Source organism: Dermabacter sp. Marseille-Q3180 (genome assembly GCF_940792985.1).
GTDB lineage: Bacteria > Actinomycetota > Actinomycetes > Actinomycetales > Dermabacteraceae > Dermabacter > Dermabacter vaginalis.
On the sequence record NZ_CALNWU010000004.1, the window covers coordinates 173,015 to 215,766 of the forward strand.

Genomic DNA, 42,752 nt, shown 5'->3' on the forward strand with positions numbered 1-42,752 from the left:
GCCCGTCGCGGGGCACCACTTTGCTCGTGGGGTTCAGCGGTTGCACGGCGACCGTCGGAATTTCCGACGCCTGCCCACCTCGCGGCGCTCCTGCGGTCTTTACGGTGCTTCCGCACTCCCGTCTTTCTTGACTGAAAAGAGATCCGCATCTGCGCGGCCCTCAAGCACGTCAAGTGCGTGACGCACCCGCTCGGCACCCCACGGTGAGAGGATGGCCGCCTCGCTCGGGTCGATGAGCGCCCAATCCTCAAGTTCCGCCTCCTGGATGCGCACGCTTTCGCGAAGTTCCGCCTCGGGAACAACTCCGGCGTCGAACACAAAGTGAACGCCCATGGGCGCGCCGTATGCCGCGCTCGAGGGCACCCAGCTCACCGAGAGCAGCCGGCCCACGGAAAGATCGAGGGCGAGCTCTTCCATGAGTTCGCGTTTCGTGGCTTCTCGCGGATCCTCCCCCGCGTCTACCCCACCGCCGGGCAAAAGCCAGTGATCACGGTAGTTGGGCTTCTCTACGAGGATGCGATCCTTGTCGTCACGAATGATCGCGGCGCCGGAGCTGAAAACCTTGGGCAGCTGCTGGTAGAAGTACGGGTTCGGGAGGAGGTCGCTCATGCCTCCACGGTAGCGATCGCTTCTTGATCAGTGAAGGACCGGCGGGTACATGCCGCGGCCGTCCACCTCGCGATCACACTCGCAAAGCGCAACATTTTGTATACCGGAAAATGGTGCCAGGGTTTCTCCTACGGCCACAGGGAAAGCGCAATAGCGCCCGGTCGCGCACGCCGCTACCCCAGGGAACTTTCCTTGTCCCTAGCGAGACTTGCCGTAGGCAGGACCCTGCGTGCGGCAGTCCCCCGCGTTCGAGCTATACTCAAAACGGCAGCGAAGCCACTGTTTTAGTGGGGGCACTGCCGCCCCACCCCACCACCGTCGGTGGGGTACCACTAAGAAAACACCTATGTGAAGTCGCAAACGCAACCTCGCATGTATACACAACATCAATAGCTGGAGGTAGGTTTAGCGTTCTCGTTGAGCCTTCACGGCTCATCCGCCCGCTTCCTCACCCACCTCCTTTCCGATTAACGGAGTTTTTCATGGACATCTCACGCCGTTCACTTCTGGGCGCGAGCGCACTCGCTTTCGGCCCCCTCGCCCTCACCCTCACGGGCTGCTCGACCGGTAGCTCGAGCTCCTCCTCCGGAAGCGGAGGGTCGAACGACTTCACTCTCTGGACCTGGCCCGAAGGGTACAGCGAGGACACTCTCAAGGCCGTCAAGGAGAAGTTCCCTGACATCAACTTCCGCCAAAACGTCATTGGCGGCGACTTCAAGCAGAAACTCACCACGACCTTCAGTTCTGGCTCCGGTCTCCCCGACATCACGGGCGTCAAGGGCGAAGACATCGCCTTCTTCCGCTCGAAGACCGACTACTTCGAAGACCTTAACGACCTCGGTGCGAAAGACATCAAGGGCGACTACCTCGACTGGAAGTGGGAGCAAGCGACCGCCAAGGACGGCAAGCAGCTCGGTGTTCCGATTGACATTGGCCCCACGGCGCTCTTCTACCGCATCGACGTTTTCGAAGAGGCGGGCCTCCCCTTTGAGCCCGCCGAGCTCGAAGCCGCAATCCGCACGTGGGACGAATTCTTCGAGGTGGGCAAGGAACTCATCGCGAACAAACCGGGCACGTACCTCATCCGCAACATTTCGGGTGTCTTCAGCACCTCGTACCGTCAAAGCGGCAAGGGGTTCATCGACGAAGAAGGCCTGTTCATCGGCGATCAGGACCACGTGCGCGAAGCGTGGGATCTGTCAGTCAAGGCGCACCAAGCCGGTATCAATGCCGCGCTCGACTCGAACACGACTGACGCCGCCGCAGCCGTCAACGAAGGCCGCCTGCCTGCCGACTTCGGCGCGTCCTGGCACCTCGCCGACATGAAAGTCGACGCCCCCGAGACGGCCGGCAAGTGGCGCGTGTGCAAGCACCCGGGTGAAGCAGTCAACCAGGGCGGCTCATTCCTCACGATCCCGAAGGGCGCCAAGGATCCGAAGAAGTCCTTCGAAATCCTGTCCTTCATCCTCAACGCGAAGAATCAGGCCGTCGAATACACCTTCAGCGGCAACTTCCCCGCGGCAACCGAGGCTCACTCGATGCCGGAGGTTGACGGCGAGGTCGAATTCCTCGGTGGCCAGAAGGCTGCTGAGGTGTTCAGCGCCGCCGCCGAAACCGTGCGCCCGCTCTACGAAGATCCGAACTCCGAAGCTGTCATCGCACCGTTTACCGCTGAGCTAGAGCAGGTCGAAGCCTCCGGCAAGGATCCCGAAAAGGCGTGGAACGACGCTGTCACGGCCTCAAAGCGCATCGCAGAACAGTCCGGCATCAAGGTGAACTAACGATCATGACAACTCCCCAACCCCGGCCACTCGGGACACGCATACGAAAGGCGCTACCGCAGTACCTGGCCATTTCGCCGTACTTTTTCTTCTTCCTCATGTTCGGCGCGATGCCGGTCGTCTTCACGATGGCGCTCGCGTTTACGAACTGGTCGGGGTTGGGCGAACTCCAATGGATCGGTGGCACGAACTTCAAATATCTCGTCACCGATCCGCTCTTCTACAAGTCCCTCCGCAATACCCTGATCCTGTGGGTCATGGGAACCGTCCCCACCCTCATCCTGGCGACGATTCTCGCGCTCATGCTCAATTCGACGCTGAGGTTCTCCACGACCTACAAGGTCATCTACCTCATCCCCAACATCACCTCGATGGTCGCGATGGGTTTGCTTTTTAGTTCGATCTTCGCGAGCCAGTTCGGCATCGCCAACGCGTTCGTCAACATTTTGGGCTTCGAAAACATCCCGTGGTTGAAAACGGAATGGGGCATCAAGATTGCGATCTCGTGCCTCACCACCTGGGCATTCGTGGGGTACAACGCGCTTTTGATCCTCGCGGGGCTGCAGGCGATCGATAAATCTCTCTACGAAGCCGCGGCACTCGACGGCGCAAACTCCTGGCAGATCTTCTTCCGCATCACCCTCCCCCAGCTGCGCCCGATCATCCTGTTTGTGACGCTTATGTCCACGATCGGCTCGCTCCAAAGCTTCACCGAGTCTCAGGTCCTCACGTCATCGGACAGCGGCGGTGCCGCGAACGCGGGCGGCATCAACAACTCGGGCCTCACGATGGTCATGTACTTCTACTCCGTAGCGTTCCAGGAGAACCGCTACGGCTACGGCGCCGCGATCGCGTGGGGAGTCTTCATCGTGGTCATGTTCTTCTCGATCATCAACTGGCTCGTGACCCGCGAGAAAAAGGACTAAGGAATCACCGCCATGACAGCACACACTCAAAACGCGGCCGTTCCTCAGCGCCGCAAGCGGATTCGCCCGCTCGATGTTCTCAAGCACCTGGCTCTCGCCGTGGGCGCGCTCTTCTCGCTTTTCCCGTTCTACTGGATGTTCGTTCTCGCCACCCACCCCTCTTCCGCGATCTACAAGTTCCCTCCGGCAGTGCTGCCCGGGGATCGCCTCGGCACAAACATCGAAACGATCACCTCGAAGATCAACATTTGGGCGGCGATGGGCAATACTCTCGTCGTGGCCCTCTCGGTCACGGTGCTCGGGCTTTTCATCTCTTCGATTACGGCGTTCACGTTCGCGAAATTCGAGTTTCCCGGTAAGCACGGGCTGTTCCTCGTCATCATGGCCACGTTCCTTTTGCCGGCGCAGCTCGCGAGCATCCCGCAGTTCCTCCTCATGAGTAAGCTCGGCTGGACCGGCGACCTCAAGGCGCTCATCTTCCCGTCGCTCGCGAGTGCGTTCGGCGTGTTCTGGCTGCGGCAGTACGCCACGAACTCGATTTCAACGGAACTCTTGGAGGCCGCCCGCATGGATGGCTGCGGGTTCTTCCGCCAGTACCTTCACGTGTGCCTGCCGATCATCAAACCGGCACTCGCGTTCCTTGGAATGTTCACCTTCATCGGCGCGTGGAACGACTTCATGTGGCCCCTCATCGTGCTCACGAACCCCGATAAGCTCACTCTTCAGGTGGCGCTGAGCCAGCTCAAAACCGCCCACGGCAGCGACTACGGCATGCTCATGGCCTCAGCACTGATCGCGGTGGTGCCGCTCATCCTCGTGTTCATCATCGGCGCGAAACAGTTCATCGCCGGTATCGCAGAGGGCGCGGTTAAGGCATAGGCGCCCGCTCGGGCCTCGGGGTCCGACGGTTGCCTCGGAGACGCGGTTGCACCATTTTCAGGAGCGCTTACGCCCCACGTATTTCGACGTTCTCCTCGCCCACGAGCTCGGTGAGCTTCGAGTCGTACCAGGCCGCGGCCTGCTCGGGCGTTTTATCGCCCACCATCACGAAATCCATCGCCTCCTGAAGGGCGGTCGAGACTTCGGGATAGATCGCAAATGCGGGGCGATAGTTCGCGGCTTCGAGCATGTCGGTGAAAAATCCGACGGTTGGCGAAGAAGATCTATACTCCTCGTTCTCCGCGATGTCCCTCCTCGTGGTGAGGGTTCCGCCGGAGATGTTTCGCTGCACCTGGTTCTCGAGTGAGCACAGCTCTTTAATGAGCTCGAAAGACATGTCGCGATCGCGCGCGTGGGTGGGAATCGTCCATCCCCACCCGCCCGACAGCGTCGTCGAGCCCGGGGCTTCGCCGTGCTGGGTGGGCATGGCAGCAACACCCACGTCTTCCGGCCAAGTTGGCCACGGCGCGAGGCTCCCCTCTGCCCACAGGAACGAAATCCACGAGCCGTCTACAAGGATGCCCAGCTCACCTTCGGGGAACATCGTGGCCTGCACGGCATCCATGAGGTTCGGGTCAAAGTGGCGGGCGACGGGCAGTGTAAGGCCCTCATCAAATTGACGCTTGAAGAACGCTAGAGAGTCGATAAAACCTTGCGAACCCGCAACCCATTTTTGTGTGTCTGGGTTGTAGAGCGTGTCCTTCGTACCGTAGAGAAGCATCTCGAGCCCCTGCATCGAGGCCGTCTCCCCTTGGGCCTTTCCACAGAACATGAACATGCCGGTCGCGCCGATGTTGGCGTCGCGAATCACCGCGGCGGTTTCGGCGATCTCATCCCATGTTCGGGGCTGCCACTGGGTGGGCAGCCCCGCCTTTTCGAACACTCGCTTGTTGTAGTAGATGCCTCGCGTATCGGTCTCGGTGGGAACGAAGTGCACTCGTCCGTCGGGGTCCTTGGCAGCGTCCTTGGAGGCCGGGTAGAAGCTGTCCCAGGCCTCCCATTTCTCCACGAGGTCGTCGATCGGCTGGAGGTAGCCGGCAGCGATATCCGATTGCAAGATGAAGGAGTCTTCGAAGACCACGTCGGGGCAGCTGCGCGGCGAGGCCATGAGCAGTTCGTTCTTCGTGAAGTAGTCGTTGGTCGACGCGACAATCGGCACGAGTTCAACGCTCGTGCCCGGGTTTTTCGCGGTAAACGCCTCCGCAATCCCCGCGAGCCACCGCTGGAGGTTCGTGTCGGAACCAAACTGTTGGAAGGCGAGCCGCAAAGTGGAGGCACCGCGCTCGGCGCCGCATCCCGCAAGCATGGCGAGCGGAAGCGTAGCCGCAATACCGCCCGCGACCTTGAGGAAAGTGCGGCGGGACGCCCCGCTCGTGACTGCCACGGGTGAGTGCATTGCCACCGTCCTCTCGCTCATGCGCCAGCCGGTCCGCTCGGCTGGAAGCGCCTCGCTTTCCAGGTATCTATCCCGGCGAGGTCTCCCCTAGCTTACCGATGGCGGCGCTGAGCGCGACTTTCGCGTTCGCGAAGCGGAGATGCTCAGCCCTTCACCGCGCCGTCCTCAACGCCCTTGAAGAAGAAACGCTGGAACACGGCGAAGAAGATGATGATCGGCACAAGCGCGATCATGGTACCCGCGGCGATAACGCGCGGGTTCGAGCCAAAGTTTGAGTTGAGGTACTGCATGCCTACGGTGAGCGTGTATTTGTCGGGATCGCTCAGCACGAGCAGCGGCCACAGGAAGTCATCCCACCCTCCAATGAAGGCAAAGATCGCGACGACACTGGCCATGCCGCGCACGTTCGGCCACACCACCCTCGTGACGATTTGCCACGTGCTCGCACCATCGATGACGGCCGCATCGAGAAGAGCCGGCGGAATCGAGCGGCATGCCGCCATCATGAGAAGCACGTTGACCGCCCCAATGAGACCGGGCAGAACAACACCAGCGAGAGAGTCAGCGAGACCGAGCGACTTGATCGTGAGGAACTGACTCATAAGGGTCACTTCCCCGGGCAGAAGCAACGTAGAGAAAAGAATTCCGAGGGCGAGCTTCTTGCCTTTGAATTTGAGGCAGCCAAGGGCATAGCCCGCGAGGGTCGAAAACACGACGTTCGCAATCGCTAGGGTCACGGCAACGATGAGCGAGTGCCACGCGTAGCCGAGAATCGGCACGGTGTTCGCGACCTCCACGTAGTTGTGGAGCGTGAAATCGCTCGGAAGGAGCGACGGCGGGAACTGGTAGATCGGGTCCCTCGGCCCCTTGAAGCTCGTACTGAGCTGCCACAGGAACGGCCCCACCGACACGAGGAAAACCACGACGAGCAAAACGTAGCGCACGATCAAACCGGCAAGCGTCGGCTTGTTAAATCCCCCTGATTCCTTGCTGCGCCACGGGCGGTTCGTGTTGCGGTACGTGCGTGGGGAGGGAGTTCCGACGGTTGCCTTGCGCGCATTGCCGGCTTCAGTTTCAAGAGTGGACATGCCCATCAGCTCCTTAGTGCGCGTTCGAGTCTGGTCGGTTGTTGAGGTAGGCCACGAGAATGAGCGGGCCGACCGTGAAGAGGAAGAGGAGCACGGACAGTGCGGAGGCGTAGCCGAGCCTGCCGTTGAGCCCGGAGCCGACTTGCTGCACGAGCATGACGAGGGAGGATGCTTCGCCGCCGGGGCCGCCCGAGCCTTTCGAGAGCACGTAGAGTTCGGAGAACACGCGCATGCCGCTCACGGTGATCAGTGCGCTCACGAGGAACATGGCACCGCGCACGCCCGGGACGGTCACGGACCAGAAGCGTCGCCAGGCGCTCGCTCCGTCCATAGCCGCAGCCTCGTGAAGCTCATTGCCAACATTGGCGAGGGCCGCGAGGTACACGACCATGTAGTAGCCGAGGCCTTTCCACACGGTGAGGACGACGGCGGTGAAGATGAGTCCCCACCTCGAGGCGAGGAACGGCAGCGGGCCCTCGACAAGACCGAGGAACTGCAGGGTTTCGTTGATGACGCCGCGGGAGTCGAAGAGCCACTGGAAGATGAGGGCTACGACCACAACCGACGCGATCACGGGGAAGTAGAACGTTGTGCGGAAGAACGAAATGCCTGGGATCACGCGGTGGACGAGGAGGGCGAGCAAGAGCGGGAGAAAGGTGAGGAGCGGAACGCAGGCCACAGTGAAGAGCAAGGTTGTTCCGAGCGCGGTCCATACGCGCGCATCGTTGAAGAGGGCCGTGTAATTGTCGAAGGCCACGAAGGTTCCACCCGTGAGGGGACGGGCATTCGTGAAGCTCAAAATGACCGTGTTAAAAAACGGCCACAGTGCGAAAACGAGGACCCACAAAACCGCGGGGCCCACGAGGAGCCACGGCACGTACCACTTGTATGAATGCACGCTATCTCTTCCCTTTCAACGCTGAAGTGTGGAAAGGCCGGGCGACTGCAAGGGCCGCCCGGCCGTGAGTATTGTCAGTTGAGCTGATCGTTGCCGTACTTCACGGCAGCGTCGAGCGCCTCCTTCGCTGTGATGTCTCCTCGCATGGCGAGTGCCATCTGCTGGCCGAGGTTGGTTTTCATGTCTTCGGTCCACATCACGTTCGTGGGGTCGACCGCCGTCTTCATCGATTCCGCGGCGAGTTCAACCGCCTTATTTTGCAGCTCGATGTCGGACTTCTCGGCGAACTTGCTCGGGTCGGCGGCTGCTTCCTTGGTGCCGGGGAGGAACCCCTGCGCGAGCTTCACGAATGCAATCTGGTTCTCGGTATTCGTCGCAAACTTGGCGAAGGCGAGTGCCGCGGCGGGGGCCTTCGACTTCGACGACACCGCGATGCCCTGGACGAACAGGGGCGGCTCTCCCATGCGCTTCGTGACAACGGTCTTATCGAGCAAGCCCGGGTTGTCGGTCTTCAGCTCAGTGGGGAAGCTTGAGGTAGCGGTCGTCCAGAGCACTTTTTCTTGCTTGTACAGTTGGGCGTTGCCGGTGTAGTTGTCGCTCAGTACCTCAACCGGCATGGCTTTCGCCTTGTAGAGGTCGACGTACTTTTGGAGAAACTCGACGTTTTCGTCGGTATTGAAATTGAACTTCCCCTCATCATCCGAGGTGACGATGATTTCCGGGAGCGAAGAAATGATCGGCGCCGATCCACCTTGCTTTGAGGCTTCCATAGCCAGCTCGTAGAGTTCATCGAAGTTCTGAGGAAGCGAGTCCTCGGTCACGCCAAACTTTCCGAGTTCCTCGATGTTCCACCACGACATATCGGTGCCGAGGTACCAGGGATAGCCATAGCTGCCGTCGATTCCCGGCATTTCGTAGGCTTTGACGCCGCCGTCAACGTACACGTCTTTGAGCTGATCATCGGCCTTCGCAAGGTCGAGGAGCATGCCGTTTTTTGCGAGGGAGTACGCGAAGTTTGGCGGTACGTTCACGACGTCGGGAAGTGCGTTTGCGTTCGCTTGCCCGAGGAGCTTGTCCTCGTAGCCTTCTCCGGGCTGGTCCATCCACTTGACTTTGACGCCAGGATTCTCCTTCTCGAACCTTGCCACGAGGTCTTCGAAGTAGGGGGCGAACTTTTCATTCTTGAGCGACCAGGTTTGGAAGGAAATCTCGCCTTCCACCTTGCCTTCTTTGGCCTTCTTGGCGGCATCGTCCTGTTCGGCGCTTCCGCCGCCACCGCTCAAGCCGCATCCGGCGAGGGTGAGCCCCATGAGCCCCACGCCTGCACCGAGAACCGCGCGACGAGTTGTTTTCATTGCCGTGTACCTCTTCCTTGAGATGTTATGAGCGGCTCCACGCTGGTGATAACTAAACCGCTAAAGTTGAGTGTACACGGCTCTTCCCGTCGCCGTAAGACTAAAGCCCTAGGTTTCCGACCTTGCAGGCGGCGGCAAGGCTGAGCCCGCGAGCAGAACACTCCACCCGCGGGCTCAAACCCCCACAACCTCTATGCAATCGAGACTTCTATGGAGTCGAGGTGAAGCTCGCGCGGAGGGTCACGATCTGGAACGGTCGCGCTGCGATCTCAATCCGCTCCCCCTCGGCGCGCTGCGCCTGGTAGTGCAGCACCGAATCCGCGGTAAGCTCGCGCTCGAGGAGGTCCACGGCGACGATCTCCTTCGCGCCCGGAATGACGACGGCGCCTTCGCCTCGCACGCCCTCGGATTCGTAGAGGCGCACGATCACGTCACCCGATTTGTCCTCGGCGAGCTTGAGCGTCTGGATGCGCAGCGAGGTGTCATCGCCCTCGATCCGCGCGAGCGCGCTCTCCACGAGCGACGCGTCGATCTCGCGCGGTGCTTGGTTGAGGCGCGTTCCCTCGTCGATCGCCTCTGCAATCGAGGCACCCGGCACGAGCGAGTACCGCATCTGATACTTCCCCTCCTCCGCGCGCGGATCGGGGAACTCGGCCGCGCGAATCACGGTCGCGCGCACGATCGTCGTCGTGCCGCCGTCATCCTCGCGTAAGGCTCGACGCACGTCGTGGCCGTACGACGAATCGTTCGAAAGCGATACCGCCGCACCGGCCTGACCACCCTCGTGGACGCGCACCCAGCGGTGCGCGCACGTCTCAAATCGACCAAAGTCGTCAAGGGTATTGACGGGGATGGGGCGATCGATGTGCCCGAACTGAATCTCGCTCGCCATATGCGAGGCACGCAGGTCGAACGGGAACGCGAGCTTGAGAACCTTTTTGCGCTCATGCCAGTCGACATCGAGCACGATCTCGAGGCCCTTCGCGCCCGGCGCAAGCACGTACGTGAGCGTGATTCGCGAACCTGCACCGTTCGACGGGGCACCGGGGTACGGCTTCTCCTTCGTGTGCACGCCTTCGGTGCGGGTTTCGTAGGTGGCACGCACGTGCACCGCGCCGCCTTCGCGTTCCACACTCACGGGTCCGACGGCTGCCAGATCCCTGCCGACCCTTCGATAAAACTCGTCGATATCCCACGAGTCCCACGCGTTGGGAGTGTCGCGGTGAAGCTGAAGCAGCGCGCCCTTGGCGCCGGGCGCGAGCAGTTCGCGGCCGTCCTCGCTTTCGCGGAGGCTCACGAGGTGGCCGTCGCCATCAATCCGCGCGAAGACGTGGCCATTATTGAGGGCGAAGGAACCGTCGGACTCCTCGCACGTGACCGCATCCTCGCTCGCGCCGGTGCTCTCGCCCGCACCCGCGTTGCCGTGAGCGCGCGAGATCGCCTCGAGTGCCTTTTCCACGAGCGCCTCGCCGCGCTCGGCGATTCCTTCGTAGTTGTGCTCGGTTTCCCTGTGCACCCACGCGATTGCACTGCCGGGGAGGATGTCGTGGAACTGGAGGAGCAGCACCTTTTCCCACAGCTCGTTGATCTCGTCGTAGGGGTACTCGAACGCCTCGTCGAGTCGGGCCGCGAGCGCGCTCCACTTTTCAACGTCGTGCATGAGCGCCTCGCTGCGGCGATTGCCCTGCTTGCCGCGGATCTGCGAGGAGTACGTGCCGCGGTGAAGCTCAAGGTAGAGCTCGCCGTTCCAGAGCGGCGCCTCGGTGTACTCGGCGCGGCTGCGTTCGAAGAAGTCCGTGGGGCTCGAGAACTCGACCTTGGGCGAACCTTCGAGGTTTGCGGCCCTTCGACCCGCGGCGAGCTGCTCGCGTGTGGGGCCGCCGCCGCCATCACCCCAGCCGGTCGGGCTCAGCGCGACGTGGCTTCGGCCCTTGTCCTTGTAGTTCTTCTCGACGTAGGCGAGCTCCTTGCCCGTGAGCTGGCAGTTGTAGGTGTCGGCGGGCGGGAAGTGCGTGTACTGAGTGGTGCCGTCGATACCTTCCCACCAGAAGGTGTGGTGCGGGAACACGGAGTATTGGTTCCAGCTGACCTTTTGGGTGAGGAAGTTCGTGTTGCCGGCGGCAGCGCAGATCTGCGGGAGGGCACCCGAGTAGCCGAACGAGTCCGGAAGCCAGGTATCTTTCGTCTCAATGCCGAACTCGCGCAAGAAGAAACTCTTACCCTGGATGAACTGGCGGGCCATGGCCTCGGATCCGGGCATGTTCGTGTCGGATTCGACCCACATGCCGCCCACGGGGATGAAGCGGCCGGAGGCGACGTGTTTCTTGATGCGCTCGAACAGCTCGGGATAGAAGTCGCGGATCCACTGGTACTGCTGGGCGGATGAGCAGGAGAACGTGAGGTCGTCGTAGTGCTCAAGAAGCCAGCACACGTTCGAAAAAGTGCGGGCACATTTGCGCACCGTCTCGCGCACGGGCCACAGCCACGCCGAGTCGATGTGGGCGTGGCCGGTCGCAATCACGGTCATCGCGGAGGCGTTCGCGGGCTTGTCGAGCTCACGCCTCAGCACCTCGCGGGCGTCCTTCGCGGTGGCGTGCAGGTCGTCGGGATCGGCAACATCGAGCGCGTCGTCGAGGCAGCGCAGGATGTCCTGGCGGCGCGTGCTTTCTTCGGGAAGCTCACGCATGAGGCCGTCGAGTGCAACGACGTCCTGTTCAAGCTCCCAGATCACTTTCGAGCGCCACGCGAGGCGAAGTTCCGTGAGGTCGTAGATCGGGTCGTCACCCGCGCTTTCCCACTCACCGAGCTTCGTCGGGGCGAATGTCCAGTCTCCCGCAACGTTCGGGTTGGCGGCGAGCTCGAGGTAGTACTCGAAGCTCGTGGTGCCGGGTTCGAGCGTGAGGTACTGGTTGTAGGGGTTGATCGCCTTGACGGGAACACCGTCGGCTCCCCAAATGAGCGCTTCGGCTTGGAAGCCCGGCATGTTCGTAAACGACAGGTTGAGCTGGAGTTCCACGTCGCGCTCGTCGTCGCTTATCCATTCTTCGGGGACCTCGCCCGTGACATGCAGCCAGAGCGTTGACCAAGGACGACCCCAACGCGCGCCCACCTCGATCGGGCTGTAGTTTTGCGCCTTTGCTTCAGTGAAGGGGACGGGCTCGCCGGGCACCTCCCACGCTTCGATCGTGACGGGCGCGGTATCGAGGTGGCGCCGGGCGGGAAGCTGTTCGGCGAGGAACCGTCGGACCCGGTCCTCGCTGTGCGCGCGGTTGTTGAACATCGGTTGGCCTTTCGTCGAGGGTCTGCTGCGCGTTCGGGTTGCGGGCGGGCACGGTCGTGATCGGCGGGTGGCGAACGACGGTGCTCGCGCTATCCGAGCTCGAGGCTTCGGTACTCTCCACGGCGAGCGAAGTCCATCCATTCGCCGAAGACATCGGATCCTGTATTGGTGAGGGAGCGGTTCGAACCATCGGCCTTCAGCCCTTCCACGATCACGCTCTGCGTCGAGGTTGGGGTCGTGGCAAGCCCGCCGGCTTTCTCGAGAGCGATGAGGTCGCGTAGGCGCTCGCCCGCGGGTTTCACCGCTCCTTCGGAATCGATGAGACCCAGGCTATATTCCAGATCTGGGAAGTCGGCAAGTGTTCTCGAGACATCGTGGGAGCACCACCAGGTGATACCCGAGAGGTTTCGGTACCCGCACGCTGCGCGAACGGTTCCCTCAAGGAAATCGGCGGCGTTCTCGGGGCTCACCCACGGCGTTGGCGCGCCCACTTCCTGGAGCCACACGGGACGGTCCGACGGTTGCCCGCTCACCCTGTGCCACAGATCCGCGACCTCGAGCAGGTAGCGCGCGAAGTGGGGAAGCTCGGGTGCATCGACTCCGTAACGCTGGGCGGCACCGCCAAAGATCCACGAGTGCACGGTTGTGGAATCGCCAAGTTCGACCGCGGCCCGGGGCGTGAACGGATGGGAGTCGACGAACCAGGTGTCATCGTCAAAGCAATGGTGGTGGGATCCGCGCGGGAAGGCGCCGCGGATCTCGGCAAGCATGTCGTCGAGCCACCCGTAGGCTTCTTCAGGGGTAATCTCATGGCGCTCGGGGTGGCGCGGGGCCGCAAACTGGCCAATTTCGTTGCCGATGGTCATTCCGGTGACGTGCTCGCGTGACGTGAGCTCGGAGGCGAGGGTTCGCGCGAGTGCGCGCTGGCCACTGACAACATCGCCGTCTGTAAAAATGTTGCGCCGGTGCCACGTGCTTACCCACGCGGGTAAGAAGTCGAAGCTTGAGAGGTGGCCCTGGAGGAGGTCTACGGAGACCGCAAGGCCCACGCTTCCGGCAGCATCGGTGACGGCAAGAACATCGTCGATCGCTTGTGGATCGATGAAGGTGCGATTGGGCTGCAAGAGCGGCCACAGGGGGAAGATACGCACGTGGTCGAGGCCGAGATCGGCGAGGGTGGCGAAGTCGTTTTCGACCGATCCGAGGTCGAGGTTCGCCCAGGAGTGGAACCATCCCTTTCGAGGGGTGTAGTTCGCGCCCCACGCATGCTGTTGATTCATCGCGTCACCTCGTTGTCACTGATGTTCACACGCCCACCTAAAGCGCTTTAGCTCAAAAGGTATCATGAACGCATGGCCCGACCCACTATCGCCGATATCGCCCACGCCGCTGGCGTCTCAAACACGGCGGTCTCGTTTGCGCTCAATGGGCGACCGGGAGTCGCCGAACCCACGCGCGAAAAGATCCTCGCAATCGCTCGAGACATGGGTTGGAGCCCCAATAGGGCAGCCAGGGCGCTCTCCACATCACGCGCCGATGCCCTCGGCCTCATCATCACCGCGCCCTACGCCGAACTTGCGCGCGACACGTTCTTTCTGCAACTCATCGCAGGCGTTGAACGCATGCTCGCCGCGAGCCCCGTCGCTCTCGTTCTCAAAATCGTTGAAAGCTTCGAGGACGAGCTCGCCGCGATCCGCCAATGGCACGGCGAGTCCCGTGTCGATGGGCTCATCCTCGTCAATCCGCGCCCCGAGGATCCCCGGCCCGAACTCACGAACCGGCTTGGCATTCCCACCGTCTTCATCGGCAAACCGGGCACACACGAGCCGTTCTCCTCCGTCTTTATCGACGACGCCCTCGTCATGGACACTCTCATCGAGGATCTTGCCGCGCGCGGAGCGCAGCGGATCGCCTACCTCCACTCCCACGCCCGCTACAGCCACGGCGAAGCTCGCCTCGCGGCCCTCCGGCGTCATCGGTCGGGCCTTACTGCGATCGAGCACGGTGTTCCCTCGAGCACCATCGACGAAGCTCGCACCGCGATCCGCGATTTCCTCTCGATGCTCGACCTCGCTCCTAAGACGACCTTTGTGTGCGAGAGCGAGGACCTCACGCTTGCGACTCTGCGCGCGCTCGGCGACCTCGGCATCCGGGTTCCCGAAGTCGCGGGCGTCGTCTCATGGGAGTCCTCCCCCGGGCTCACGCTGCGCTCTCCCGCGGTGTCAACGCTTGAGCGCAGCCCCGCGGATATGGGCCAGGCAGCGGTAGAGCTCCTTCGCGACATGCGCGACAATCCGGGGCCTGAGCCGCGCACGCGCGAGCTTGAGTGCCCGCGCTTGCACGCGCGCGACACACTCCCCGTGATCGCTTAGGGGCTAAAGAAGTGGCTCGCGCATCAGCGCCGGCCTCTCAAAGCCCGCCACGTCGAGGGCGAGCTCGCAGAACATCGCATTCGACCAGGAGAACCACTCGCGCGTGAACTTCTCCGGGTCATTGCAGTCGATGCCCTCGTGCATATAGCCGGTTCCGCCGGTCGTCCCGAGCAGCAGCTCGAGGACCGCACGTTTTTCATCAATATCAGTCGAGGTGAGCCCTTCGATCGACTTCGCGATGGGCCACACATACCCCTCGGGTGTGTGCGGGGAGCCAACGCCCGCGAGCGCCGCCCCCTCGTAGTAGAACGGGTTCTCCTCGCTCAGCACGGCGGCGCGAGTCGCGAGGTAAAGCGGGTCGCGCGCATCGATCACGCCGAGATACGGGAGGGAGAGGAGCGAGGGCACGTTCGCGTCGTCCATGAAGAGCGATGCCCCGGCGCCATCAACCTCGTACCAGAACCGCGAAACACCACCCTCGCGCGTGATTCCGTGGGCCTCGATGCCCCTCAGGATTCCCTCGCGCAGAGTTTCGGCGCGATCTGCAAGAGGCAAGCGTCGGACCTCGCCCTGCTCCCCCGGCTCCTCGCTGAACCCAGCCTTCTCACACGCCTCCACGAGTGCGGACACCGCGCGAAGCGCCGAAGCCATGAAGAGATTCCCGGGGATGTTGAAGCCGAGCGTGCACGCGTCGTCGCTTGGGCGAAACCCCTGCCACACAAGCCCGCACGGAGTCGTGAGGCGCCCGCGGCCGTCTCGCACAAGGGTGTCCTGGTCGGGGCAGTCGGTGCGACGGAAGTAGTACTCCGAGCACCCTTCGTGATCGGTTTCCGTTTCGAGCACGTCGAGGATGAGTTCGAGCGCCGGGAGGGTATCGGCGGTGATCCACGACGTATTCCCCGCGGCGAGGAGGCGCGCGGCCAGGTCAAGAGGATAGGCGAGCGAGTCAATTTCGAATTTACGCTCCCACACCCACGGCCCCTGCGCGGGCTCGTCGTCATCCCATCGCTTGCCATTAGGCTCCTCGTTGAAGGCGTTCGCGTACGGGTCAATGAGGATCATCCGCCAGTGCGTGGTAAGCAGGCCGCCAATCAGGTCGCCGAGGGTTTCGTCTTCGCTGACCAGGCGAAGGAGTGGCGAAAGTTGTGCGCACGAATCCCGCAACCACATCGCGGGAATGTCGCCCGTCATCACGAACGTGTCGTTCTTTCCGCGCTTGCGCACGGTCGTGCGAGCCGTGTTGTCGAGAAAGCGCACCACTGCCTCGGCAACATCGCCGCCGGCCGCTTCGCGCACACGCGCGGCAACGCTTTCGAGGAGGGCGGGGGCAAGTTCAACGCCCTGGGGGTGGGGAGTTCCGACGGTGGGAAAGCGTGACACGTGAGGCTCATTTCGCTCGAGGCTTCTCGGCAGCCGACTTTGGCCGCGCCCCTACTTTCTCGCATTGCGCGGACGACGTGCAACACGCAGCGACCGTGACCCGCCCTTTACATTCCCAGGTAGACAACCTAGGGTCGAGAGTGAACTAGCTCATAGTTGAGCCTTAATCGATCAGCGTCTACAACGGAGTGAGACATGAATCGGCCACTCGGAGCGACACCCCAATCGTCGCGGCGAACCTTTTTGAAGGTGACCGGAGGGATCGCGAGCGCCCTTCCGCTTGCGATGCTCGCGGGCTGCTCGAGCGGCCGCGATTCGTCAACACTCCGGGTTGCCTACCAGCAATTTGGCTCGGGCACGACCCTCAAGCAGTGGCTCACGAAGATCATCGAGGAGTTCACGAAGAAGCATCCCGAGGTAAGCGTTGAACTCGTACCTATCGTGGCAGCGGAGAACGACTACTTCACAAAGAACGAGCTCCTCATGTCGTCGCCGCGCAGCTGCCCCGATCTCGTTTTCGAAGATACGTTCATTCTCCTATCGGATGTTGCGGCCGGATATATTCAGCCAATCGATGATCTCGTGCGTGGATGGGAAGGATGGGAGAACCTCTACCCCGCCTCGCAAGCAGCGGCCGTTGACCCGGAAGGGCGCGTGCACTGTGTGCCAACCGAAACGGATACGCGCGGCATCTACTACAACAAGAAGGTATTTGAAAAGGCGGGGCTGCCCACCGAGTGGCAGCCCCGCACATGGGACGAGATCGCCGAGGCCGCTACCGCCATTCGCGACGCGAATATCGACGCGACCGGCATGTTCATGTATTGCGGCAAAGCCCAGGGTGAGAAAGCTTCGATGCAGGGCTTCGAGATGCTGCTCTACGGCACGAAGGACACGCTCTACAACCCCGAAACCAAAAAGTGGGTCGCGGGCTCGCAGGGCTTTATCGACACACTGGAGTTCTACAAGCGCCAGTTCGACGAGGAGCTCACGCTCCCCACCTCTCAGCACCTCGACCCGAATATCGCCGAGGCTATTCAATCGACAACCTTCCCTTCGGAGAAGCTTGGCATCCTCATCGATGGTTCGTGGATCTCGAACCAGTGGACGGAGGACGGCCCGGCTCCGTGGCCAACCTGGCAGGACGACGTCGGCCTCGCGCAGATGCCCACCCAGAACGGTGAGGATCCGGGTTCCACAACCCTTGCGGGCGGCTGGGGTTGGACGATCCCCACGCATGCGCGTGATCGGGAACTTTCGTTTGAGCTCATCAAAGAGCTGTGTACGCTCGAAAGCCTCGTATACCGCAATAAAAGCGGCGCCAACCTCACGACGAGAAAGGACGTCGCGCAAAACGAGGAGTACAGGACTTACTCGCCAACCGTCGGCTTCTTCACCGATATTTTCGAGACCGCTTACTACCGTCCCGCGTTCGCGATCTACCCTGAAGTGTCCTCCGCCCTCCAGGACGCGATGGACACTGTGATGGTGGGCGATAAAACGCCCGAGCAGGCCGCAGCCTGGTACGACGCCAAGCTCACCGAGCTTGTAGGCAAGGAGAACATCGAGGTGCGTAAGGCATGAGTACATCCGTTGAGCCCGTGACTGCTCCCCCTCGCCCCCGTTCCGCACGCAAAGGGGGACCTCTGGGCAATCGCCTCACCGCGAGACGCAGCCTTCTCATGCTCCCCGCGTTCGCGCTCATGGCGATCTTCATGCTCGGCCCGATCGTCTACTCGATCTACTTGGCCTTCACGAATAAGGCGGTGCGTGGCGAGAACGCCAAGACCGTGAAGTTCGTAGGGATCGACAACTTCCTCACGGCATTCGGGGACGATCGCTTCTGGAACGCGGTCGTTCTCACCCTGATCTTCACGATCGTCTCCGCCGTGATCGGCCAGAACCTTCTCGGTATGGTGCTCGCGCTCCTCATGGAGAAAGCGAATAGGCTCATCACCTTCATTGGCACATCGGTCGTGATCCTCGCGTGGATTCTTCCCGAAGTCGTGGCCGGCTACTTGCTGTACACGTTCTTCGCGGATCAAGGTTCGCTCAATACGCTCCTCACGAGCATCGGGTTGCCGGGCCAAGACTGGTTGTTCAGCGCGCCGATCCTCGCGGTGTCTTTCGCGAACATTTGGCGCGGCACCGCATTCACGATGCTGATCTATTCGGCGGCGCTCACGTCGATCCCAAAGGACGTGTACGAGTCAGCCGAGATTGATGGCGCTGGCGCGTGGAAGCGATTCATCAGCATCACCGTGCCGCTCATGCGCACGGCGATCGCCACGAACCTCATGCTGATTACGCTGCAGACGCTCTCGGTGTTCGGCCTGATCTTCATCATGACGGGCGGCGGGCCTTCCGGCCGCAGCCAGACCCTCCCGCTGTACATGTATGAGCAGGCGTTCTCGTACGGCCAGCTCGGGTACGGCACCGCGGTCGCGCTCATCCTGCTCGCAATCGGGGCGATTGCCTCTCTCATTTACCTGAAGCTTCTGCCCGAGGAGGACAAGCGATGACCACCGCAGCTTCCACCACAAAGCGGGCGAAAAGTGACCGCATCGATCAGCCGCACACGGCGCGCGGGCGCCTTGCTTCCGCGCTTTCTTCGATCCTCATCGCTCTCATCAGCGTGAGCTTCGCGATCCCCATTATTTGGGTGGTGCTCGCCTCCTTCGACACCGAGGCGACGCTCGCCGTGAAACTGCCGAAGCAGTGGAGTTTCGGTAACTATCAGGCGATCTGGAACGAGCAAACGACGTTCCGCCCGCTTTTCAACTCGCTCGTGCTGTGCGGGTTCGCCACGATCATCACGATGGTCGTCGCGGTACTGTGCGCCTACGCCTTCTCTCGCTATCGATTCCGCGCTCGGCGGCCACTTCTGATGGGCATCCTTTTCTCGACGGGCCTGCCGATCACGGCGATCATGATTCCCGTGTACTCGATGTTTGTGCAGGTGAATCTCGTGGATTCGATGCCTGCGGCGATCTTGTTTCTCGCGACGTCGTCGCTTCCCTACGCCATCTTCCTCACGAAGGGCTTCGTCGATTCGGTGCCCGTCGAGATTGAGGAAAGCGCGTGGACCGAGGGAGCGGGCATGATCCGCACGATCACGTCGGTGGTCCTGCCGCTCATGAAGTCGGGCCTCGCGGTCGCCACGATCTTCACGTTCGTGGGCATGTGGGGCAACTTCTTCGTGCCATTCATGCTGCTGCTGAGTCCCGAGAAACTTCCCGCGGCCGTCACCCTGTACACGTTCTCTTCGCAGTACGGCCAGGTCGCCTACGGTCAGCTCGCGGCGTTCTCCATCTTCTACTCGGCGCCGATCGTGGTGCTGTACCTCGCGCTCGGCCGCAGCCTCGGCACCGGCTTTGCCGCGGCCGGCGGCGTAAAGGGCTAGAAATTCCGACGGTTGCTTACGCGAAGGCGCCCCGGGCTATGAAGCTCGGGGCGCCTTCCTTTAAGGTTGCTTCGAAAGCGAAGCGTCACTTCGCTTCGTGCACCTCGGCGTCGCCGCCCGCCACGCTCGAGTCGCTCGAAGTGTCGGTAGCCTTCACCTTGGGGGCATCGGCCTTGTGCGAGGCGCGAACCTCATTCGCCTTGTCCTTCGCCGTCGAGGCGGCTCCCTTCGCGGCGGTCTTCGCCTGCTCGGCAACCTCGGGAGCCTTATCCTTCACGGCATCGGCGGCATCCTTCGCGGCCTTCGACACGGTCTCGCGGGCCTGGCCAACCTTCTCCTGCACGCGCGGGTCGTCGACGTACTGCTTCGCGGTCGCTTCGAGCTTCTCGTAGGGCTCGCGACCCATCTTCGAGCCGATCACGAAACCGATGGCGATGCCGGTCGCAAGAATAAGCTTGTTCTTCATGGTTCCTCCTCCATAGAGGTGTGTCTGCGGACACGACCATCGTGGCATACGGTGCTGAGGGGAACTCGGCATGCCGAGAAACAAGTTCTCAACCTCGTGACCACTTGCCCACGCTCTACGCGTGACGGGGACGAACGATCCAGCGAAGAGCACAACATAAGGAGTCCTCCAGCTCCGGGTCGCGAATGCAAAACTTAAGGAAATCAGAAGCCCGGCAATATACACTCTTATAAGGCAAGCAATGAAGTTTCCCTACCACCCAAAGAGAGGCTGAGACATGAGACTAGCTTTTGGCTGCGACCCCAATGCTACAGAGTTCAAGAAGGCGCTCATCGCCCACGCAGAATCCCTCGGGCACGAAGTGACCGATTATCCGTCAGAAGACCCGGTCTACGCCAATGTTGCTGTCGCGGTAGCTACTGATGTCGCCGCCGGAAAATTCGACCGTGGCGTACTTCTTTGCGGCACCGGCATTGGCGTATCCATTGCCGCTAACAAGGTACGAGGAGCCTACTGCGCCTGCGTGACAGACGTTTACCAAGCTCAACGTGCGACGCTTTCGAACAACGCAAATCTCATCGCGATGGGCGCTCAAGTCACGGGGCTCGAAAGCGCAAAGGTGTACTTGGCCGAGTATCTTGATAACACCTTCGACCCCAATTCGAGGTCTGGCGTGAAGGTTGACGCAATCAAGAATTACGAAAACCAATAATTAACAACAAAGGAGGGCTGGACTTTCGGATTCCAGCCCTCCTTTATCATAGCTAGCATGCCACCGAGGCAACCTCTTGCACTACTTTGATAAAGTTTCGTGGCTCATGTGCGAAACGCCCCAGAAATAAACCGTCGACGGCACCGTCAAGTTTCGAAAATAGCCCCGGTCCAGCACTTCCTCCATAGATCACACTCGACCCCTCTCGCTCGGGCCGGCTATCTATCCAGGACTGCAAAGACCCGCAAATCCGCGCAATGTGATCCACAGAGGCGGGCCTATCCGCCCCGATAGCCCACACCGGTTCATAGGCGATAATTAGGGGACCCGCCGGAGCACCAAGTGTCACGGCTTCGACTTGCTCAATAGTGAAATCGGCTGCTCGATTCGGGTCGAGCCGATCTGTCTCACCAACACAAATGAGTGGGGTTAGACCGGACTTCATAGCCGCTAGAACCTTTGCGTTGATAGTCGCATCGTTCTCTCCGAAGAGCCTGCGGCGTTCAGCATGGCCCAGTTCCGTGAGCCCCACACCCATCTCCGCGGCATGAAGAGGAGAGACCTCCCCCGTGTAAGCTCCAGATTGAAACTCAGACGAATCTTGAATCCCGACCTCCATTGGGGCGTGCGCAAACGCCGAGACGGCTGCCGGAATGTGGAGATAGGAGGGCACTATGAAATTCTGGACGGGAGCATCAACGGCACCGAACTCAGATTGAAGTAAACCCGCGAGCTCAGCGAAATACGACTCAGCCCGCCTCAGATCGAAGTACATCTTCAGACTAACTCCGACACATCTCCGACGCATGTAGCTCCCTTAACCCTAAACGCATGAGATTATGCCTTAGCCTAGCAGCAATGAGCTCCATAGTAGGAACACTTTCACGTCATTTAGACATGGAAAGCTGCATGAGATGCTCAAAATCCCTAGACTAAGCGCACAGATGTGGCGTAAACTACAAGAGGTAGCTTACAACTCGCCAATCAGGCGATAGGCCTAATTCAAGGAGGAAGCATGACAGAGAAGTCTTTTCCAAAAACAAAAACCGCAATCGTAACCGGCGCGGGCGCGGAGCGCGGGATTGGCCGCCGGGTGGCTGAGCAACTAGCCATCGAAGGATGGTCGATTGCAGCGCTCGATATCGACGAAAATGCAGTTCGTGGATTTGCCGAAGACTTGTCTAGGCGCACTGAAGCAAAAGTTCTTGGTTTTGGGACGGATGTTTCTTGTCCAGATTCAGTAGCTAATACGTTCGAGGCAATCGACCGGTCGGAGCTCCCAGACATTTATGCTGTCGTTAACCTTGCAGGGATCCCATCACCTCTACCCTTCTTGGAAATCGATGAGGCTCACTGGGACAAAGTGATGGGCGTTAACGCAAAGGGCACTCTGCTGGTCAGCCAGGAAGCTGCTAAGAGGATGGTCGCCAAGGGAACCCCTGGCCGTTTCGTCAACACTGCGTCGATTACCGCGTTCGATGGTGGCGGAACTTTTTCGAAGACCGGATACGCTGCAGCTAAAGCTGCGATCATCGGCTTAACAAAGGGCATGGCGAGAGAGCTAGGAGAATACGCAATCACCGCTAACGTCATCGCTCCAGGCCCGATCGACACCGATATCATGGGCGGCCGACTGACAGACGAACGCAAGAACCAGATGTCTAGCGACATGGCGCTGAAACGCGTGGGTCAGCCTGAGGAGATTGCAGCACTCGTATCATTCCTGGTGAGCGAGGATTCCGGTTTCATCACAGGCGAAACCATTCGCATTGACGGCGGAAAACACATTTTCTAGTGAGCGAAAATTTCTTGTAGAGTAAACTCATTAGCCACAAAATAAGGAGCGGGCGCCTAGCGCCCGCTCCTTCATATCTAGCTAGCCCCCCCCTACTGCGGCTTTCGCTCAAAAAGCCGCAACGAGAAAACTAGCAGCGCTCCGAGGAACGGAGCCAGTGACAGCATAATCAGACCAGCAGCCTCACTGCCAAATGCTTCAACAACCCATACGCGCAAGTTTGGAGCGATGAAACCGCCAAGGTTACCCAAACCATTAATGAGGCCAACTCCCGATGCGAGCGCTGCACCAGCCAAATAGCCGGTAGGTATGTTCCAGAAAATCGGCTGTGCCGAGACGAACCCTACAGCTGCTGCACTTAGCGAGACCATAGCAAGGAAAGGATTATTGGTCACGGCGGAGCCAACAAGACCGACACCAGAGATAACAAGCATGATGGTTGCGATGCTCTGGTAGTTACCGGTTTTGTCAGCAATTCTGCCCACGAAAATATTAGTTACCAAAGCACAGACCCATGGGATAGCTACGAGTAGCCCAACCACTAGGCCCACATCTTGGCCAGTAATAGTGGCAACCTGTCGCGGCAAGAAGAAAGTCAACCCGTAGACTGCCAATTGAATAGTTAGGTAGATCAACGCGAAGTAGAGGACACGAACGTTCAGCAGGGCCTTCCACCATGTTAGTTTTACTTCTTCATCTTTCTCACGGTCCTCGAGGTCCATTACCTTTTGAAGTGCTTCCCTCTCTTCGCTACCCAACCACTTCGCGTCTTTTGGTCGGTCCGTCAGGTACCAGATAGTTATGATCCCGATAAGCACTGCGATGAGTCCTTCGATCATAAACATCCACTGATGACCGTGGAGACCCAGCAACCCATCCAGCTCGAGGAGACCACCAGAAAGTGGTCCTCCAACCATGTTTGCAATCGGCAAACCCATGTAGAACAGCGCGGTCGCTTGCCCTCGCCGTCGGCGCGGGAACCAATAAGTTAGATAGAGAATGACGCCCGGGAAAAACCCGGCCTCAGCTACGCCAAGCAGAAATCTGAGGATGTAGAACATCGTCGGGCCATTAATGAACATGAAGGCAGCTGCTACCAGCCCCCACGTAATCATAATTCTCGCCATCCACAGCCTGGCACCGACTTTATGCATAATTAGATTTGATGGCACCTCGAAGACTGCATACCCGATGAAGAATAGCCCTGCACCAAAAGCATATGCTGACGCCGATAGCCCAGCATGAACCTCGAGCGCTTGTTCGGCAAATCCGATATTAGAGCGATCAATAAAGGCGATCACGAACATTAACATTAAGAATGGGAGCAGCCGCCATCGAGCTTTACTCATTGCTCTCTCGACTACTGGCTCGAACTTGGATTCTGGCTCACTAACTGCAGCTGAAGACATCTTCGTCCTTTCAGTCTGGGGTGGTATTCACCTCATGAATTTTCTTAGTTTTACTTACTTCAGTATCGGGCCCATTCCCGTAACTTCGAAAGCGCTCGAGAAATCAACGCAAATGAAATGGCTCCAGGATCCGGTGTTCCGACGGATTTTTCCTTCAAAACCCTGGCCCGGCCAAGGGCTGCCTTGATGTTCTTTGTTGCATCTGCCTCGCTTTCTGCCACCTGTGCAGCTTTGTCAAGCACCTCGGGAAGAGAGGTTTCAGAAGACGCCTCCTTGATGGCGTTGGCGTAAGGTACCGCTGCACACACCATCGTTTTGTCCCCGACCTGAGCTCCTCCGAGACGAACGATTGCGTCAACGCCGTTTACGAGCGCTTTGCGAACATCCTCGTCCCTGGGCTTCCTGCTATCGCTGAAAGTGGAGCCGACTGCCGTGAGTAGCGCGCCCCATAATGCGCCTGAAGTGCCTCCACCGCCGTTGGACCAGCCAGCACCGGCCTGCACCAGAACCGTCCGCGCACCAGCGCCCTTTTCAACAGCCCGATTAGCTCGCTTCACAGCCTCACGTGCGCCTAGCACCATTCCGTTACCGTGATCGCCATCGCCGGCAACGGAATCAATTCGTCCGAGATACTCTTCTTTCTCTTCAAGCAGCACACATACTTGCTGAAGAAAGTCGGCGATTCGTCTCGCGGACTCAACAGATTCCGCACTTGCTTCAGGGATCTCGTCATCGCCCGGCTCATACACATTGTTTCGAGCCCGCGCCTCGGGCGTCTTGGGAACCTCACCACGCTGAAATGCAGGGGTATTTGCGGGAGCTAACCAGAGCCGTTCCAGTTCGTCGTCAAGATGAACTACGGTGAGCGAGACCCCAGCCATATCCAAGCTCGTCACATGCTCAGAAACTTCGGGGCCAACAACGGCGTAACCAGCTTCAGACAGTAGTTCCGCCACTTTGCCGTATAGAAGGAATAGTTCCTCGTACTTGACTGTGCCCAACCCGTTCAGGACTACCGCAATCCTCTTCTTCTCGTCCTGAATCTCAGGGTGCTCTTTCAAAACACCGTCAACCAACCGCCTGGCAAGCTCCGAGGCCGGTTCCAACGGAACTTCCTCAACCCCGGGCTCACCATGAATTCCTAAGCCAACCGCCATCTGTCCTTCAGGAACATGAAAAAGCGCATCCTCTGCACCTGGAAGCGTGCACCCATCGAATGCGACGCCAAGCGATCGAGTCGCATCGTTCGCTTTCCACGCAATAGCCTCAGCGGTATCAAGGTCCGCGCCTTCGGCAATTGCTGCCCCCGTGATCTTAAAGACGGGGAGGTCACCAGCAATTCCTCGCCGATCACGATGCTTATCCGGGGTGTTTGACGCAATGTCATCGCTAACCTTGACGATGCGCACATCAATACCCTCTGCACGGAGCTTTTCAGCTGCAACCCCGAAGTGGAGCACGTCGCCGGCATAGTTTCCAAACCCGAGGATGACGCCGCCACCGTTTTCGGCGTTCTTCGCCACCGAGTAGACCTGCTCACTGCTCGGCGACGCAAAAATGTTGCCGCAAGGAGCTCCGTGAGCAATTCCGTATCCGACCCATCCTGCGAAAGCTGGATAGTGTCCACTTCCACCACCTACAACAAGAGCAGGTTCGCCTTTTGGTGTTTCATCGGTGCGCACAACACCGCCGTGGACACGAAGAATTTGATTTGAGAATGCGGCCTCATACCCGCGTAGAGAGTCGGCGGGGAAATCTTTAGGGTCATCATAGATGTAGGTCATTGTGCAACTTCCTTATTGCGCGTCGGGATCAATCAGGTTTGACCTTTGATTGCTCTCAAGGACCTGTCCTGGACAGCAAGCAGATGGGCACGGAGGGCCTCTTGGGCCCCTTCGATGTTTTGAGCAACAACCTGGTCGAGGATAATCTTGTGCTCACGTAATGCGTCCAACGCATCGAAGCCGATAGCGCCTTCGCTGCCGTGCCATGTTTGACGCATACGGTGACTCAAGGGCTGAAGAGTATCGATGATCTTGAGCAGGTAACGGTTGCCCGCGCACTCGAAGGATACGTGGTGAAACTCAGCATCCAAGCGGTGGTGATCTGCAGCCAACTGGAAGTCGGGGTCATCGCCGTCCTCATAGTCGCGCAGCCGATCCACATGGTTCTCGAAGGCTGACTTGAGCCGCGAGCCGAACGTTGAACAACCTTCGTAGGCCTTGCGAATGGCAACCGGCTCGATGACAAGGCGCGCTTCAATCAGTTCGCGCACAGAGTCACTGTCAAGCTTCGGAGCAACTACGTAGCCCTTAAGCGTTTTGTATTCGACAAGCCCGGAATGCTCGAGCGATACCAGTGCTTCACGAACGGGTGTAGGTGACACTTCCAATTCACGGGCGAGCCCATCAATACTCAGCTTCTGGCCAGGCTCCCACTGTGAAGCGAGGAGCCGGCGCAGAAGCATGCCCTCCACCTCGTCGCGGAGAACTGGACGCCTGATAGCCACAAGATTCCTTTTCGACTCAGAGATTTACCCAAGCGGAAATGTTAGACACTCAATGAGGTGAGAATTTCGCGCGTGTACCGGATGTTTTCAGCAATGACTGCGATGGCATCATTGCCATAGTGCTCACAGTGGATTGGACCGGAATAGCCAAGCTCAAGAGCTTTCCGGAACACCGTGCGATAATTGATGATTCCGTATTTCATTGGAACAGGCGCACTAAAATAAGCCCCCGTTGAAGGGTCATAGTCGCGCAAATAATTTTTCACGTGGAAGAAGTTCGTGTAGGGAAGAACTTTCATGAAAGCGTCTTCCCAATACTCTACGGGTTGGTGGAGTCTCTGGAGGTTCGCTATATCGGGGTTAAGGCCGACGGCTTCGTGGTTGAGATCAGTAATGAATGAGACCGCGTCGTCGGCGGTGCCAACATAGGTATCTTCATACATTTCGAGACTCAGTTCCACACCGGCCTCTTTGCAGTGATTACCGAGTTCTCGAGTCCGATCGAGTGCCAAATCCCGGCGAGCGGGATCACACTTGTAGCCCTCCTCGTACCAGAACCACGCTGCTTCCTCTTGAGCAGAAGTAAGAGGACCGAAGTAACCAATGTTCAGAACGGGAACGTTCAAACGCTTAGCGATCTCGACGTTTTTGAACGCGGTTTCGAGGTGCGCTTCACCGTCGGCCTCATGAGCGATAGAGCGGCGAGACATAGAGAGCGAGATGACTTTAACGCCGGTGTCGTCGAGTACATCGCTGAATTCGTCCAGTCGCTCGTCACTCAAAGCCGCGAGGTCGATCCATGCATCCGTGGGGTCAATCGCGTCGATGCCGAGGGCCTTCACTTGGCGCAAGGTTTTGGCCCAAAACTCTGCCGGTGCGTCATTAATGTGTTCACCGTTTGGGCCTCGGTTACCGAATGACAGCATGCTGGCGCCAATGGGCCAGTTTTCGGGATTGAACATCCTCGTCCCTTCCTCATTGAAAACACGTTTCCTATAGGATCGAGGATCTACGAAAGATTGTCAACCCCTAGCTCTCACTTTCCGAAAGATCTATCCGCTCGACACCGCAGTACACGTTGAAGCGACCCTCAACATCCTCGCCGTCGCCTTCGCCGCGCACGAACCCACACAGCGTGATGCCGAGCCGAGCGGCGGTATCGATCGCGAGGGACGAGGGTGCGCTCACGCACGCGATGAAGCCGATGCCGGCCATGGCGGCCTTTTGGACGATTTCGAAGGAGGCGCGCGAGCTTACGAGGAGTACGGTGTCGCTGAGCGGGAGACGGTCCTCCAGGAGGGCCCAGCCGATGACCTTATCCACGGCGTTGTGGCGGCCCACATCTTCGCGCAGCACAAGGCGCTCACCCTCGGGAGTAAGGAGCGCAGCGGCATGCACGCCACCGGTTTTTGAGAATGCCGCCTGGCCATCGCCAAGCTCGCGCTGCGCGCGAAGAAGGTGTGATGGCTGCATGGCAAACGTCGAAATAAAATCGTGCCGAACCCGCTTCGTCACCTGGTCGATCGAGGCCGAACCGCACACGCCACACGCGCTCGACGTGAGGAAGGGTTTCGTGATCACCGGTGCCGCGGCGATGGTGCGGGTCGTGAAGTCCATGACGTTGTAGGTGTTGCGCTCGAAACCGGAATCATCCTCAACAACGGCACCGTCGCAGTAGCGGGCTTCGCGAACGTCTTCGCGGCTCGTAATGTATCCCTCGGCGTGGAGGAAGCCGTGGATGAGTTCAACGTCGTGGCCGGGGGTGCGCATCGTCATCGAAAGCTGCTGGCCGTTGAGGCGAATGTCGAGCGGCTCTTCAACGGCGACGCTATCGGGCCGTTCGGAGTGGTAAAGCTTGCCGTCTCGGACCCGTATGCGTGTAAGTCGCGTCGATGCTGTCACTCGTCCCATAAACCCACCCTAGCCGCATTTCCTTGCCCCGGCACGGCCTGTAATGTTGGGGCGTGACCGCGAAGGACTCCCCCTCGAAAGCTGCCGCTCTTGCGCATGCGCTGCGCGGCTCGAAGTTTCTCTTCGTGGGCGGTCTCGTGTTCTTCTTCGACGCGGCCATGTACAACGCCCTGGTGTTTTGGGATCCGGTGCACGGCTGGGGCGAAGGGCTCATGCACGGCAGCCCAATCGTGGCGAAGATCGTGACGATCGCGGCGGCCAGCTGCCTCACGTACCTTGGGAATCGCTTTTGGACGTACGGCGATCGCGGTAAGCCGCACACGGCACAATCGATTTTCGCGTTCATCATCGTGAACGTCATTGCGAGCGCACTGCAGCTCGGCTGCCTGGGCTTTTCCCGCTATGTGCTCGGCCTCGATTCGCCCCTCGCGGATAACGTGAGCGGCACGTTTATCGGCCAGGTGGTCTCCACAACGTTCCGGTATTTCACGTATGGCAGGTTCGTTTTTCCGGAGGCGGAGGGGTCCGACGCCACCTAGACTTGAGGTGAAGCTTCTTTTGAAAGGCGTGGGTCATGAACATTTCACAACGTCGTGAAGGGGCGGAGCACGCGGCTCCGCGGTGGACATGCGATGTGACGCGCGATCACGGGAAAGGCTCCCCTTCGGCCTCGGGTGAGTCGGTCATTCTTTCGCCGCATGCGATTCGTGTCCCGGGTCTCGCTCGTACTCAAAGCGAGGCGATCGAGGAGGCGGGCGATCTGCTCGTGGAGCTCGAGGCGATTGATCCGGCGTATGTGGAAGCGATGCATGAGCGCGAGGCCGAGGTTTCGACGTTCATGGGTCATGGCGTCGCGGTGCCGCATGCGACGAGCGAGGCGAAGCGCAGCATTCATCGCACGGCGATGAGCGTCGTGAAGTACGACGAGCCGATTCCGTGGGGCGATGATGGCGAGGAGCGGGTTTCGTATGTCGTGGCGATCGCCGGTATTGGCGATGAGCACCTCATGCTGCTTCAGGCAATTTCGCAAGTGTTCGCGGAGGAGGATCGCCGGCGAGCACTGCGCGAGGCGGCGGCTCCGCTCGAGGTCCTTGCGGTGTTCGATCCGGATTTCGAGGAGACTCGCGGTCTGTGAGCGCTCCCCGCGCCTGATATTCCCGACAAGGTGACCTGCAGCGTCATTCGGTAGGGTGGCCTCACTCATCTTTATCCGCTGGTGTTTGCCCGCGCGGCAGGCCGGCTCGTCGAAAGGCACATCATGGCAGAACGCACCGTTAAGATTGCGGCCGCTTCCGGGCTCCATGCCCGCCCCGCCGCTATTTTTTCGAAGGCCGCGGGTGAGCAGCCCGCGAAGGTGACGATCGAGAAGGTCGGCGGTGCGCCGATCGATGCTTCCTCGATCCTTATGCTCATGACACTCGGGGCTGGCCACGGCGACGAGGTCGTGCTGCGCGCCGAGGGTGATGGCGCGGAGGAGTCAATCAACGCTCTTGCGGAACTCCTCGAGACGGATCTCGACGCGCAGGCCTGAGGCACCGCATACTTCCACTGCAAAGAGAATGGGCACGTCACACGGCGTGCCCTTTCTCTTTCGTTCATGAGGGCGTCTACAGCCCAAGCTCGTCAATGATGGGAAGTTTTGCGCGCACGGTTTGCTTGCCTTCGGCCGCAGTCGGTGCGCTTACCGCGATACGGGCGAGCTCGCGCGCCTGATCGAGCGACACGGTCGAAAGAACCTTTGCCACCGCGGGTAGGGAGCGCGGCGTCATCGATAGCGAGTTCACGCCGAGCCCCACGAGGACAACCGCGAGCGCGGGATCGCCCGCAGCTTCACCACATACGCCTACGGGTTTGTTCGCACCGTCGCCAAACGCTTCGGGGTCGCCGCCCGCGACCCGCGCGCCCGTCGCCGTTGCCCCCACGAGTGCGAGAACGGCGGGCTGCCACGGGTCATTGAGCTTCGCGAGTGAGCCGAGCATGCGATCGGCGGCCATCGTGTATTGCGTGAGGTCGTTCGTGCCGATCGAGGCGAAGTCGGCCACGGCCATAAGATGATCGCTCGTGAGGGCCGCGCTCGGGGTTTCCACCATGATGCCGGCGCGCTTCACGCCCGCCTCTTGCGCCATCGCCACGAAATCCTCGGTGTCCTCGAGCGTCGAGATCATGGGGGCCATCACCCACGGTTCCGCATCGGCCATGGCGCTCGCCTGAGCGATTGCCTTCAACTGATTCTCGAGTACTGAGCGCTTCTCCCACGACGTGCGGTAGGCGCGCACACCGAGTGCAGGGTTCGGCTCTTCGTCGTCCGTGAGAAACGGCAGGGGCTTATCGGCTCCCGCGTCGAGTGTGCGGATCACGACCTTCCTGCCCGGGAAGTGTCGAAGCACCCCCGCATACGCCTCAGCCTGCTCCTCGATACTCGGCTCCTCATCGCGGTCGAGGAAGCAAAATTCGGTACGGAAAAGCCCCACGCCATCGGCGTTGGCCTCGGCGGCGAAGGCGGCGTCCTTCTCACCTCCCACGTTGGCAAGCAGTGGAACGCGAGTACCGTCGGAAAGCCTCGCTCCCCCGCCTTCGTAGGTGAGCGGGTTTTTCGAGAGTTCGAACCACGCTGCGGAAAGTTCCCGCTCGCGCTCCCCAAATTCACTCGTGACGATTCCGGCGGCACCATCGACGTACACGACACTTCCCGGCTCGATCTCATCGACCCCCTTCGCGGCAACCACGGCGGGAATGCCGAGCTGGCGCGCGAGGATTGCCGTGTGGGACTGCGGGCCACCGTCGACTGTGACGAGGGCGGACACGATGTTCGGGTCGAGCACCGCGGTGTCGGCGGGGGCGAGGTCGTGCGCCACGAGAACAAAGCGGTCCTCGGAAACGGGAATGCCGGGGGCTTCAACGCCGCGAAGCTGCGCAACGATGCGCGCGCGCACGTCCCTGACGTCACTCGCGCGCTCAGCCATGTAGCCGCCCAGGCTTTCGAGCATCGCCCGGACCTGGTCACCGGCCTCCCACACGGCTCGCTCGGCACTGAAGCCCTGGCCGCGTACGAGTTGCTCGGCGCTCGTGGTCAAAGTTGGGTCTGCCGCCATTTGTGCCGTTGCTTCGAGAACGGCCTTGGCGTCGCCGCTCGCACGTGCGGCACGTGCCTCGAGATCAGCCTTCACCGCGGCAGCTGCTTCGGTAATGCGGGAAGCCTCCAACTCGCGGGGCTCGTCTTCGGCAATCGCCGCACCGCGTTCCGGCTCCGACACGGGAGGAGCCATGACCTTGACCGGGTCGATGACGCGGCCGGCGCTTACGGCAACACCTCGGTATGTCGTCACGCTCTCTCCCTCTTGCGCCCTAGGCGGACGCGGTCTCTGTTCTCTACTGACGATGCCACCTCATCGTAATCACGCCGATGCGCCGCGCCCGTGCGGGACCGGCACTTACAACATTCCAACCGTGAGGATTGGATCATAGGCCGCAGTGTGACTACAATTAGGCCGCCGGCTCGCGGCACTCGGCAATGACGCCCCTGTTGTTTAAAGGAGAACAGCAATGATCGCACGGAGGACTTTCCTCACTCTCACGTCCGCTGGTATTGCGCTTGGCGCGCTCGCGGCATGTTCCAACTCCTCCGGTGGCGGTTCCGCTGGCGGGGACGACTCCGTCGAGGTGTTCACGTGGTGGGCCCAGGGCTCGGAGAAAGCTGGCCTCGATGCTCTCGTCAAGGTATTCAACGAACAAAACCCCAAGATTAAGTTCGTCAATGGCTCCGTCGCGGGTGGCGCGGGCAGCGCCGCAAAAGACATGCTCCAGTCGCGTCTGCAGACCAAGAATCCGCCCGATACTTTCCAGGCGCACGCCGGTGGCGAGCTGACCGATTACATCAATGCTGGCCAGATCGAAGACGTCTCTGGGCTCTACGACGAATTTGACCTTCGCAAGGCCTTCCCTGAAAGCTTGGTCGAACTTCTGACGGTGGATGGCAAGATCTACTCGGTGCCGTCCAACATTCACCGTTCGAATGTCGTGTGGGCGTCGGCAGCCGTGCTCGAAAAGGCCGGTATCGACCCGAAGGCTGTTCCCGAGACGTTCGATGCCTGGCTCGCCGACCTCGAAAAAGCCAAGGCTGCGGGTGTCACCGCGCTTTCTCTCGCGGCACCGTGGACGCAGGTCAACCTGCTTGAAGCAGTGCTCATGTCCCACCTCGGCGCGGACGCCTATAACGGTCTGTTCGACGGCTCGACTGACTGGGCAGGTGCGGAGGTCGCCACTGCGATCGCGGCGTTCGAGAAGCTCGTGGGCTACACCAACTCCGACCGAGATTCGCTCGACTGGCCCGAAGCGACCGCCCTTGTGATCGACGAGAAGGCCGCCTACAACGTCATGGGCGACTGGGCCGTTGCGGCATTCCAGGAAGCCGGCAAGGAAGACATGAAGGACTATGTCTACTTCGAGGTGCCCTCGGCCGCCTCTGGCGACAAGATCTTCGGCTTCCTCGCGGACTCCTTCACCCTGCCCGTAGGCGCACCGCACGCCGACAACGCGAAGGCGTGGCTCAAGACCATCTCGTCCGTTGAAGGCCAGGAAGCCTTCAACCTTGCCAAGGGCTCGATCCCGGCGCGCACCGACGCTGATGTCTCGAAGTTCCCGGCGTATCAGCAGACTGCGCTCGAGTCCTTCGCGCACGACAAGATCTGCGCCTCGATCGCCCACGGTGCGGCAACTTCGGTCGCGTGGCTCAACGCGATTTCCGACGCAACGAGCAAGTTCACCTCCGGCGCGACCGACGCCAAGGCGTTCCAGGCCGAGCTCGTGTCCGCTGCCGAATCGAACATGAAGAAGTAAGCTCCGCTTTCACATCGGTTTCGGGGCCGGGGATCTCATGTCCGACGCTCGCCCGGCCCCCACCGATGCCACTTCCACCCTAGGACCAGGCATGAAAAAGTATGCGGCGCCCCTGCTGCTCATCTCGCCTTCGCTCATTCTCGTGGGGATCTTCGTCTACGTGCTTATGGCGCAGAACGTATGGACCTCTCTCACGGACAACCACACGGCAGCGCAAGCAAACGGCGTGCAACCCAGTAAGTTCGTGGGCCTCGATAACTACATCGCTCTTCTCTCGAGCCCCGATTTTCGCCACTCACTCATGAACCTCGTGATTTTCACGGCGGTGTTCTTGGGCGGCGCGATGATCACCGGATTCGTGTGGGCGTGGCTTCTCGACCGCCCCATCAAAGGTGGTCGAGTGTTCCAAACCATCTACCTTTTCCCCATGGCTGTGTCCTTCGTGGCCTCGGGTGTGGTGTGGCGCTGGCTCCTCAACTCCAACCAGGGCGAGAGTGCAAGCGGACTGAACCGCCTCTTTCAGATGGTGGGTCTCGGCTTTCTCCAAAACCCTTGGTGGAACAACATCACGTGGGGCATCGCCGCAATCGCCCTTCCGGCGATTTGGCAGCTGAGCGGCTATGTCATGGCGCTCTTTCTCGCTGGCTTCCGCGGCGTTCCCGATGAGCTTCGTGAAGCGGGCCGCATGGATGGCGCGAGCGAGTGGCAGATCTACCGCCACGTGATTTTCCCGCAGCTCACCCCCATCATCATGAGTGCTCTCGTGATCATCGCGCACATGAGCCTCAAGAGCTTCGACCTCATCATGTCGATCTCGAAACCCTCGAATTACCAAACCAAGATCCCCGCCGTGGACATGTTCGTGTTTAAGTCGAGCTTCGACTACGCGAACGCGGCTGCCGTCGGCACGATTCTTCTCATCATCGTGGGCGTCCTCATCGTTCCTTATCTCATTCAGCAACACAGGGAGCGTCAGTCGTGAACACCTCCTCGGTTTCCCCGTGGCGGTTCGTCCGCCTTGCCCTTCTCCTCATCGGCGTCGTCCTTGTCCTGATTCCCGTCTACGTCCTCATCGTCACGAGCTTCAAAACGAGCGGCGATGCCTCGGCCGCCCGCGCGTGGGCGCTGCCGAGCGAGTGGACGCTTGAAAACTGGGAGGAAGCCTGGGAAACGCTCTCGCCCGCGATGGGGCGTTCGTTTGCGATGGTCATCCCCTCGACGATCATCTCCTCGGCTCTCGGATGCATGAACGGCTTCGTACTGTCTCGCTGGCGCTTCCCCGGGGCGGATCTGGTCTTCACGTTCCTCCTGTTTGGCATGTTCTTGCCCTATCAGGCCGTGATGATTCCCCTGCTCTCGCTCGTGCTTGCTCTACCCATCGACTCGGGCGTTCCCTCGCTTATTCTCGTGCACGTCGTGTTCGGTATCCCGATCTGTACGCTTATCTTCCGCAACTACTTCGAGACGGTTCCCGAATCGCTCATCGAAGCCGCCAAGGTTGATGGCGCGGGGATGCTCCGCACGTTCTGGTCCGTCGCGCTGCCCATCTCGATTCCCGGTTTCGTGGTGGTCATGATCTGGCAATTCACGAATGCGTGGAACGACTTCCTTTTCGCGGTGTTCTTCGCGACGCCGATGAACGGCCCGGTAACCCTCGCCCTCAACAACCTCGCCAACGGCGCGTTGCTGACCAATTACGGGGTGTCGATGGCTGGCGCACTTCTTGCTTCGGCTCCCACCCTCGTCGTGTACATCCTGCTGTCGAAGTACTTCATTTCGGGCATGATGAGCGGTTCCGTGAAGGGCTGAGAGCTCAAGCCACCGCGAAAGAGTAGGCATCGCGGGCACGCGCGGGGACCGTCGGACCTCAAAGGTCCTGGAAACTCCCCCGCTCGTGCCCTAAGATGTCGAGGGCTGCACATGCAGGTCGTATGCCACCGGCCCCCTCATTTTTCTCATCTCATCGCAGGAGGCTCGCATGGCACGCACGCAAGGTTTTGATCCCGAAAAATACATCGAGCTGCAGTCGAAGCACATCGCCGAAAGGCGCGCTCAGATCGGCGGGAAGCTGTATCTCGAGATGGGCGGCAAACTTTTCGACGACCTGCACGCTTCGAGGGTTCTTCCCGGGTTCACACCCGATAACAAGATCGCGATGCTCTATGAGCTGAAGGACGAGCTCGAGATCCTTATCGCCATCAACGCCCACGATATTGAACACGACAAGATGCGAGCCGACCTCGGCATCACGTATGAGGAGGACGTTCTGCGCCTCGTGGATGTGTTCCGCGAGCGCGGTTTCCTCGTCAACACGATCGTGCTCACGCAAATGGACGATCGTAACGAGGCGGCGTCGCAGTTTAAAACTCGCATGGAGCGGCTCGGTTTGACGGTCGTGCGCCACCGCACGATCAAGGGCTACCCGGACCCGACCCTCGTCGTGTCCGAGGAGGGGCTTGGTCAAAACGAGTGGGCGAAAACCGAGCGCGACCTCATTATCGTGACGGCGCCGGGGCCGGGGTCGGGCAAGCTCGCGACGTGCCTGTCGCAGATCTACCACGATCACAAGCGCGGGATCGATTCAAGCTACGCAAAGTTTGAGACGTTCCCGATTTGGAATCTTCCGCTCGAGCACCCCGTGAACCTCGCCTATGAGGCGGCAACGGCGGATCTCGACGACGTGAATCTCATTGACCCGTTCCACCTCGAAACCTACGGCGAAAAGGCCGTGAACTACAACCGCGATATTGAGGCTTTTCCGCTGCTCAGGATCCTCCTCGAGCGCATCCTTGGCGAATGCCCCTACTCCTCCCCTACCGACATGGGCGTCAATATGGCGGGCTACGCGATCACCGATGATGACGCGTGCCGCGAGGCTGCCACGCAAGAGGTCGTGCGCCGCTACTACAAGGCTCGGGTCTCCGAAAAGAAGCTCGAACTACCCGCAAGCGAATCGCAGCGCATCAAGCTCGTGATGGCCAAACTCGGCGTGGAGGAAACGATCCGCCCCACCGTGCAGCCCGCCCTCGCACTTGCCGAAAAAACCGGTGCGCCCGCTTCGTGTCTTGAACTTTCCGACGGCACCCTGATTACAGGAAAGACCTCAAATCTGCTCGGTGCTTCCGCTGCCATGCTCCTCAACGCGCTCAAGCATCTCGCGGGAATTCCCGAGGATGCGCTGTTGCTGTCCCCCGAATCGATCAAGCCAATCCAGACCCTCAAGGTCGATCACCTTGGGTCACGCAACCCGCGCCTGCACACCGACGAGGTGCTCATCGCCCTATCGGTCTCCGCGGGAAGCGACGAGAATGCCGCCGCCGCGCTCGCACAGATTAAAAATCTGCGCGGCTGCGACGTGCACACCACGACGATCCTCGGCTCGGTGGATGAATCGGTGTTCCGCGCGCTTGGCGTGCTCGTCACGAGCGAGCCGGTCTTCGGCAAAAAGAGTCTTTTCCACAAATAGACCGCAAGCGAAGCTGGCTCCCTTTAGCCTTGTGCCATGCAACCACCAATGGGTCACCTCAATCCCCCCTCTGCATCCCCGGCACGCAAGAACAACACTCTTCTTTGGGTGCTACTTGGCTGCGGTGGCATGTTCGCTGTGCTCGCGGCACTCGCGGGCGCCGGGATCCTCGCCTATGTGCTGCTCAACAATTCGGGCGAGCAAGCGTCGGGCTCCTCGGGCGCTTCACACTCCGAGGCTGTCACCCCCAAATCGGGTGAGCCCGAGACGGTGGGCGATACACGCCTCGTCATGTCCGAGGCCCGCGGCGAAGATCCAAAGTTCGACTACGTCGTGCGCGCTCGCTACGAAGATGAGAGCGGCGACGGATACGAGATTGGAATCGAGAACGATCCGGGTCGCACATTCGAAGAGGACGTCGCCGACCTCACGAACCCACAGACCATTGGGCGTTGGTCGTGCGGAACGCAATTCGAGATGAATGTCTGCACGGCGGACGATGAGCGCGGCAGGATTCTCATCGTCCCGATCAACACCGACGCCGACCTCAACGACATTGCGGCCTGGGGAGATGAGTTCATGGAGAACCTCAAGTAACACTGCAGAGGCGCACCCCAACAGCACCGCGGAGAAGATTAGGGCGGCCCCTAGTATTCCTTCGGTGTGATGTGTAATACTGTCGCACGGCCTGCATTACAGTGTGCTGCGCTATCCCTTGTGCGCGTGCGCACACCGCCCCATCCGATGAGGATTACGCATATGTCGAGCAATCAGTGGAACCAGGCTCCAGCCGGTCAAGGAGCGCCGCAAGGGCAACCGCCTATGGGGTACCCGGGTGCGATGCCTCCGGAGAAAAAGAGCAAAACTGGCCTGTACGTCGGCCTCGGCTGCGGCTGCCTCGTACTCCTGGCGCTCCTGATCGGCGTCATCGCGCTCGCAGTGATGCTCATGGGCGGGGACGACCCGAAGGATTCGGGCGACGGCGGCACAACCACATCGGCCGCGGCCCCGGCACCCGGCCAGAACAACGGCGGCGGCGACAACCCAGCTCCCGACCCCGCTCCCAACGGCGGCGGCGACAACCCAGCACCCAATCCCGCTCCTGCCCCCAACGGTGGCGGCGACAACCCTGCGCCGGCCCCTGATGGCGGCAACTCCAATCTGCCTCAGCAGGTTGGAGAATACACCCTGGGTGAAGTCGCAACAGACAACGTCGTCGGCGCCGACTACGGCGCCACCTATACTTCCTCGACCGGCCAAATCATCGTCTCCGGTGCTGAGAACCCCCTCGCACCGATCGAAGACGAGATAGATATGCTGACCCTGAGCGGAAGCGCCCAGGAGATCAGCGGCTGGACGTGCGGCCCCTTCTATGGGGGTGCGTCGGGCAACGAGAGCATCTGCGTGAAATCCACCAATGGCACGAACGTCATCAAGGTCATCGGTGATGCAGACGCACAGACTCTCGCGAACTTTGGCGAGCAGTTCATCTCCGCGGGAGGCGCGAGCTGATGGCGCAACCCTCACCTTACAGCGGCCTTCCGCAAAGCATGCCACCGACCCAAAAGAGCAAAACCGGCCTGTGGATCGGCCTCGGCTGCGGCTGCCTCGTGCTGCTGGCCCTCATTGTGGGCGGCATAGCCCTCGCCCTCACCCTCATGGGCGGTGACGACTCAAAGAAGTCACAGGAGAGCGAGACGGCAACGACCTCCGCTGAGGCTCCCGCCCCGAATCCCAGCGAGACCAGCGGTGGCGAAAGTTCGACACCAGCGCCCGGCCCGAACGACGGCGGCAACGAAACGGACCCCACACCTGCACCCGCACCGCAACCAGAACCCGGCCCCGACGGCGAACCCACGCCCGTCGAAGCGCGAGGTGGGGAGCCCCAACAGTTCGCAGACTTTGTCCTCGTCCAGTCGGACGAACCGCACCAGCCGCCGCAAAACTTTGACATTCACGCGCTTTACGAGAAATCCGACGGTACCCAGGTCGAAGTTGGGGCTGGTAAGAACGCCGACCGCACCGCCGCGAGCGTGACGAAGGACCTCCCCGGCGCCCAGAAGATCGGCAGGTGGACATGCGTTACCGAAGAAAACGGATCGCTCTCCGGATGCGTGACACAAGACGACACTCACGGCTATGTCGCAATCGCGAGCATAACCAGTGACCTCAAAACTCTCGCCGCATGGGGCGATCAATTTATAGGAGCACTCAATGAGCAACAATGATTGGCAGCAAGCGCCCGATCCCACGGGCCAGGCACCTCAATACCAGCAGCCACCCCAGTATCAAATACCCAATGACGCGTCCTCGATGGGGTATGCGAACGGGATGCCTCCCGAGAAGAAAAGCAAAACGGGCCTGTGGATCGGTCTCGGGTGCGGTGCTCTCTTGATTCTGCTCCTCATCGCAGGTGGCGTGCTCGCCTTTGTGCTGTTGAGCGGTAAGGACAAGGAAGCGTCGGAACCCAAAGATGACACCACCACGAGTGCCGCCGCACCCGCCCCTGCACCAAACGCCGGCGGAAGCGACACAGGCGGCGACACCCCCAAACCGGCCCCTGCACCGGACCCCGGTGCCAACCCCGCCAGACCCCGGCGGCGTCCCCGCCCCAGACCCCGGCGGCGTCCCCGCCCCAGACCCCGGCGGCGTCCCCGCCCCAGACCCCGGCGGTAACGGGGGCGGCAGCGCGGGCATGGGAAGTCTCCCGCCGAAGGTCGGCGACCTGACAGCAGACCCGTCGGTGTCCGGGATAGGCCTCGGTGAAGAGGAGGCCGGGTACATGTCGCCCGACAAACAAACGGTGTATATCGTGTCGATCGTGACCGACTCCGACATGCAAGAGATGCTCACCAAATATTCGACCGGTGAAAAGAAAGCCATCGGAAATTGGCAGTGCGCCCAAACCTCCGATATCAGCGGCAGCTGTTACGCGACCGGGCCCAATGGCAAGCTGGTGTACATCAGTGCCGGGGCCGCAAGCGGCCTTCCGATGGAGAACGTGGCTGCCTGGGGCGACCAGCTCCTTTCTCAAATGAAGTAGTCGCACGCCACAGCCATCACACAGGGAGAACACGATGACGTACCCAAACAGCGCGGCACCACAAAAAAGTAAGACCCTCGTGTGGGTCGCGATCGGGATGGGGATCGTGTTCGTTCTTCTTCTCATCGCGGGCGGGATTCTCGCCTTCATGCTCTTGAACGGTAAGGACAAGAAAGCGTCGGAACCGAACGAAGGAACCAGCACAAGCGCACCCGCTCCGCAGCCAAAGCCCAAGCCCCCGGCAAGCGATAACGGTGGGGATGAGCCGGCGCCGAAACCTCAACCGAACCCCGGCGGATCCCAACCAAATCCCAACCCGGCACCGGCTCCAGGGCCAAACCCGGCACCGGCTCCAGGGCCCGATCCGGCACCACAGCCGAACCCGGGACCGAACCCGAAACCGGGTGGTCCAGATCCCGCCCCTGGACCGAACGCTGGCGGCGGCTATGTGCCGCCGGATCAGGTAGGTGAGTTCAAAGTCGATTCCACCCTGCCGCCGTTCAATTTCGGGGACACGGAAAAGGCTTACTCCTCGCCGAACAGCACCGCATCTTTCTGGGTCCAAGTATTCAACGATCCTGAAAACGGCAAAATTTGGGTCCAAGACATCGACGCGACCGGCACGCAAATCGGGAACTGGAAATGCCAAGAAGATGCCTTCGCTGACAGCGGTGGCGACTGCTACGCGCAAGGCCCCGGCGGCGCAATCGTGCTCATCATGGCTTCCGGAGTAAAGGACCTCAACGAGATTGCACAGTTCGGCGATCAACTCGCGGAAGAATCGCAGAAGCCCATCGAATGAACAACGTTTATCGGCAAGTCTCATCGCCCAGGCACTCACGCCTGAATCTCTGGCTCGCGCTAGCGCTCGCGGTATTGCTCCTCGTCCTCGTACTTGCAAGCGGAGGACTCGTGTGGACCCTTGCCACCCAAGGCAAGAACGAGGGCGCGGGTACACCCACCCCGGTGCACGCTCAGAGCAGCGATCCTGCCGCCGAGGCCCCGGCCACATCGATCGGCGGCACACTGCACCCCCAGGTTGAACCGCAGGCAGGCGAGCCCGCAGCCGTGTGGTCCACGACTCTCGTGACCTCCGTGCCTCCGGGGCAGAGTCAAAACGGGTACGACATCGATGCAGTCTACGAACACCCGAACGGAACTAGGTACAACGTTGGTGTCAAAAACGCGGATGACGGCTCGGGTCAGGCGCTTCTCGATTCGCTCGAGGACCGCCACAAACTTGGGCGTCTTGAATGTGGCGTAGACGCTACTGGCAGTGGGTGCGTAGGAACGATCGAAGGGATAGGCCTCATCGTTGTGCACTCCACGAGCATTGCGTCGATCGAATCGTCGAGGTGGTGCGATGCATTCGTGGCCGAAATGCACAAGGCCAAGAAGCAAGACGAGTAGTTCCGACGGTTGCCGCACAACATCGACCACCACGTCAACACGCATCGCGTTATATGCGAAGCCTAGGCAAGGCTGACGGGAGTCCACTCGACCTCGCCGTTCGGTTCTTTTTTCTCCCAGCGCAAACTCGACGCGGCCACCCCTAGGCTTCCTTCGCTGTGATGTGTAATACTCACCGACAGCTGCGCCTATATTTGCGCCTGCGACACGTCCCATCCGCACCTCGCACCTTCGCGACCCAGCACAGTAGAAAGAACATACATGAGCAACAACGAATGGCAGCCAGGTGCCGCTTCGAGTGCAAATCGGAACGGCAACCAGGGCTACAACCAGCCGCCTGCATACGATCAGGGCAACCTCCAGGGGCAATACAACCAGCCCGCGACATACCCCGGTGGCGGTATGCCTCCACAGAAGAAGAGCAAGACTGGACTGTGGGTTGGAATCGGCTGCGGTGTTCTCCTCCTGCTCGCTCTCCTGGTCGGTGGAGGCGCCCTCGCATACACGCTCCTAAACGGCAACGACAAAAAAGAGGTTCCCGCCTCAGAAGTGAGCTCCGCGGAAAAGGACCTCAAGAGCTCCGGCGGTGGCAAGGGTGACAAGGGCAATAAGAATGGCAACGGGGGTGAGGCCCCTGCTCCGAATCCCGCGCCCGGCGGAAAGAACATCCCCCAGCCTGGCGCAGGGGGCAACAACCCGCAACCCGGGGACGGCGGGGATAACCCCCAGCCGGGACTTGGTGGTGGAAACGCTCCACAGCCCGGAGGCGGCGGGGATAACCCCCAGCCGGGACAAGGCGGTGGAGACGCTCCGCAGCCCGGCGGTGGAGGCAAAGCAGCGTCGGGGAACCTTCCTCAACAGGTTGACTCGACAACTCTCGATCCCTCATTCGGCGATACCGGAATCGGTGACGCTGGCGGAACCTACGTCTCCCAGGATATGACCCTCGTCTACTCCGCTTCGATCATCAGCGATAAGGAAACCCAGGAAATGTTGACAAAGTACGGAAGTGGGGAAAAGAAGACCGTAGGCAGCTGGACGTGCCAATCCGTCTCCGACAACACCCAAACGTGCTTCAAACAGAATTCTTCCGGCGCACTCGTTTACATCATCGGCGCGAACACCGGGACACTGAGCGCAGAAGACGTTACCGCCTGGGGCGACGAATTCATTTCGAAGATGGGGTAAGGCGCTCATCTCATCACCTAGGTCGTGCATAGCGAAATAGAACGACGATGACTATTCAGGGCGGGTCAAACGCCAAGCTCCCGAAACTGCGCTTTGGGTAGCTCTGGGGCTTGGCGTGAAACCCTCCTCGTGCTCGCCGCTGCTGGCGGTGTCTTCGTGCGCGGGAGTGCTCATTATCGTCTCAGGGACGGAAGATCTCGCGTCGGTTGCAAGGTGGGGCGATCAGCTTCTCTCCTCGATGCACTAACGGCCGATCGGGTCCCACGACCGCAAGAGCTCATGCGATCAGCTGGCCGGCTCTCCCTCAGGTAGACAACGTCGTTGGAAACATGAGGGTGACGCGAACGTCGGCAGCTAGACAAAAAGAAGGCCCCACGCCTAAGGTCGGGGGTTCTCGTGACTTTAAATGCGGGGAGCCCCGGCCGTGACGGCCGGGGCTCAACCCACAACGAGTAGTTCGGCGGTGTCCTACTCTCCCACACCCTCCCGAGTGCAGTACCATCGGCGCAGTTGAGCTTAGCTTCCGGGTTCGGAATGGAACCGGGCGTTTCCCCAACGCAATGACCACCGAAACAACCAA

At 60.5% G+C, this 42,752-nt stretch carries 39 protein-coding genes and 1 rRNA gene; 23 read left to right on the plus strand and 17 right to left on the minus strand.

The features are described from left to right. Nucleotides 1-99: 99 nt before the first annotated feature. The gene (locus NBW56_RS09925; RefSeq protein ID WP_055088877.1) at nt 100-609 is read right to left on the minus strand and encodes an NUDIX domain-containing protein; all 510 of its coding nucleotides are present in this window, start codon (nt 607-609) and stop codon (nt 100-102) included. A gap of 482 nt (nt 610-1,091) precedes the next feature. Here NBW56_RS09925 and NBW56_RS09930 point away from each other — a divergent pair, with 482 nt between their 5' ends. Genes NBW56_RS09930 through NBW56_RS09940 form a run of 3 tightly spaced genes read left to right on the plus strand, consistent with a single transcriptional unit; the run spans nt 1,092 to nt 4,195 of the window. After that, on the plus strand, nt 1,092-2,390 hold the full coding sequence (locus NBW56_RS09930; RefSeq protein ID WP_250259141.1) for an extracellular solute-binding protein: 1,299 nt from the start codon (nt 1,092-1,094) through the stop codon (nt 2,388-2,390). Nucleotides 2,391-2,395: 5 nt separating this feature from the next. Further along, nucleotides 2,396-3,316, plus strand: coding sequence for a carbohydrate ABC transporter permease (locus NBW56_RS09935; protein ID WP_250259143.1), 921 nt, complete (start codon nt 2,396-2,398; stop codon nt 3,314-3,316). A 12-nt stretch (nt 3,317-3,328) separates the two neighbouring features. Next, nucleotides 3,329-4,195 (plus strand): carbohydrate ABC transporter permease, encoded by an 867-nt coding sequence (locus tag NBW56_RS09940; RefSeq protein ID WP_250259145.1) that lies wholly within the window; start codon nt 3,329-3,331, stop codon nt 4,193-4,195. Nucleotides 4,196-4,262: 67 nt separating this feature from the next. On the opposite strand, the gene NBW56_RS09945 is transcribed toward NBW56_RS09940, so the two are convergent. From NBW56_RS09945 to NBW56_RS09970, 6 genes are all read right to left on the minus strand, one after another. Continuing rightward, nucleotides 4,263-5,651: an extracellular solute-binding protein gene (locus NBW56_RS09945; RefSeq protein WP_250259147.1), complete on the minus strand. Its 1,389-nt coding sequence runs from the start codon at nt 5,649-5,651 to the stop codon at nt 4,263-4,265. Nucleotides 5,652-5,794: 143 nt separating this feature from the next. After that, nucleotides 5,795-6,739 (minus strand): carbohydrate ABC transporter permease, encoded by a 945-nt coding sequence (locus NBW56_RS09950; RefSeq protein WP_250259149.1) that lies wholly within the window; start codon nt 6,737-6,739, stop codon nt 5,795-5,797. 13 nt (nt 6,740-6,752) lie between these two features. Beyond that, nucleotides 6,753-7,637: a carbohydrate ABC transporter permease gene (locus NBW56_RS09955; RefSeq protein WP_250259151.1), complete on the minus strand. Its 885-nt coding sequence runs from the start codon at nt 7,635-7,637 to the stop codon at nt 6,753-6,755. A gap of 74 nt (nt 7,638-7,711) precedes the next feature. Then, a complete protein-coding gene (locus NBW56_RS09960; RefSeq protein WP_250259153.1) occupies nt 7,712-8,992 on the minus strand; it encodes an extracellular solute-binding protein in 1,281 nt (426 codons plus the stop codon). Between the two features lie 208 nt (nt 8,993-9,200). Continuing rightward, entirely contained in the window at nt 9,201-12,272 is a 3,072-nt protein-coding gene (locus NBW56_RS09965; protein WP_250259156.1) for an alpha-mannosidase, read from the minus strand. A gap of 89 nt (nt 12,273-12,361) precedes the next feature. Next, entirely contained in the window at nt 12,362-13,552 is a 1,191-nt protein-coding gene (locus tag NBW56_RS09970) for a glycoside hydrolase 5 family protein (RefSeq protein ID WP_250259158.1), read from the minus strand. A 72-nt stretch (nt 13,553-13,624) separates the two neighbouring features. Between NBW56_RS09970 and NBW56_RS09975 the strand changes: the two genes are divergently transcribed. Next, nucleotides 13,625-14,644 (plus strand): LacI family DNA-binding transcriptional regulator, encoded by a 1,020-nt coding sequence (locus tag NBW56_RS09975; protein WP_250259160.1) that lies wholly within the window; start codon nt 13,625-13,627, stop codon nt 14,642-14,644. A gap of 3 nt (nt 14,645-14,647) precedes the next feature. Here the strand turns inward: NBW56_RS09975 and NBW56_RS09980 are convergent, their stop codons facing one another. Then, nucleotides 14,648-16,024 (minus strand): glycoside hydrolase family 125 protein, encoded by a 1,377-nt coding sequence (locus NBW56_RS09980; RefSeq protein WP_250259162.1) that lies wholly within the window; start codon nt 16,022-16,024, stop codon nt 14,648-14,650. A gap of 249 nt (nt 16,025-16,273) precedes the next feature. Between NBW56_RS09980 and NBW56_RS09985 the strand changes: the two genes are divergently transcribed. The 3 genes from NBW56_RS09985 to NBW56_RS09995 are packed head-to-tail and all read left to right on the plus strand — an operon-like array spanning nt 16,274 to nt 19,427. After that, nucleotides 16,274-17,608: an extracellular solute-binding protein gene (locus NBW56_RS09985; protein ID WP_250259164.1), complete on the plus strand. Its 1,335-nt coding sequence runs from the start codon at nt 16,274-16,276 to the stop codon at nt 17,606-17,608. Then, entirely contained in the window at nt 17,605-18,546 is a 942-nt protein-coding gene (locus NBW56_RS09990; protein ID WP_250259166.1) for a carbohydrate ABC transporter permease, read from the plus strand. Before NBW56_RS09985 ends, NBW56_RS09990 begins: the two co-directional genes overlap by 4 nt. Continuing rightward, nucleotides 18,543-19,427 (plus strand): carbohydrate ABC transporter permease, encoded by an 885-nt coding sequence (locus tag NBW56_RS09995; RefSeq protein ID WP_250259168.1) that lies wholly within the window; start codon nt 18,543-18,545, stop codon nt 19,425-19,427. The genes NBW56_RS09990 and NBW56_RS09995 overlap by 4 nt, the downstream gene beginning before the upstream one ends. An 85-nt stretch (nt 19,428-19,512) precedes the next feature. Here the strand turns inward: NBW56_RS09995 and NBW56_RS10000 are convergent, their stop codons facing one another. Beyond that, a complete protein-coding gene (locus tag NBW56_RS10000) occupies nt 19,513-19,893 on the minus strand; it encodes a hypothetical protein (protein WP_250259170.1) in 381 nt (126 codons plus the stop codon). Between the two features lie 277 nt (nt 19,894-20,170). Between NBW56_RS10000 and NBW56_RS10005 the strand changes: the two genes are divergently transcribed. Beyond that, on the plus strand, nt 20,171-20,605 hold the full coding sequence (locus NBW56_RS10005; protein WP_250259172.1) for an RpiB/LacA/LacB family sugar-phosphate isomerase: 435 nt from the start codon (nt 20,171-20,173) through the stop codon (nt 20,603-20,605). A gap of 52 nt (nt 20,606-20,657) precedes the next feature. On the opposite strand, the gene NBW56_RS10010 is transcribed toward NBW56_RS10005, so the two are convergent. After that, nucleotides 20,658-21,413: a triose-phosphate isomerase family protein gene (locus NBW56_RS10010; protein WP_284346113.1), complete on the minus strand. Its 756-nt coding sequence runs from the start codon at nt 21,411-21,413 to the stop codon at nt 20,658-20,660. 207 nt (nt 21,414-21,620) lie between these two features. On the opposite strand from NBW56_RS10010, the gene NBW56_RS10015 reads away from it, so the two are divergent. Next, on the plus strand, nt 21,621-22,400 hold the full coding sequence (locus tag NBW56_RS10015) for an SDR family NAD(P)-dependent oxidoreductase (RefSeq protein ID WP_250259175.1): 780 nt from the start codon (nt 21,621-21,623) through the stop codon (nt 22,398-22,400). A gap of 92 nt (nt 22,401-22,492) precedes the next feature. Here the strand turns inward: NBW56_RS10015 and NBW56_RS10020 are convergent, their stop codons facing one another. The 5 genes from NBW56_RS10020 to fdhD form a co-directional block, all read right to left on the minus strand. Then, nucleotides 22,493-23,809 (minus strand): MFS transporter, encoded by a 1,317-nt coding sequence (locus NBW56_RS10020; RefSeq protein ID WP_250259176.1) that lies wholly within the window; start codon nt 23,807-23,809, stop codon nt 22,493-22,495. 59 nt (nt 23,810-23,868) lie between these two features. After that, nucleotides 23,869-25,593, minus strand: a complete 1,725-nt coding sequence (locus NBW56_RS10025; RefSeq protein WP_250259177.1) for a dihydroxyacetone kinase family protein — start codon at nt 25,591-25,593, stop codon at nt 23,869-23,871. Nucleotides 25,594-25,625: 32 nt separating this feature from the next. Further along, nucleotides 25,626-26,318 (minus strand): GntR family transcriptional regulator, encoded by a 693-nt coding sequence (locus tag NBW56_RS10030; protein WP_250259178.1) that lies wholly within the window; start codon nt 26,316-26,318, stop codon nt 25,626-25,628. A 41-nt stretch (nt 26,319-26,359) separates the two neighbouring features. Then, nucleotides 26,360-27,280: a sugar phosphate isomerase/epimerase family protein gene (locus tag NBW56_RS10035; RefSeq protein ID WP_250259179.1), complete on the minus strand. Its 921-nt coding sequence runs from the start codon at nt 27,278-27,280 to the stop codon at nt 26,360-26,362. Between the two features lie 67 nt (nt 27,281-27,347). Continuing rightward, entirely contained in the window at nt 27,348-28,229 is an 882-nt protein-coding gene (gene fdhD, locus NBW56_RS10040) for a formate dehydrogenase accessory sulfurtransferase FdhD (protein ID WP_250259180.1), read from the minus strand. A 53-nt stretch (nt 28,230-28,282) separates the two neighbouring features. Between fdhD and NBW56_RS10045 the strand changes: the two genes are divergently transcribed. From NBW56_RS10045 to NBW56_RS10055, 3 genes are all read left to right on the plus strand, one after another. Then, complete coding sequence (locus NBW56_RS10045; protein ID WP_250259181.1) at nt 28,283-28,768, plus strand: GtrA family protein; 486 nt, start codon at nt 28,283-28,285, stop codon at nt 28,766-28,768. A gap of 35 nt (nt 28,769-28,803) precedes the next feature. Next, the gene (locus NBW56_RS10050) at nt 28,804-29,364 is read left to right on the plus strand and encodes a PTS mannitol transporter subunit IIA (protein ID WP_250259183.1); all 561 of its coding nucleotides are present in this window, start codon (nt 28,804-28,806) and stop codon (nt 29,362-29,364) included. A 123-nt stretch (nt 29,365-29,487) separates the two neighbouring features. Next, the gene (locus NBW56_RS10055; RefSeq protein ID WP_065247125.1) at nt 29,488-29,760 is read left to right on the plus strand and encodes an HPr family phosphocarrier protein; all 273 of its coding nucleotides are present in this window, start codon (nt 29,488-29,490) and stop codon (nt 29,758-29,760) included. Between the two features lie 76 nt (nt 29,761-29,836). Here NBW56_RS10055 and ptsP read toward each other — a convergent pair whose 3' ends face one another. After that, entirely contained in the window at nt 29,837-31,555 is a 1,719-nt protein-coding gene (gene ptsP, locus NBW56_RS10060) for a phosphoenolpyruvate--protein phosphotransferase (protein WP_250259185.1), read from the minus strand. A gap of 217 nt (nt 31,556-31,772) precedes the next feature. Between ptsP and NBW56_RS10065 the strand changes: the two genes are divergently transcribed. From NBW56_RS10065 to NBW56_RS10115, 11 genes are all read left to right on the plus strand, one after another. After that, nucleotides 31,773-33,065: an ABC transporter substrate-binding protein gene (locus NBW56_RS10065; RefSeq protein WP_250259187.1), complete on the plus strand. Its 1,293-nt coding sequence runs from the start codon at nt 31,773-31,775 to the stop codon at nt 33,063-33,065. A 91-nt stretch (nt 33,066-33,156) separates the two neighbouring features. Next, entirely contained in the window at nt 33,157-34,047 is an 891-nt protein-coding gene (locus NBW56_RS10070; RefSeq protein ID WP_061212442.1) for a carbohydrate ABC transporter permease, read from the plus strand. After that, the gene (locus tag NBW56_RS10075; protein ID WP_250259189.1) at nt 34,044-34,874 is read left to right on the plus strand and encodes a carbohydrate ABC transporter permease; all 831 of its coding nucleotides are present in this window, start codon (nt 34,044-34,046) and stop codon (nt 34,872-34,874) included. Before NBW56_RS10070 ends, NBW56_RS10075 begins: the two co-directional genes overlap by 4 nt. A gap of 169 nt (nt 34,875-35,043) precedes the next feature. After that, the gene (locus NBW56_RS10080; protein ID WP_250259191.1) at nt 35,044-36,531 is read left to right on the plus strand and encodes a DUF1846 domain-containing protein; all 1,488 of its coding nucleotides are present in this window, start codon (nt 35,044-35,046) and stop codon (nt 36,529-36,531) included. A 36-nt stretch (nt 36,532-36,567) separates the two neighbouring features. Then, a complete protein-coding gene (locus NBW56_RS10085; protein ID WP_250259193.1) occupies nt 36,568-37,128 on the plus strand; it encodes a hypothetical protein in 561 nt (186 codons plus the stop codon). 162 nt (nt 37,129-37,290) lie between these two features. Then, the gene (locus NBW56_RS10090) at nt 37,291-38,043 is read left to right on the plus strand and encodes a flagellar basal body-associated FliL family protein (RefSeq protein WP_157457057.1); all 753 of its coding nucleotides are present in this window, start codon (nt 37,291-37,293) and stop codon (nt 38,041-38,043) included. 38 nt (nt 38,044-38,081) lie between these two features. Then, nucleotides 38,082-38,759, plus strand: coding sequence for a hypothetical protein (locus NBW56_RS10095; protein ID WP_250259195.1), 678 nt, complete (start codon nt 38,082-38,084; stop codon nt 38,757-38,759). A 554-nt stretch (nt 38,760-39,313) separates the two neighbouring features. Then, on the plus strand, nt 39,314-39,574 hold the full coding sequence (locus NBW56_RS10100; protein WP_250259197.1) for a hypothetical protein: 261 nt from the start codon (nt 39,314-39,316) through the stop codon (nt 39,572-39,574). A 34-nt stretch (nt 39,575-39,608) separates the two neighbouring features. Next, the gene (locus NBW56_RS10105) at nt 39,609-40,376 is read left to right on the plus strand and encodes a flagellar basal body-associated FliL family protein (protein WP_074297949.1); all 768 of its coding nucleotides are present in this window, start codon (nt 39,609-39,611) and stop codon (nt 40,374-40,376) included. Next, nucleotides 40,373-40,984 (plus strand): hypothetical protein, encoded by a 612-nt coding sequence (locus tag NBW56_RS10110; protein ID WP_074297951.1) that lies wholly within the window; start codon nt 40,373-40,375, stop codon nt 40,982-40,984. The genes NBW56_RS10105 and NBW56_RS10110 overlap by 4 nt, the downstream gene beginning before the upstream one ends. A gap of 261 nt (nt 40,985-41,245) precedes the next feature. Continuing rightward, nucleotides 41,246-42,172, plus strand: coding sequence for a hypothetical protein (locus NBW56_RS10115; protein ID WP_250259198.1), 927 nt, complete (start codon nt 41,246-41,248; stop codon nt 42,170-42,172). A 455-nt stretch (nt 42,173-42,627) separates the two neighbouring features. Here the strand turns inward: NBW56_RS10115 and rrf are convergent. After that, nucleotides 42,628-42,744 (minus strand): 5S ribosomal RNA (gene rrf / locus NBW56_RS10120). Between the last annotated feature and the right edge of the window lie 8 nt (nt 42,745-42,752).

Coding starts and splice junctions, on each gene's coding strand:
- NBW56_RS09925 (WP_055088877.1), bottom strand. CDS start 609: ATGAGCGACCTCCTCCCGAACCCGTACTTCTACCAGCAGCTGCCCAAG.
- NBW56_RS09930 (WP_250259141.1), top strand. CDS start 1,092: ATGGACATCTCACGCCGTTCACTTCTGGGCGCGAGCGCACTCGCTTTC.
- NBW56_RS09935 (WP_250259143.1), top strand. CDS start 2,396: ATGACAACTCCCCAACCCCGGCCACTCGGGACACGCATACGAAAGGCG.
- NBW56_RS09940 (WP_250259145.1), top strand. CDS start 3,329: ATGACAGCACACACTCAAAACGCGGCCGTTCCTCAGCGCCGCAAGCGG.
- NBW56_RS09945 (WP_250259147.1), bottom strand. CDS start 5,651: ATGCACTCACCCGTGGCAGTCACGAGCGGGGCGTCCCGCCGCACTTTC.
- NBW56_RS09950 (WP_250259149.1), bottom strand. CDS start 6,739: ATGTCCACTCTTGAAACTGAAGCCGGCAATGCGCGCAAGGCAACCGTC.
- NBW56_RS09960 (WP_250259153.1), bottom strand. CDS start 8,992: ATGAAAACAACTCGTCGCGCGGTTCTCGGTGCAGGCGTGGGGCTCATG.
- NBW56_RS09965 (WP_250259156.1), bottom strand. CDS start 12,272: ATGTTCAACAACCGCGCGCACAGCGAGGACCGGGTCCGACGGTTCCTC.
- NBW56_RS09970 (WP_250259158.1), bottom strand. CDS start 13,552: ATGAATCAACAGCATGCGTGGGGCGCGAACTACACCCCTCGAAAGGGA.
- NBW56_RS09975 (WP_250259160.1), top strand. CDS start 13,625: ATGGCCCGACCCACTATCGCCGATATCGCCCACGCCGCTGGCGTCTCA.
- NBW56_RS09990 (WP_250259166.1), top strand. CDS start 17,605: ATGAGTACATCCGTTGAGCCCGTGACTGCTCCCCCTCGCCCCCGTTCC.
- NBW56_RS09995 (WP_250259168.1), top strand. CDS start 18,543: ATGACCACCGCAGCTTCCACCACAAAGCGGGCGAAAAGTGACCGCATC.
- NBW56_RS10000 (WP_250259170.1), bottom strand. CDS start 19,893: ATGAAGAACAAGCTTATTCTTGCGACCGGCATCGCCATCGGTTTCGTG.
- NBW56_RS10005 (WP_250259172.1), top strand. CDS start 20,171: ATGAGACTAGCTTTTGGCTGCGACCCCAATGCTACAGAGTTCAAGAAG.
- NBW56_RS10010 (WP_284346113.1), bottom strand. CDS start 21,413: ATGCGTCGGAGATGTGTCGGAGTTAGTCTGAAGATGTACTTCGATCTG.
- NBW56_RS10015 (WP_250259175.1), top strand. CDS start 21,621: ATGACAGAGAAGTCTTTTCCAAAAACAAAAACCGCAATCGTAACCGGC.
- NBW56_RS10020 (WP_250259176.1), bottom strand. CDS start 23,809: ATGTCTTCAGCTGCAGTTAGTGAGCCAGAATCCAAGTTCGAGCCAGTA.
- NBW56_RS10025 (WP_250259177.1), bottom strand. CDS start 25,593: ATGACCTACATCTATGATGACCCTAAAGATTTCCCCGCCGACTCTCTA.
- NBW56_RS10035 (WP_250259179.1), bottom strand. CDS start 27,280: ATGTTCAATCCCGAAAACTGGCCCATTGGCGCCAGCATGCTGTCATTC.
- fdhD (WP_250259180.1), bottom strand. CDS start 28,229: ATGGGACGAGTGACAGCATCGACGCGACTTACACGCATACGGGTCCGA.
- NBW56_RS10050 (WP_250259183.1), top strand. CDS start 28,804: ATGAACATTTCACAACGTCGTGAAGGGGCGGAGCACGCGGCTCCGCGG.
- NBW56_RS10055 (WP_065247125.1), top strand. CDS start 29,488: ATGGCAGAACGCACCGTTAAGATTGCGGCCGCTTCCGGGCTCCATGCC.
- NBW56_RS10065 (WP_250259187.1), top strand. CDS start 31,773: ATGATCGCACGGAGGACTTTCCTCACTCTCACGTCCGCTGGTATTGCG.
- NBW56_RS10070 (WP_061212442.1), top strand. CDS start 33,157: ATGAAAAAGTATGCGGCGCCCCTGCTGCTCATCTCGCCTTCGCTCATT.
- NBW56_RS10080 (WP_250259191.1), top strand. CDS start 35,044: ATGGCACGCACGCAAGGTTTTGATCCCGAAAAATACATCGAGCTGCAG.
- NBW56_RS10085 (WP_250259193.1), top strand. CDS start 36,568: ATGCAACCACCAATGGGTCACCTCAATCCCCCCTCTGCATCCCCGGCA.
- NBW56_RS10090 (WP_157457057.1), top strand. CDS start 37,291: ATGTCGAGCAATCAGTGGAACCAGGCTCCAGCCGGTCAAGGAGCGCCG.
- NBW56_RS10095 (WP_250259195.1), top strand. CDS start 38,082: ATGCCACCGACCCAAAAGAGCAAAACCGGCCTGTGGATCGGCCTCGGC.
- NBW56_RS10100 (WP_250259197.1), top strand. CDS start 39,314: ATGTCGCCCGACAAACAAACGGTGTATATCGTGTCGATCGTGACCGAC.
- NBW56_RS10105 (WP_074297949.1), top strand. CDS start 39,609: ATGACGTACCCAAACAGCGCGGCACCACAAAAAAGTAAGACCCTCGTG.
- NBW56_RS10110 (WP_074297951.1), top strand. CDS start 40,373: ATGAACAACGTTTATCGGCAAGTCTCATCGCCCAGGCACTCACGCCTG.
- NBW56_RS10115 (WP_250259198.1), top strand. CDS start 41,246: ATGAGCAACAACGAATGGCAGCCAGGTGCCGCTTCGAGTGCAAATCGG.